Here is a 55,712-nt window from a genome sequence, read left to right as displayed (position 1 = left end):
GTCGAAGACGGTGGCCAGGCGACGGTGCACGCTCGCGGAGGCGAAGTGCTCCTCCGCGACCCCGATCTCGCCGCGGGCCCAGGCGAGGCCGAGCTCGTGCAGCGAGGGCAGGAGCCACCCGTCGACGACCTCCTCGAACGTGCCGAGCCCGAAGCCCTCGTCGAGGGCCCGCCCCAGGGCCTCCACGTCGAAGTCGGACGCCGCCCGCCACAGGGCGTCCGGGTCGCCCAGCCGGCGCGGAGCCACGGGCGCCTCGGCGCTCTCCTCGATCCGCACCCGCAGGGCGGCCTCGTCGGCCGAGAGGCCCTGGTGCAGCAGGGACGAGATCTCGCTCAGGCGCCGCTCGGCCCCCTCGGTCTCGCTCTCGGGGCTCTCGCGGCCGGGCCTGCTGCTGGTCGAATCCGGATCGGTGGGTGCCAGGTCCATCATGCTCGTCGCTCCCTCGTACGGGGTCAACCACACCCAGGGCTCGAGCATGAGCCGCCAGCCTAGCCGTCCTGCCCAACAGAACGCATGCTCCGAAGGCCACGGGGTACGAGGCCCGGTTGTCCGGCCACCCGGCAGGCACCGGGTCCCAGGTGTACGACGCCGGGCGCGGGGGAACGGGCGGGCCGTGGAGGAGGAGACGGTGACCGAGCCCGAGCAGCACGTGGAGGTGGCCCGCGCGGAGTCCGAGCGGGGCGAGCTGGTGCTGCGCCGTCGTACCCGGCCGGGCGCGCCGGACGTGCTCGAGCTGCGGGTCAACGGCGTCTTCGTCATGGACACCCTGGAGACCGGTTCGGAGATCGAGATGGCCGCCCTCGCCCTCGACCTCGTGGAGGCCCCCGTCGACGTGGTGATCGGCGGGCTGGGCCTCGGCTTCACCACGCAGCGGGTGCTCGCCGACCCGCGGGTGGAGAAGGTCACCGTGGTCGAGATCGAGGAGCCGCTGATCGGCTGGATGCGCGACGGCACCGTGCCGCACGGTCCGGGGCTGCTGGCCGACCGGCGGCTGCAGATCGTCAACGCCGACATCTCCATGGCGGTCGCCGAGGCGCGCCAGGGGCACGACCTGCTCCTGCTCGACGTCGACAACGGGCCGCACTACCTGGTGCACCGGGACAACGCCGAGCTCTACCGGGAGCGCTTCCTCACCCAGTGCCGCGAGCTGCTCAACCCCGGCGGGGTGCTGGTGGTCTGGTCGTCGGACCACTCCCCCGAGCTCGCGGCGCGGATCGCGACGGTGTTCGGCGAGGTCGACGAGAAGGCGTACGACGTGCTGCTCCAGGACCGCCCCGAGACGTACTACCTCTACTCCGCCCGGCGCTGAACGCACACCGGCGTTGCCGCCACCGCCGGCTGGGTACGGTCCGGCCATGACTGACTTCCGGACCGAGCACGACTCCATGGGCGAGGTCCAGGTGCCTCGCGACGCTCTGTGGCGGGCCCAGACCCAGCGCGCGGTGGAGAACTTTCCGATCAGCGGCACCACCCTGGAGCCGCGGCACGTCCAGGCCCTCGGACTGGTCAAGCAGGCCGCGGCCCGGGTCAACGGCGAGCTCGAGGTGCTCGCCGAGGAGCTGGTCACCGCGATCGAGTCCGCGGCCGCGCGGATCGCCGCCGGGGACCACCTGGAGCATTTCCCGCTCGACGTCTTCCAGACCGGGTCCGGGACCAGCTCCAACATGAACACCAACGAGGTGATCGCCTCGCTCGCCTCGACCGACGGGGTCGAGGTCCACCCCAACGACCACGTCAACGCCTCGCAGTCGTCCAACGACACCTTCCCCACCTCCATCCACGTCGCCGCGACGCTCGCCGTGGTCGACGACCTGCTGCCGAGCCTCGACGTGCTGGCGACCTCGCTGGAGCGCAAGGCCGAGGAGTTCGCCGGCGTGGTGAAGTCCGGGCGCACGCACCTGATGGACGCCACCCCGGTGATGCTGGGCCAGGAGTTCGGCGGGTACGCCGCGACCGTGCGGCTGGCGGTCGAGCGCCTGGAGTCGGTGCTCCCGCGGGTCCGGGAGCTCCCGCTGGGCGGCACCGCCGTCGGCACCGGGATCAACACCCCGCCCGGCTTCGCGGCCCGGGTGATCGAGGAGCTGGGCGAGTTCACCGGTCAGCCCTTCACCGAGTCCCGCAACCACTTCGAGGCCCAGGGCACCCGCGACTCGCTGGTCGAGCTCTCGGGGGTGCTGCGCACCTTCGCGGTCGGCCTGACGAAGATCTGCAACGACCTGCGCTGGATGTCCTCGGGCCCCACCACGGGTCTGGCCGAGATCCACCTGCCCGACCTCCAGCCGGGCTCGAGCATCATGCCGGGCAAGGTCAACCCGGTGCTCCCCGAGGCCACCCTGATGGTCTGCGCCCAGGTGGTCGGCAACGACGCGACCGTCGCCTGGGCCGGCGGGGCAGGCAACTTCGAGCTCAACGTGATGATGCCGGTGATGGCGCGCAACCTGCTGGAGTCGATCCGCCTGCTCGCCACCTCCAGCCGGCTGCTGGCCGAGCGGTGCGTCGACGGGATCACCGCGGACGTCGAGCGGATGCGCCGGTACGCCGAGTCGTCGCCGTCCGTGGTCACCCCGCTCAACAAGTACGTCGGCTACGAGGCGGCCGCCAAGATCGCGAAGAAGGCGCTGGCCGACGGGGCGACGATCCGCGAGACCGTGCTGGCACTGGGCTACGTCGACCGTGGCGAGCTCACCGAGGAGCAGCTCGACGCCGCGCTCGACGTGGAGTCGATGACCCACCCCTGACCCCGCCTCCGCCCACCGTCCCGGGCGAAGTGGTGGGTTGGTGTCGCTTCTCGACGCAGGACCGACATCAACCCACCACTTCGGGGGCAGCCATCATGGGGCCATGCTCACCGCACTCGAGTCCGGCCGGCGAGGCACCCAGCAGGTCACCGTGGCCGGCACCACCCTGACGTACGACGCGCTGCTCGGCGCCGCCGCGCAGGTCGCGGACGACCTGCGCGGGACCTGTCGGGTCGCCGTGCTGGCCACTCCGGCGATGGAGACGGTGGTGGCGGTGGTCGGAGCCCTGCTGGCCGGCGTCGAGGTGGTGCCGGTGCCGCCGGACTCGGGCCGCGCCGAGCTCGACCACGTGCTGGCCGACTCCTCCCCCGACTGCTGGCTGGGTCGCGCCCCCGCAGGGACCGCGCTGCCGGTCACGGAGGTCGACGTGGCCGCCCGGTCGGCGTACCGGCCCCGCGAGGTGGACCCCGGGCGGACTGCCTTCGTGCTCTACACCTCCGGCACCACCGGCCTGCCCAAGGGCGTGCTGCTCTCGCGTCGGGCCGTGGCCGCCGGGCTGGACGCGCTCGCGGAGGCCTGGGCCTGGACCGGGGAGGACGTGCTCGCGCACGGTCTGCCCCTCTTCCACGTGCACGGGCTGATCCTCGGCGTGCTCGGCCCGCTGCGGGTGGGCGGCGGTCTCGTGCACGTCGGGGCCGGCACCCCGGCGGCCTATGCCGGCGCCGCCGAGGCCGGGGCGACGATGTGGTTCGCGGTGCCGACGATCTGGTCGCGGCTCGCGGAGGCCCCGGAGCACGCGGCGGCCCTGCGCGGCGCCCGGCTGCTCGTCTCGGGCAGCGCCGCCCTGCCGGTGCCGGTCTTCGAGCGGCTGCGCGAGCTGACCGGCCACGAGGTGGTGGAGCGGTACGGGATGAGCGAGACGCTGATCACCGTGGCGACCCGGGCCGACGGGGTCCGGCAGGCCGGCTGGGTCGGCGTCCCGGTGGCCGGGGTGGAGACGCGGCTCCGGGACGAGGCCGGCGACCCGGTGCCGCACGACGGCGAGTCGGTGGGACGGCTCGAGGTGCGCGGCGCCACGCTCTTCGACGGCTACCTGCACCGGCCCGAGGCGACCGCCGAGGCGTGGACCGCGGACGGCTGGTTCCGCACGGGCGACGTCGCGGTGGTGGCGCCCGACGGCCGGCACCGGATCGTGGGCCGGGAGTCGGTGGACCTGATCAAGTCGGCGGGCTACCGGATCGGGGCCGGGGAGATCGAGGCGGTCCTGCTGGGGCACCCCGCGGTCGCCGAGTGCGCCGTGGTGGGCGAGCCGGACGCCGACCTGGGCCAGCGGATCGTCGCCCACGTGGTCACCCGCGACGCCGAGACCGCCGGGCCGGCGCTGGGCGCCGAGCTCACGGCGTACGTCGGGGCCGAGCTCTCCGCGCACAAGCGTCCTCGCGAAGTCCGCTTCGTGCGCACGCTGCCGCGCAACGAGATGGGCAAGGTGCAGAAGTCCCGGCTGCTCGGCCGGTAGGCCGGACAGCCGGGACGGGCACTGGTCCGCTGTGGTGCGCTGGGATCAGTACCAGTTGTTGGCGGCCTTGAACTGCCAGGCCACGCAGGGGTTGCCGTAGCGCCGCTTGATGTAGCCCAGACCCCAGCGGATCTGCACCTCGGGGTTCGTCATGTAGCCGTGGGGCAGGTCGTGCAGCTGGGTGAGCGCCTGCGGGATGCCGTACGCCGACGAGGTCGGGTTGTCGGCGTCCACCCGCCAGTTGCTCTCGCTGACGTAGAGCTTGTCCAGACAGCCGAACTGCGACTGCGGGAAGCCGAACTCGGGCATCAGCGCCCGGGCGATCTGCTTGGGACCGGCGTTCTTGAGGTTCTCGACCCGGCGGACCACCTTGCCGGTCCGGGTCTTGGCCTGGACCGCGGCCTTCTTGGCCCGGTCGCCCGCGCGGGAGGCGACGTCGCGGTCCTGGAGGTGATCGAGGACCGTGAGGATCCGGCCGCTCTCCGGGGCCTCGCTGGCGGTCACGGCCGCGGGCGGGCTGGCGAGCATGCCCGCGGCCACGGCGAGGGCACTGGCGGCGCCGGCGACCTTGGCCTGCATGAGTGGACGGCGCATGAAGTCGCTCAGCCGGCGTCCGGCCTGGTGGATGGTGGATGCGCGGTGCTGGGGAAAGAACTTCTTCAGGTCGACCATGATCTCAATGGGGGGTCGGGGACAGGTGAACGACCGGTCTCGGCACGTGTGGAAAGAGGTACGGCCGGGTACCGGTCAGTAGCCCAACGTGCTCGGGTCCCGAGGGCGAATCAAACAGTTGGGCGCACTTTCGGGGTCGACTGCGTCACAACGTGTTCACATACGTCACGGAGGGTGTCAGGAAGAACTCCTGACACCCTCCGGGTGACCGCGCTCTCGTCGCGTACGAGGCACCTCACACGTCCGCAGCCCCCCGAGGGCCGCGGTGCCCGCCTTTCCGTCAGACGGTGACGTGCTCGAGCATCTCCGTGACGAGCGCCGCGATCGGCGAGCGCTCGGAGCGGGTCAGCGTGACGTGGGCGAAGAGCGGGTGCCCCTTGAGCTTCTCCACCACCGCGACGATGCCGTCGTGGCGTCCCACCCGCAGGTTGTCGCGCTGGGCCACGTCGTGGGTGAGCACCACCTTGGAGTTGGCCCCGATCCGCGACAGCACGGTGAGCAGGACGTTGCGCTCCAGCGACTGGGCCTCGTCGACGATCACGAACGCGTCGTGCAGCGACCGACCGCGGATGTGCGTGAGCGGCAGCACCTCGAGCATCCCCCGGTCGAGCACCTCCTCCACCACGGCCGGGGAGACCAGCGCGTTGAGGGTGTCGAAGACCGCCTGGCCCCAGGGGGACATCTTCTCCGACTCCGACCCGGGCAGGTAGCCGAGCTCCTGGCCACCCACGGCGAAGAGCGGCCGGAAGACGACGACCCGGGTGTGCTGGCGTCGTTCCAGCACCGCCTCGAGGCCGGCGCACAAGGCCATCGCCGACTTGCCGGTGCCGGCCCGCCCGCCGAGGGAGACGATCCCGATGTCGGGGTCCAGCAGCATCTCCAGGGCGAGGCGCTGCTCGGCCGAGCGGCCGTGGATGCCGAAGACCTCCCGGTCCCCCTTGACCAGCTGCACCCGCTTCTCCGGGGTCACCCGGCCCAGCGCCGTGCCGCGGTCCGAGAGCAGCACCAGGCCGGTGTGGCAGGGCAGGTCGCGAGCCTCGTCCAGGTCGACGGTGCCCTCGTCGTAGAGCAGGTCGAGGTCGGCGGAGGCGACGGCCACCTCGGCCATCCCGGTGTATCCGGTGTCGGACTCGCTGATCCCCTCGGCCCGGTACTCCTCGGCGTCCAGCCCGACCGCGGAGGCCTTGATCCGCAGCGGTAGGTCCTTGGAGACCAGCGTGACGGCGTACCCCTCGTCGGCCAGGTTGCGCGCGACCGAGAGGATCCGGGTGTCGTTGTCGCCGAGCCGGAAGCCCGAGGGCAGGGAGCCCGGGTCGGTGTGGTTGAGCTCGACCCGCAGGGATCCCCCGGCGTCCCCGACCGGCACCGGCTGGTCCAGGCGCCCGTGCACGACCCTGAGCTCGTCGAGCATCCGCAGTGCGGCGCGCGCGAAGTAGCCGAGCTCGGGGTGGTGCCGCTTGCCCTCCAGCTCGGTGACCACCACCACCGGGAGCACCACCTCGTGCTCGGCGAACCGGTTGATCGCGCCGGGATCGGCCAGCAGGACGCTGGTGTCCACGACGTAGGTGCGTCCCGCCCCGGAGGGTGGCGGCGCGGTGCTGCCGGTACTGGGAGCGCCGGCGGCGCTGGTGGAGCCCGGGGCGGTGCTGCTGTGCTCGGTGGCGGCCACGTCGTTCTCACCCTCACGGTCCGGCACGCGCACTCCTCGCCCGGCCCTAGTTCGTGCTGACGGACCAGGAAAGGACCCGAAGACCGGAGTGCCGGCCTCCTCCGACACCGCGCGAGGCGAACCGCCACCCGTGGTGTGCTGCGAAGTCGTGAATCCTCACGAACGGCCTCCCGGTGTCGGCGCGCTTCCCCACGCGTCGATGCCTGGCAACGTACGCCCGGGCGGGTGGCCGCGCCAGCGACACGCGGGGCGAATCCTGGGGAACGGTCCGCCCGCCCGGGGAGGTCAGGCGCTCGGGGCGGGTGCCCGCTCCGGGGTGTGCGGGAAGAGCCGGTTGAGCAGGTCGGCCATGGTGATCACGCCGACCACCTCGCCCTCCTCCTGCACCAGCACCAGCTGGCTGCTCGCCCGGCGCATGTGCGCCAGCGCGTCGTAGATGGTGGTGGCCCCGGCGAGGGTCTCGACCGGACGGACCATCTCCGCGAGGCCCGCCCCGCCGGGCCGGACCAACGTGTCGCGCACGTGCACCATGCCGATCACCCCGCCGGCCGCCCCGTCGACCGCCCCCGCCAGCGCACCGTCCTCGCGCACCAGGATGCGCAGGTGACCCGAGGCGCGGGAGATCTCCTGCACCTGGCCGACGGTGGCGCTGGCCGGGACCGCGGTGAGCGGCGTACGGCGGACGATGTCGGCCAGCGTCATGGTCTCCAGCTCCAGCGCCTGGGAGAACTGGGCCGAGTAGCTGGCGTCCAGCGCCCCGACGTTGACCGAGTGCTCGACCAGGTGCCGCAGGGCGTCCGGGTCCTGCCCGGTGCCGGCGGCGTCGTCGGGGTCGACCCCGACCCTGCGCAGGCACCAGTTGGCCGTCTCGTTGAGGGCTCGCAGCACCGGGCGGAAGAGCCACATGAAGGCGCGCATCGGCAGGGCCAGCATGATCGCGGACTTCTCCGGGTGGGCGATGGCCCAGGACTTGGGCGCCATCTCGCCGACCACCAGGTGCAGGAAGGTGACGATCACCAGGGCGAGCACGAAGCCGGCCACGTCGGCGCCCCACAGGGGCAGCCCCCAGTCGTTGAAGTGTGGGGTGAGCCAGTGGTGCACGGCCGGCTTGGTGATCGCGCCCAGCGCCAGCGTGCAGACTGTGATGCCGAGCTGGGAGCCGGCCAGCAGCAGGGTCAGCTCGGAGGTGCTGCGCAGCGCGGCCCGGGCCGAGCGGCTGGTCACCGCGGCGTCCTCCAGCCGGTGCTTGCGCGCGGCGATCAGGGCGAACTCGGCCGCCACGAAGAAGGCACTCAGCGCGATGATCGCGATGGTGGCGCCGGTCACCACCCAGGGGTTCTCCATCAGGACTGCTCCTCAGCGATCGGTTCGAGCGTGATCCGGACGGTGACCGGGATGTGGTCCTGCACCTCGAGCACCTGCAGGCGGGCCTGCAGGTGGGTCGGCTCCTCCGAGTCGGCGTATCCGCCGGGGTCCAGGGGCAGCGGCACCAGGACCACCTCGCCCTCCTCGGGGAAGCGGCCGTGGTGGGCGATGACCAGGCCGCCCAGCGTCTCGTAGTCGCCGGCGGGCAGCTCGTGTCCCAGCGCGCGCTCGACCTCGTCGACGTGGGAGCCGCCGGCGACCGTCCACTCGTTGCTCGTCGGGTCGCCGTGCACGTGCGGCGCGGGCAGCTCGTCGTGCTCGTCGGTGATCTCCCCGACCAGCTCCTCGGCCAGGTCCTCGACCGTGAGCACGCCGTCGAAGCCGCCGTGCTCGTCGAGCACGCAGGCCAGCTGGTTGCGGGTGCGCGAGAGCTCGCGCACGGCGTCCGGCAGGGCCATCGACGCGGGCACCATCAGGGCCGGTCGCGCCAGGTCGCCCGCGGTGCGGCCGGCGTCGTCCTGACCCAGGGCCAGGACGTCGACGAGGTGGACCACCCCGACGACCCGCTCGTCCTCGTCCAGCACCGGGTAGCGGGAGTGGCCACCGGCCATCTCCTCGCGCAGCTGGGCGACGGTCGCGTCCGCGTCGACCGTGTCGACCTGGACGCGCGGGATCATCGCGTGCTCCACGTCCTGGTCGGGGAAGTCCAGGATCCGGTCGAGCAGCATGGAGAGCTCGGCCGGCAGGTCCCCGGTCTCCCGGGACTCGGCGATGATGTGCTCGAGGTCGCGGGCGGTGGCCGAGTGCTCCACGTCGTGCACCGGCTCGATCCGCAGGGCCTTGAGCAGGAGGTTGGAGGACTGGTCGAAGAACCAGATCAGCCAGCCGGCGAGCTTGAGGTAGACCAGGGTCGAGGTGGCCAGCCAGCGGGCCACCGGCTCCGGCCGGGCGATCGCGAGGTTCTTGGGGAAGAGCTCGCCGAAGACCATCTGCACGCCGGTGGAGACGACCAGGGCCAGCACGGTGCCCACGGCGATGCCGACCGCGGTCGGCACCCCCACGCCGCCGAGCAGCGTGCCGAGGGACTGACCGATCAGCGGCTCGGCGACGTACCCCACGAGCAGACCGGTGACGGTGATGCCGAGCTGGGCGCCCGAGAGCATGAACGAGGTCCGGCCGGTCACCTTCAGCGCGCGGCCGGCGGCCGGGTCGCCCCCGGCGGCGCGGGCCTTGAGCCGCGACCGGTCGACCGACATGTAGGCGAACTCCTGGGCCACGAAGTAGCCCGTCACGACGGTGATCAGCAGGACCACCAGGAGGCCTGCGAGGAGTGTGAGGACCGCCGTCATCGGATGATCACGAGCGGTCGCGGGGCACCGGTCCTGTCCTGGCTAGAGGGACAGGGCCGGATGGGTTCTTGAGGTTTCATGGCACTTTCGATCGGGGGACTCGCGAGGCTCAACGTGCCGGCGCCGCCGCGGGTTCCCAGGATGCCGAGCAGGCCAGGTCACCGGCTGCGCGGAGCGGGCCCGGGCCCGTCGCCGGCGGGGTCGGCCGGCAGGTCCGGGGAGAGTCCCAGGTAGCCGGCCAACAGCCGCCGCAGCAGGGCCAGTGCCTCGCCCTGGTCGCGCGGGGCGTCCTCGGGCCCGCCCCCGCCCGAGCCCAGGCTCCGCGAGACCTGGACGACCATGGAGTCCACGAGCTCGGCGACCTGCCGCGGCCGCGGCTCCCCCAGGTCGGTCAGGGCGGTGAGCAGCGGCACCTGGAGCTCGGCGTGGAAGGCCTGCATCGGGGCCCGGAGCAGGTGCGGCTCCACCACCGCGGTCAGCGCCCGGGCGACCGACTGCTCGGAGGAGGCGAAGAGCTCCACGTTGGCGCAGACGTAGGCCCACACCCGCTCCCCCGGGCCGCCCGCGCTCTCGACCCGGGCCCGCACCTGGCCGGCCCACTCGGGGAAGACGTCGGCGACCACAGCGGCGAGCAGGTCGTCGCGGGAGGCGAAGTACTGGTAGACGCTGGAGCGGGCCATGCCGGCCCGCTCGCCGACCGCGCCCAAGGTGGGGGCCTCGGGGGTCTCGGCCAGCAGAGCGCGCGCTGCGTCGAGCAGCGCGCGCTCCTGCCGGCGCCGGTGCTCGGCCACGGTCGGTGCCTGGATCCGCGGCACGATCACCTCCTGGGTCAGCTGGTCACCGGGTCGGCGCCGCTGCCTTCCCGAGTCGTCCGTCGATCATCTCGTAGATCTCGTCGCAGTGGTGCAGCACGTCGTGGTCGTGGGTGACCATGACCGTGGCGACGCCGTGCCGGTGGCTCTCCTGCGCCAGCAGGGCGACCACCTCCTGGCTGCGGCTGCGGTCCAGGGCGGCGGTGGGCTCGTCGACCAGCAGCAGCGCCGGTCGGGTCACCAGCGCACGGGCGATGCCGACGCGCTGCCGCTCCCCGCCGGAGAGCTGGTGCGGGCGCCGCGTGGCCTTGTGCGCCATCCCGACCTCCGCGAGCAGCTCGTCGGGGTCCCGCGGGTGGGCCACCTTGCCGAAGGTCAGCGGCAGCCGCAGCTGGTCGCGGGCGGTCAGCGCCGGGATCAGGTTGCCGGCCTGGAAGACGTAGCCGATCCGGGTACGGCGCACGGTCGTCACCTGCTGACGCGAGGCGGTGGTCAGGTCGACGTCGCCGACCCGGACCGTGCCGGAGGTGGGCCTGATCAGTCCACCGGCCACCGCCAGCAGGCTGGACTTGCCGGAGCCCGAGGGGCCCACCACGGCGATCAGCTTGCCGGGCTGCACGCTCAGGCTGACCGAGTCGAGCGCGGTGACCGTCTCCTCGCCGTCGCCGTGCAGCAGCGAGACGTCGGAGATCTCCAGGGCCGGGGTCGCCACGTCGGCGGCGGCCACGTCGCGGCCGGGTGCGGTGCTCATCGGTTGCCTCCCAGGGCGGTGAGGGGGTCGACACGGGTGATGCGGACGACGGCGACCGCCGCGCCCAGCACGCCCAGGACGATCAGGAGCGTGGTGGCGACCGCGATCGGTCCGGCCTCCAGCGCGAACGGCATCGCGGTCCCGGAGATCGCGGCGCCCGCGGCCAGGCCCAGGCCCACGCCGACGGCGACCGAGCCGAGGAGCAGCAGGAGCGACTGGAGCAGGCTGTCGCGGAGCAGGTACGCGGTGCTGGCGCCCATCGCCCGCATCACGGCCACCTCCTGCTTGCGCTGGATGGTCAGGACGGTGAAGAACGCGCCGACCACCAGGGCCGAGATGGCGTAGAGGAAGACCTGGATCAGCTGGAGGGTCGACGTCTCGGCGGTGTAGCCCGGGGAGGCGCCGAAGGAGTCGTCCAGGGTCATCGAGGTGGTACCGGCGGCGGCGTCCCCGGCCTTCAGGGCATCGGCGTCGTCGGAGCCTTGGACGGCGACCGCGGTGATCTCGTCGTAGACCCGCGCGGGCACCTCCTCGCCCGGGGCGGCCCCGGTGCGGATCTCCTGCCAGGTGCGCAGCGGGAGGTAGGCGATGTCGACGTGACCGAAGGTGTGCTGGTCGGGCATGACGCCGGCCACCGTGAGCTCGGCGCCCATCGGCTCGACCTTGATCACGTCCCCGACCTCGATCCCCTCCTCGGCGGCCGTCGCGCTGATCACGATCTCGTTCGGGTCGTCGCCGAGCACACTGCCGGACTCGACCTCGGGCGCGAGGTAGGAGTCGGTCTCGATGCCGAAGAGGGCGAGGTCGATCTCGACGCCCTTCTCCGACTCCGCGTTGACCAGGGCGTTGCCGAACGGAGCGGCCTCGTCGACCCCGGGCTGCGCGGCCCAGGTCTCGACGACGTCCTTGTCGATCACGCTCCGGGAGAAGGCGGAGTCCTTGGAGACGTCCTCCTGGAAGGCGAACGAGGTCACCGGCATCTTCTGCAGGCCCGAGACGCCGTCGTTGACCAACCCGACGGAGAGGCCCGAGAGCAGCACCATGAGGATCGAGATGAGGGCCACGACGGACCCCATGAGCACGAAGCGGCCCTTGGCGAAGAGCAGCTCGCGAATCGCGAGGAACACGTGATCACCCGGCCTGAGAAGTTATCGACACCATGTCGCCAACTTACTGACGCCCCGTCGGGAACCCAAGACGAAGGTGGCGCTTGTGATCTGTTTCACGAGATCGCCGGCGCCCATCCGCAGACCGGTGCGGTCCCGGACGGCCGGGTCAGGTCCCGAACCGACGCTCCCGCTCGGCGTACGCCCGGATCGCCCGGAGGAAGTCGACCCGCCGGAAGTCCGGCCAGAGCGCCTCGCAGAAGTAGAACTCGCTGTGCGCGCTCTGCCAGAGCAGGAAGCCGCTCAGGCGCTGCTCTCCCGAGGTGCGGATCACCAGGTCCGGATCGGGCTGGCCCTTGGTGTAGAGGTGCTCCGCGATGTGCTCCACGTCGAGGGTCTCGGCGAGCTCCTCCAGGGTCCTGCCGGCCGCCGCCTGCTCGAGCAGGAGCGAGCGTACGGCGTCGGCAATCTCCTGGCGTCCGCCGTACCCGACGGCCACGTTGACCAGCAGGCCGTCCACGTCCCGGGTCGCCTCGGCGGCCGCCTTGAACCGGGACTGGGTCTCGTCGGGCAGCAGGTCCAGCGCGCCCACGGGGTGCACCCGCCAGCGACCGGTCGCCGCCAGCGAGTCAACGGCGCCCTCGATCACGGTGAGCAGCCCGGTCAGCTGCTCCGTCGGGCGGTTGAGGTTGTCGGTGGACAGCAGCCACAGGGTGACCACCTTGACCCCGAGCTCCTCGCACCACCCCAGGAACGGCTCGATGTTGTCGGCGCCGGCCTGGTAGCCCTTGGACGTCTCGGCCCCGACCGCCCGCGCCCACCGCCGGTTGCCGTCGAGCATCACGCCCACGTGCTGGGGGATCCGGTCGGGCGGGAGGAACTTCACCACCCGGGACTCGTACGCCGGGTAGAGCAGCCGGCGCACGGCGTCCTTGAAGTTCCCCATGAACGCCGATGCTACCCACCACGGTCGCCGCGCCTCACGCACGCCGGGCACGGAGTGACGAGCGTCGCGAATCCGTGACCCGCCACCTACGGTGTCGTAACTTGGGGGTCATGAGCGACGCGGCGCGCACACGCATGGATCACCTGCAGGACAGGGTCGAAGGTGCCCTGGAGGACGTCAAGCCCAAGCTGCGCGGCTGGCTGCACGCCGGGACCGTGCCGGTGGCGCTGGCCGCGGGGATCGTGCTGGTCGCGCTCTCCCCCACCCCGGCCACCCGTCTGGCGTCCGCCGTCTTCGCGCTCTCCGCGCTGCTGCTGTTCACCGTCTCGGCCGTCTACCACCGCGGGCGCTGGTCGCCGCGGACGCACGCGCACCTCAAGCGCTTCGACCACTCCAACATCTTCGTGCTGATCGCCGGCTCCTGCACCCCGTTCGCGGTGCTCCTGCTGGACGGGGCCGACCGGTGGTGGATGCTCGGGATCAGCTGGGGCGGCGCGCTGGCCGGCGTGGCGATGAAGCTGTTCTGGCTCAAGCACCCGCGCTGGCTGTCCGCGCCGATCTACATCGCCCTGGGCTGGGCGCCGGTCTTCTTCTTCGGCGGGTTCGTCGACGGTGCGATGGACTACGGCCGGCCCCTCGGCATCGCGGTGATCACCCTGGTCGTGGTCGGCGGAGCGCTCTACACCCTGGGCGGCGTCGTCTACGGCACGAAGCGGCCCGACCCCAACCCGCGCTGGTTCGGCTTCCACGAGGTCTTCCACACCTTCACCATCCTGGCCTTCCTCAGCCACTACGTCGGGGTCTCCCTGGCGACGTACGCCCTGCGCTGAGGCAGGCGCTCGTCTGCGGCCCCTCAGGTCGGTACCGTGGAGGGGGTGACCTCCACCGCACCCGCCTCCCGGATCGTCCTCGACCGCCGCTACGCGACCGACCTCCCCGAGCTGGCCGTGCCCTGGCGCGCCGAGCCGGCCCCGGAGCCCGAGCTGCTGGTCCTCAACGAGGAGCTGGCCGCCGAGCTCGGCCTCGACGCCGGGTGGCTGCGCAGCGCGGACGGGATCGCCCTGCTGACCGGGGGCGCGGTCCCCGAGGGGGCGGCACCGGTCGCCCAGGTCTACGCCGGGCACCAGTTCGGCGGCTGGTCGCCGCGCCTGGGCGACGGCCGGGCCCTGCTGCTCGGTGAGCTCACCGACCCGGCGGGCCGGGTCCGCGACCTCCACCTCAAGGGGTCGGGGCGCACCCCGCTCGCGCGCGGAGGGGACGGTCTGGCCGCGGTCGGCCCGATGCTGCGCGAGTACGTGGTGAGCGAGGCGATGCACGCGCTCCGCGTGCCGACCACCCGGTCGCTGGCCGTCGTCGCCACGGGCCGACCGGTGCAGCGCGAGACCGTGCTGCCGGGCGCCGTGCTCGCCCGCGTCGCCAGCAGCCACCTGCGGGTCGGCACCTTCCAGTACGCCCGCGCCACCGGCGAGGTGTCCCTGCTGCGCCGGCTGGCCGACCACGCGATCGCCCGCCACTACCCCGAGGCGGCGGAGGCGGAGCACCCCTACCTGGCCCTGTACGCCGCGGTCGTCGCCGCGCAGGCCGAGCTGCTCGCCCGGTGGACGGCGCTCGGCTTCGTGCACGGGGTGATGAACACCGACAACATGACCCTCTCCGGGGAGACGATCGACTACGGGCCGTGCGCCTTCCTCGACGCCCACGACCCGCGGCGGGTCTTCAGCTCCATCGACACCGGCGGTCGGTACGCCTTCGGCAACCAGCCCGCGGCCGCGGAGTGGAACCTGGCCCGGCTCGCCGAGGCGATGCTGCCGCTCCTCGCAGACGACGAGAGCGCCGCGGTCGCGCTCGCCACCGAGCAGCTGGCCACCTTCCGGCCGCTGCTCGCGGCCGCCTCCACGGCGAGGTCGCGGGAGCAGCTCGGCCTGGTCTCCGCCTCGGTCACCGACGCGACGGTGGCCGCGCTCGCCGCCCGGCTGGACGAGCTGATGACCGCCGGCCACGTCGACCACACGGGCTTCTTCCGGGCGCTGGGCCGGGCCGCCCGCGGCGACCGCGAGCCAGCCCGGTCCTTGGTGCTCGACCTGGCCGCGGTCGACGCCTGGCTCGACGACTGGACGGTGCTCTCCCCCGAGGCCGACGTCATGGACCGGACCAACCCGGTCTACGTGCCGCGCAACCACCTGGTCGAGGAGGCGCTCAGCGCCGCGGTCGCCGGGGACCTCGCGCCACTGCGGCAGCTGATGACGGCGGTGACGTCGCCCTACGACGAGCGCCCCGGTCTGGAGCGGTACGCCGAGGCAGGTCCGGCCGAGTTCGACTCGGCGTACCAGACCTTCTGCGGCACCTGAGGCGGCGCTCCGGGCCGTGCTCGGAGCGAGGCCTCAGGGGCCGCACGGAGGGACGGGCGTCAGTAGCCCAGTCCGAGGACGGCCATCAGAAAGCCGACGCACGGGACGAACCAGAGCATCGCCAGTCCCCACAGCTCTGCCTTGCGGTCCTCGTCTCGAGCCCGGACGGCCGGGTGAGTGGTAGCCACGAGTGCTTCCTTCCATGTCTCCGAGCAGGACGGGGGGTCACGTGCCCGGACCCTCCGACGGGCAAACGTTCCGGTGCCTCTGCAGGACCGGACCGCGCTCTTCCATCGAATCGCCGCCGCCCCTCGTCGTCAAAGGACCCTGGTCCCGAGCCGTGCGGGTCACGCGTCCCGATCGGGCGGTGCCACCCCTGCCACCCCGGGCTTGCCCGCCTCCGCGTAGGACCGGACGACGGAGACGTTGAGCGGGAAGTCGACGGCCAGCTCGCGGAAGAGCAGGTCCGCGGCGGACGCCGCGGCCCGCCGACACTCCTCGACGACCCGCTCGGCCAGGGCCTGCGGGGTGTGCACGACGACCTCGTCGTGCAGGAAGAAGACCAGGTGCGGCCGGGCGGTGAGCGGCCGGTCCGCTCCCCCCTGCGCGCCCAGGCGCCACAGCCGGGCGCGCAGGTCGGCCAGCCAGCACAGCGCCCACTCGGCACCGGTGCCCTGCACCACGAAGTTGCGGGTGAACCGGCCGTACGCCCGCCGCAGCCGTGCCTGCCCGTCGGGGTCGGCGGACGGCGCGGTCGGGTCGTGGTCCCAGACCTCGCCGAGGCTCGGCGACCCCCGGCCCAGCAGCGTGCGCACCGACTCGCCGCGTTCGCCGGCCCGGGCGGCGGCCTCGACCAGGCCGAACGCCTCGGGGTAGCGGCGCGAGAGCCCGGCCACCATCCGCCCGCTCTGCCCGCTGGTCGCGCCGTACATCGCGCCGAGCAGACCGAGCTTGGCGTCGTTGCGGCTGGCCACGGCGCCGTCCTCGACCATCCCCTGGTAGAGGTCCGCGCCCCTGGCGGAGCGGGCGAGTGCGGTGTCGCCGCTCATCCCGGCGAGCACCCGCGGCTCGAGCTGGGCGACGTCGGAGACCACCAGCGTCCACCCGTCGTCGGCGACGGCCGCCGGGCGGATCTGCGCCGGGAACGACAGCGCACCGCCCCCGGCCGACGACCAGCGCCCGGTGGACGACCCGGCGGGCTGGTAGACGGGGCGGAACCGACCGCCCCGCACCCACTGGTCGCTCCAGGCCCAGCCGGAGGTGGAGAAGAGGTGCGCGAGCTGCTTGTAGCGCAACAGCGGCTCGATCCCGGGGTGGTCGAGCCGGCGCAGCGTCCAGGCCCGCGTGTCCTCCACGTCGAGGCCGGCGCGGCGCAGCGCGGACAGCAGGTCGGGGCGCGAGTCGGGGTTGAGCCCTGGGCTCTCGAGCGCCCGACGCACCTGCTCGGCGAGCTCCTCGAGCCGAGCGGGTCGGGCCCCGCGCGGTGGCCGCGGACCGAGCAGGTCCGCGAGCAGCCGCTCGTGCACATCGGTGCGCCAGGGCACCCCGGCATGCGTCATCTCCACCGCGACCAGGGCGCCAGCGGACTCCGCGGCGAGCAGCAGCCGCAACCGCGAGGGCTCCCGGGAGGCGGTCACGACGGCGAGCTGCCGAGCGTCCTCGAGGTCGGCGCGCAGGTGCTCCGCGGTGTCGTCGACGGAGAAGAGCGCCGGCTCCGACGGCGTGCTCGGACCGAGCCGGTCCCAGTGCCCGGACTCCTCGCCGTCGAGCAGCCGGGCGTCCGCGGCCGGCGCCCGGCGCAGCAGGTGGTGGCAGAGCCTCAGGTCGTGGCAGCGCGCCACCCGGACCCCCGCGGCGAGCAGCGAGGGGTACCACCGCGCCGTGTCGTCCCAGACCCAGCGCGGGGACTCCGCCTCTTCGCGGTCGGCCACGTACGCCGGCAGGTCGGTCGCGTCGAGCACCCGCTCCTGCGCCCCGTCCCGGACCAGCGCCCGTTCCCCGGGCAGGCGGGAGAGGGAGATCCGGGTCACCGGGCCACCTTGCCACCCGGCTAGGACAGGCCGCCCTCCGGCGTCTCCCGCTCGGCCAGCCGCGCGAAGGTGACCGCCTCGTGCTCGACCATCCCCGTCGCCCGACCGCCCAGCAGCCGACTCATCACCACCGTCAGGGGCCCGGTCCACTCCAGCGACAGGTCCAGGCTCGCGCCGTCGTGGTCCTCGCGCACCGAGTGCACCGCCGTGCTGCGGATGCCGAGGGCCGAGGAGACCCAGGTGAAGGAGCGGGCCTGCCAGTCGGTCACCTCCCACACGGCCCGGGGCAGCCCGGGCTGACGCACCTCGAACCGGGAGCCGACCTGGGTGGGCCCGCTGCTCAGCTCGCGCACCGAGTCGACCGTGTCCAGCCGATCGGGCCAACGCTCCACGTCGCTGGCCAGCGCCCACAGCCGGTCGGCGGAGCCGGCGGACCAGGCGGAGGCGGTGATCCTCTCGGTGACCATCGCTCCATCCTGGAAGCGGCCCCGGGGGCGTGCCAGGGCCGTTCGTCCCTGGTTCACTGTGACGGTGACCACCGAACCACAGATGCCCCGGCCGCTCGTGACCTGGAAGGCGCTGTGCCTGGACGCCGTGGACGTGGCCGCCCAGTCGCGGTTCTGGGCCCCGGTGCTCGGCCTGGACGTGGCGGACCCCACCGCACCCCACCGGCTCGACGGACCGACCGCGCGGCACACCGTGTGGCTCAACGAGGTGGACCGTCCCCACCGGGTGAAGAACCGGATGCACCCGGACATCGACTCGGCCACGATCGAGGAGCTGGTCGCGCGCGGCGCCACGGTGCTCGCCCCCGCCGAGGCGACCGGGCTCGGGTGGACGGTGATGGCCGACCCGGAGGGCAACGAGTTCTGCGCCTTCCTCCGACCCCCCGGACAGGTGCCTGGCTACCGGCTGCACGGGGTGGTCGTCGACTGCGCCGACCCGCAGGCCCAGGCCCGCTGGTGGGGAGCGCTCTTCGGCGCGGAGGCGACCCACGCGCCGGAGCACGACTGGTGGACGCTGGAGGGCGTCGCGGTCGACGAGCGGATGACCCTCGACTTCGTCCCGGTGCCTGAGCCGCGGACGGCGCCCTCCCGGGTGCACTGGGACGTGACCGGCCGGGTGGAGGAGCTGCTGGCCCGGGGGGCAGAGCCGCGCTGGGAGCAGCCGGGATGGACCGTCCTGGCGGACCCGGAGGGCAACGAGTTCTGCGTCTTCCCGCCGGCAGATCACGACATCACGTAATTACGTACTATCGTGGTGCCATGAGTCTCGACGACCGTGTCACCGATCTCGAGCGCCGCATCGCCGCGCTCGAGGCCACCCAGATCACCCAGACCAGCCAGACCAGCCAGTCCCCCGCCGCCGCGGCGGACCCGGTCTTCTGGGCCCTGGAGGGGCTGCGGGCGCGGGTGCCGGGGCCCGGCGCGGTGATGCTGGTGGGCCACGTCGAGCTGCCCGACGGTCGCACGGCCCAGTGGCAGGAGGGAGCCGTCACCCAGGACCTGCTCGAGCTCGACTGGGCGACCACGAGCGATGCCTTCGCCGCCCTGGGGCACCCGGTCCGGCTGCGACTGCTCCAGCAGGTTCTGGCCGGAGTGGCCACCGTCCCGGAGCTGACCGCGACCGAGGGCGTCGGGACCAGCGGGCAGGTCTACCACCACCTGCGCCAGCTGGTCGCCGCCGGCTGGCTGAGCGCCCTCGGCGGTGGGCGGTACGAGGTACCGGTCGCCCGGGTGGTCCCCGCCCTGGTCATGGTGCAGGCGGCCCGGCGATGAGGGGCGCGATCGCCCGCGGGCAGACCTGGTGGCTGCGTCTCTTCGTGCTCGCGGTCGTGGTCACCGCCGTGGTGGACGTGCCGTTCCCCTGGGGCCTGCTCGTGGTCGCCGTCCCGTTCCTGCTCTTCCTGGTGCGTCCCACGCAACCGCCGTCGCGCGACCCGGTGCCGGTGCTCGCGCCGGTGCGGGGTCGCTGGGTGGCCCTGAACAGCCCCGGGTCGGCGGTGCCGAGCCACGGGGTCCGCTCCATGGGTCAGACGTACGCCGTGGACCTGCTGGTCCCCAGCGGAGAGGAGGCGCCCGCACGGCTCGGCTGGTCGCTGCGCGGCCGCCGGCCCGCCTCGTACGCCGCGTTCGGCCGGCCGGTGCATGCGATGGCGGGCGGCACGGTGCTGCGCGTCGCCGACGGTCAGCGCGACCACCGGGCCCGCGACACCTGGCCGCTGCTGATCGCGATGCTCACGGTCGACGGGTTCTGGCGCGAGCTGCGCGGTGCCGCCGGGCTCCTGGGCAACCACGTCGTGGTCGAGCACGACGACGGCACCTGCGCCGCCTACGCCCACCTGCGACGAGGGTCGGCCACCGTCGCCGCCGGTGCCCGGGTGGCGGCGGGGCACCAGCTCGCCGAGGTCGGCAACACCGGCAACTCCTCGGAGCCCCACCTGCACGTGCAGCTGATGGACGGACCCCGGCCGAGCGGAGCCGCGGGGATCCCGATGACCTGGTCCGGCCTGGAGCTCGAGCCCGCCCTGGACCCCCGGTGGACCGGGTCCGGCGTCAAGCCCGGCGCCCAGCCGGAGTTCCCGGTCAACGGGCAGGTCTTCACCGTCGCCGAGCCGCGCCTCGCGGGACCGCGCACGGAAGGACCGGCTCAGGCAGGACCGGCTCAGGCAGGATCGACTCAGGCAGGATCGGCACGGTGACCGTCTACCTCGCCTGGACCGCCGTACCGCCCGAGGACCTGGAGGGGCCCTGGCACGAGGCGCGCGAGGTCGCCGACGGGTTGCTCCTGCTGGAGAGCACCGAGTCGCTCTCGGCCGTCTACCACGCGCTCAAGTGGGCGCTGCCCGGGGAGGCGGCGCTGATCGTGGTCCCGGTCCCCCAGACGCCGAAGTCCCGCGGCATGGCCCCGGGCACCACCACCTGGCTGCGGGAGCGCACCACGCCGCCGTGAGCGCCATGGCCGTGGCGGCTCAGCGCAGGCAGGCCGGCCGCGCGCGCCGCAGGTTGCGGACCACCCGCAGGTCTCCGTCGCGCAGGACCACCTTGGCCCGCAGCTGGCCGCGGGCCGGCAGCTTCGCCGCCCGCAGGGAGACCCGGAACGGGCCGGTGCGATCGACGCCGACCTTCTTCGGGCCGACGGAAAACCGGACCCGGGCGAGCCGCTCGGTGGTGCCACGCACCTGGACCCGGGCCCGGGCGTTCGAGCAGGAAGGCCGCAGGGTCAGCGACTTCGCCTCCGCGCGCAGCTGCACTCGACGCGCGGCACGGTTCGGGGAGGGGGCGGGCACCTGGGTCGGGGTGGTGGTCGGCGTCGGGGTCGGCGTCGCGGACGGGGTGGGCGTGGTCGGCGTGGGCTGCGGGGCCGGGCCGGCGCTCACGCAGGAGTCGTCGAAGGGCGTCTGCGGCTCACCGCGCAGCCCTTGGAGCGTGCGCACCAGGTGCTGGGCCATCGCGTCCATGCCGCACGCGGAGGGATGGAGCACCGCCCCGTCACCGTAGGTCTCGAGCGCGCGGATCCACTGGCGCCGCGGCTCCGCACAGGCCGTGCGGTCCACCGAGCCCGGGATGTCGCGCATGTCGACGAAGTCGACGTCCGGCCCGGTGGCCACGCGCTCCAGGGTGTCGGACATCCGGTCGATCTGGCTCTGCACGTAGGTGAACTCCTGGGCGCTCAGGGCGCCACCGAAGGTCGCCACGCAGCCGCTGGGCGGCAGGTAGGTGCCGTAGCCGATCACCAGGATCCGGGCGCGAGGAGCGCGGCTGCGTGCCTGCGCGATGCCGCGGCTCAGCTGGGTCTCCAGGGTGCGGAACCGCTCGGCGTACGGGTCGGTGCCGGCCGCGGGCACGCAGTCGGTGCTGAAGCAGGACGTCGCGAGCTGGACCAGGCCGATGTCGTTGCCGCCCAGGGTGCCGAAGGTGACCAGGGTGGTGTCGGCGTCCAGCGCGTCGAGCTGCGGGGAGTTCGTCCGGCCGCCGGGCAGGGACTGGGCGGAGAAGAGGTCGACCGACCGCGCTCCCCCGCAGCTGGCGTCGGTGTAGGCGGTCAGCCCACCAGGGGCACGGTCCAGCACCCCGGCGACCAGGCTCGGGAAGTTCCGCTCGCTGCGCGAGCACCCCTCCGGGCGCTGCGGGGCGATCCCCGGCCCGGAGGCGAAGGAGTCGCCCAGCGCGACCATCCGCTCACCCCCGGGGCCCCGGTCCCACACCCGGCTGAAGGTGTCGGGGGCAGCGTGGCCCGGCGGCATGAGCGCCAGGGCAGCCAGGGCCGGGAGGAGGGCGGAGAGCATGACCAGGATCGTTCGGCGCACAGGCAGAAGATAGCCCATCTGTGACCCGGGTCACGCGGTCGTGCTGCTGCCACATGCACACGACCGCGCAGCCTGGTGGCCGCGCGGTCGTGGCGAGGGCGTCTCCGCCCGGGTGGTGCTGAACTGCAGGTGGTGCTGAGTCCCTGGTGGTGGGGTCAGACGGTGTTCTTGTTCCGGCTGGACATGCCCTCCGCGACGCCCACCAGCAGGAAGGCCGCGATCACCGCGAAGACGAAGCCCAGGAAGTTGAGCTCGAAGGGGTTGGTGTTGTCGTTGAAGAGACCACCGATGAGACCACCGATGATGGCGCCGACGACACCGAGGAGCATGGTCGCGACCATGCTCATGGACTGCTTGCCGGGGCGAAGCAGTCGAGCGAGGGCACCGATCACGATGCCCACCAGCAGAAGGCCGAGAATTTGGAAGATCATGACCGGCCGGTACCCAGGGCCATGCGCGACCAAACGGACCGGCTCCGCGGGCGCCTCAGGGGCGGGGCGTCTCCCGCTCGTCCTCGGCCGCGGGCGCGGGCTCGTCACCGAAGACTCCCGCGTCCCGGGCGGCGTTGGTCTTGCGCAGCTGGCGGACCAGGCTCCAGCCCAGCAGGGCGACCGCCACCGCCATCCCCAGCCAGAGGAGGAGCGCCGTCCAGCCGGCCTTCACGTCCTCGGGCTCCGGGGCGGGCCGGGGCGCGCCGTCAGCGAGCGTGAGCAGCGGGTCGAGGAACGAGGGGTCGAAGAGGTCGAGCATGGTCCCAGTGTCTCAGGCGACCGGTCGAATCACGAGGTGAGGTCGATCCCAGTGAAGAGGTCGTCCTCGGGCAGCTCGGTCGGCACGTGGCTGACCACCAGCTCGTAGTCCTCCGTCGGCCAGACCTCCTGCTGGATCTCGCGCGGCACGGAGAACCAGAACCCGTCCGGGTCGATCTGGGTCGCGTGCGCCAGCAGGGCCTGGTCGCGCACGCCGAAGTAGTCGCCGCAGGGCACCCGGGTGGTGATCCGGTCGTCCCACTCCGGGTTCGGCTCCCACTTCTCCAGCCGCTCGGCGTACGGCGACTCCAGGCCGTGGGCCACCATCGCCTCGTGCAGCGCGACCGTCTTGGGCCGGTTGAACCCGTGGTGGTAGTAGAGCTTGAGCGGCTGCCAGGGCTCCCCCGCCTCGGGGTAGCGCTCCGGGTCGCCGGCGGCGTGGAACGCCTCGACCGAGACCTCGTGGCACTTGATGTGGTCGGGGTGCGGGTAGCCGCCGTTCTCGTCGTACGTCGTGACCACGTGCGGGCGGAACTCGCGGATCAGCCGCACCAGCGGGGCGGCACCCTCCTCGGGGGTGACCAGACCGAAGCACCCGTCGGGCAGCGGCGGCTTCGGGTCGCCCTCGGGCCAGCCGGAGTCGACGAAGCCCAGCCAGTCCTGGGTGACGCCCAGGATGTCGCGCGCGCACTCCATCTCCCGGCGCCGCACCTCGGTGATCTTCGCCGCGATGTCGGGCCGGTCCATCTTGGGATTCAGGATCGAGCCACGCTCGCCACCGGTGCAGGTGACCACGTGCACGTCGACGCCCTCGGCGACGTACTTCGCCGTGCTGGCCGCCCCCTTGCTCGACTCGTCGTCGGGGTGGGCGTGCACGTGCATGAGGCGGAGACCGGCGCGAGGGCCGGCCGGGGGGCGCGTCTGCATGGCTGGAGTCTAGGTGGCACTCTGGAGCCGTGAGCTCGCAGGCAGATCTGGCCACCCGCTACGGCACTCCCCCCCGCGGACGACGCCGGCTGGCGATCACTCTCGTGGTCCTCCTCGCCGTGGTCTCGCTGGGCTGGCTGGGCTGGGCCGCCTGGTTCCACGGGTCGCCCGCAGCGTCGTCGGGCCAGGTCGGCTACCAGGTCGTCGACGACCACACGGTGACCGTGGTGGTCGACGTCCGGCTCGACGGCGTCGAGGAGGCCGACTGCCTGGTGCGCGCCTACTCCTCCGACAAGGCCACGGTCGGCGAGCTCGCCTTCACCGGTGTCGACGGCCGCCAGGAGGTGACCGTGCGGACCGAACGCCGGGCCACCAGCGCGGAGAACGTCGGGTGCCGCGTCGAGGGCCAGGCCCGGCGCCGCTGACCGGTCTGTCGACGAACGGGCGCATTCGGCACGCGGTTGGTAGACTGACCTGTCAACCAGTCACCCGCGGGGCTCGAGGGATAGATCGCGACAGAGCGATGGAGCCCGGCGGGTGTTGCTTTTCCTTACAGGAGTGGAGCCATGACCCAGTCGACCGATCAGGCCACCATCTGGCTGACCCAGGACGCCTACGACAAGCTCACGGCGGAGCTGGAGGACCTCAAGGGCCCCAAGCGCCAGGAGATCATCGAGAAGATCAGCTCGGCCCGCGACGAGGGTGACCTGAAGGAGAACGGCGGCTACCACGCCGCCAAGGACGAGCAGGGCAAGCAGGAGGCCCGGATCCGTCAGCTGGAGGACATGCTCCGTCGCGCCGAGGTCGGCGAGACCCCGGCCGACGACGGGATCGTGGAGCCGGGCATGAAGGTCACGGTCAAGTTCGTCGACTTCGGAGACGAGGAGATCTTCCTCTTCGGCGCCCGGGAGATGGAGGAGGACGGCCTGACCGTCTACTCCCCCCAGTCGGCCCTCGGTGCCGCGATCAACGGCCGCAAGAAGGGCGAGACCGTCACCTACGAGGCGCCCAACGGCAAGGACCTCAAGGTCGAGATCGTCGACGCCGTCCCCTTCACCGGCTGAGCCACTCTGCGTTCCCGCGGGGAGCGCGCGTCACTCGAAGACTCGGTGACCGCGCTCCCGCAACCGGGCCAGGACGCGCTCGGCGTGAGCGGTGCTGCGGGTCTCCAGCTGGAGCCTGACCTCGACCTCGTCCAGCGCCAGCGTCGGTGAGAACCGTTCGTGCGCGACCTCGAGCACGTTGGCGCCGGTCTCGCTGACCTGCGCCAACAGCCTGGCCAGGTCACCGGGCCGGTCGGTGATGCAGACCCGCAGGTAGAGGTAGCGCCCGGCGGACGCCAGGCCGTGCCGGATCACCCGCCCCAGCAGCAGCGGGTCGATGTTCCCGCCCGAGAGCACGGCGACCGCCGGGGTCTGGAACGCGGTGGGCTCGTCCAGCAGCGCGGCCACCGCGGCGGCGCCGGCGGGCTCGACGACCATCTTGGCCCGCTCCAGCAGCGCCAGCAGCGCGCGTGAGAGCGACTCCTCCGAGACCGTGCGCACCTCGTCCACGTGGTCACGGACCGCGGCGAAGGTGAGCTCCCCGGGCAGCCCCACGGCGATCCCGTCCGCCATCGTGCTCATCGCAGCCAGCGCGACCGGAGCACCCGCGGCCAGCGAGCCGGGGAAGGCCGCGGCACCCTCCGCCTGCACGCCCACTACCCGCACGTCGGGGCGCAGCGCCTTCACCGCCAGTGCGATCCCGGCCAGCAGCCCGCCGCCGCCGGTGGGCACCAGCACCGTACGCACCTCGGGAGACTGCTCCAGGATCTCCAGGCCGCAGGTGCCCTGCCCGGCGACCACGTCCGGGTGGTCGAAGGGGTGGATGAGCACCGCCCCGGTGTCGAGGGCGAACTGTCGGGCCGCGGCCAGCGCGTCCTCCAGGTAGCGGCCGGCGAAGACCACGTCGGCGCCGTACCCCCGGGTGGCGTTCTCCTTGGGGATGGGCGCCCCCTCGGGCATGAAGACGGTGGCCCGGATGCCCAGCGCCTGGGCGGCCAGCGCCACCCCCTGCGCATGGTTGCCGGCCGAGGCGGCGACCACGCCCCGGGCCCGCTCGGCCTCGCTGAGCCCGGCGATCCGGACGTAGGCGCCGCGGGCCTTGAAGGAGCCGGTGCGCTGGAGGTTCTCGCACTTGAGCCCGACCGGGCCGCCGGCCAGGTCGGAGAGCCAGCGCGACTCCTCCATCGGGGTGCGCACGGCCACCCCCTCGAGCGTCCTCGCGGCCCGCTCGATCTCGGCCAGTCCCACCGGCTCGCTGCGCGGCTGTTCACCCATCGCCACGTCGCCCCTCGTCGTCGTCGACCACCGGGCTGTCGGGGGCGGGCACCGGCTCGGCCTCGTTGCCCTCCGACCGTTCGGCGGCTATCTCCTCCTCCAGCCGGTCGTCGGGGTCCGGCTCCCCCACCGACGTCTGCTCAGCCAGGTGCTGGACGACGGCGTTGACCGCCGCGGCCAGCGGCACGGCGACCAGGGCCCCACCGATCCCGGCGAGCACGATGCCGACGGCGATCGCCACGATCACGCCCAGCGGGTGCAGGGAGACGAACCTGCCCATCAGGAAGGGCTGCAGGATGTGACCCTCGAGCTGCTGGACCAGGATCACGCCGCCGAGCATCAGCAGCGCGGTGAACGGCCCCTGGTCCACCAGCGCGACCAGCACGGCCACGGAGCCCGCGACCGTGGCGCCGATCATCGGGACGAAGGCGCCGAGGAAGACCAGGACGCCGATCGCCAGCACGAACGGGACGCTGAGGATCTCGGCCACGATCATCACGCCGATCGCGTCGACCAGGGCGACGATCACGGTGGCCCGGACGAACTGGGTCAGCGAGACCCAGGCCACCCGCCCGGAGTTGTCCATGTGCTCGCGGGCCGCCCGCGGCGCCAGCCGCACGGTCCACGCCCAGATCCGCTCGCCGTCGGCGAGGAAGAAGTACGTCGCGAACAGGACGATGAAGAAGCCGGCCGTGACGTGGCCCAGCGCGCTGCCGATGCCGGTCACCTGGCTGACCACCGCACCGTTCTGCGTGCCCTCGGTGATCGCGTCCTGGGCGACCTTGATGTAGTCGTTGATCTGGCTCTCGCTGGCGTTGAGCGGGCCGTCGCGGAGCCAGACCCGGATCTGCTGCAGGCCGGCGACCACCTGGTCGGCCAGGTCCGTGGCGCCGGTGGCGACCTGCTGGCCCGCGAACGTGAGGAGCACCCCGACCACACCCAGGGTCAGCACCACCGCGCTGATGCTGGCCAGCCCGCGCGGGATGCCGATCCGCGCCACCCCGCGGACGAACGGGCTGACCAGGGCCGTGATCAGCAGGGCGATCGCCAGCGGCAGCGTCACCACCGCGAAGTCGGCGACGGTCCGGGCGATCAGGTAGCCGGCGACCGCGATCACGATGAACCGCCACGCCCAGGCCGCCGCCAGGTCGAGACCCCACGGCACCTGCGCCCGGCTGAAGTTCGAGGGCCCGGTGGTGATCACCGGCCGGGGCTCGGCCCGCCGCTCGGCGCGGATCATCGCCCACTGGTTGGCCAGCTGCTGGGTGATCCGCTCCGCGATGCTCTCCCGGGTGCGCTCCGCCTCGACCTGCTGCGCGGACGGCTGCCCCTCGGCACCGCCCGGCCCCTCGTCGAGGTGGTGCCCCTCGTCCCCGTCCCTGGTCATCGGGTCAGGCTACCCAGGCGCCTGGTCAGCCCGGTCAGCCCACTCAGCCCAGGGCTCGGTCGAGGTCGGCCAGCAGGTCCTCGACCGTCTCGATCCCGACGCTGAGGCGGACCAGGTCGGCCGGGACCTCCAGGTCGGTGCCCGCGACGCTGGCGTGCGTCATCCGGCCGGGGTGCTCGATCAGCGACTCCACGCCGCCCAGCGACTCGCCCAGGGTGAAGACCTCGGTGCGCGCGCAGAGGTCCAGCGCCGCCTGCTCGCCGGCCGCCACCCGGAAGCTGACCATCCCGCCGAAGCGCTTCATCTGCTTGGCCGCGACGGCGTGCCCGGGGTGCTCGGGCAGGCCCGGGTAGATCACCTGCGCCACCGCCGGGTGACCGGTGAGGAAGTCGACGATCCGCTCCGCGTTGTCGCAGTGCCGGTCCATCCGCACCGCGAGCGTCTTGAGCCCCCGGTGGGTCAGGAAGCTGTCGAACGGGCCGGGCACGGCGCCGATCGAGTTCTGGTGGAAGGCGATCGCCTCGGCGACCTCCAGGTCGCGGACCACCAGGGCGCCGCCGACGACGTCGGAGTGGCCGCCGACGTACTTGGTGGTCGAGTGGACGACCACGTCGGCGCCCAGGGTGAGCGGCTGCTGGAGGTACGGCGAGGCGAAGGTGTTGTCGACCACCAGTCGCGCGCCTGCCTCGTGCGCGACCGCGGCGAGCGCCTCGATGTCGCCGATGTTGAGCAGCGGGTTCGTCGGGGTCTCCACCCAGACCAGCTTGGTGCGGCCGGGCTGGATCGCGGCCCGCACCGCGTCGAGGTCGGAGCCCGCCGCGGGGCTGTGCTCCAGGCCCCAGCTGCGCTCGACCTTGTCGAAGAGCCGGAAGGTGCCCCCGTACGCGTCGTCGGGGAGCACCACGTGGTCGCCGGGCCGGCACAGCGCCCGCACCAGGGTGTCCTCGGCCGCCAGACCGGAGGCGAACGCGAAGCCGCGCTCCCCCTCCTCGACCGCGGCCAGCGCGCCCTCCAGCGCGGTGCGGGTGGGGTTGGCCGAGCGGCTGTACTCGTAGCCGCCGCGCAGGCCGCCGACGCCGTCCTGCTTGTAGGTGCTGGTGGCGTAGATCGGCGGGATCACCGCCCCGGTGCTCGGGTCGGGCTCGTAGCCGGCGTGGATCGCCCGGGTCTCGAAGCCGGACTTGTGGGCGTGCTCGCTGCTGTTGGACTGGCTCACCCGCCCGAGACTAGCCGCGCGCCCGAGCGGGTATCTGCTCCGCATGGCGATCGACGACGCACACACCCGCCCGGCCGGTCTCGACGACAAGACGGTCGAGGCGCTCGGCAAGCTCTCCGAGGCGCTGGAGACCATCGAGCAGGCCCGCGGCATGCTCTACGGGTTCCACCGGCTGACCGGCACCGCCGACTTCGCCGCCGGCGAGGCGGCCGAGCTGCTCCGCGACGCGGGGCACCACGAGCTGGCCGAGCGGGTGGCCAGCGAGCTGGTCGGGCGCAACGTGCTCGAGGGCCGCTGGACCTTCCAGATCATGGAGGAGTACGACGACGGCTACTACGCCGACGTCAAGCGGCTCGAGCGCGAGGCCCGCGAGCAGCTGGTCGCCGGCAAGCGGCACCTGCAGGAGGCCGAGCTCAAGGAGGAGCGGCGTACCGGCGGGCGGCGGCACCACGAGCGCCGCCCCGACTCCGCGCCCGGCGACCCCGAGGTGACCGAGGACCCGGACGCCGCGCTGGGCCGGCCGCCCGAGCACCGCTGACGCGCAGCCGGGACGGCGCGGGAAGCACCGGACCGGTCGCGGTGTTGTAGCAGTCCGAGCCCGTCGACCCTGAGGAGATCCCGTGCTGTTCGGTCGCACCAAGTCCCAGCTCCCCACCCCCGAGGACGCCCTGCCCGGCCGCGAGCAGCAGCCGTGGCGCCTGGGCCAGCACCTCGTGCTGAAGACCCCGGTCCAGGCCGAGGAGGTGCCCGAGGGCATGGAGGTCGCCGTCTTCGGTCTCGGCTGCTTCTGGGGCGCGGAGGAGATCTACTGGCAGATCGACGGCGTCTGGTCGACCTCGGTCGGCTACGCCGGAGGCATCACCCCGCACCCGACGTACGAGGAGGTCTGCTCCGGGCGGACCGGCCACACCGAGGCCGTGCGGATCGTCTTCGACCCGAAGGTCGTCTCCTTCGCCGACCTGGTGAAGAAGTTCTTCGAGATCCACGACCCGACGCAGGGCATGCGGCAGGGCAACGACGTGGGCACCCAGTACCGCTCGGCGATCTACTTCACCACCCCCGAGCAGGAGCAGACCGCGCGGGACCTGACGAAGGTGTACGGCGACGAGCTCGCCCGGCGCCAGCTCGGTGACATCACCACCGAGATCCGCCCCGCCGAGGAGGCCGGCTACTACTTCGCCGAGGACGCGCACCAGCAGTACCTGGCGAAGAACCCCTTCGGCTACCGGTGCCACGCCAACACCGGCGTCCGGTTCCCGGCCACGGCCTGACGGAAGGCCGGGTACCGGCTCACGGCCTACGGACTCGCGGGCTGAACCTCGACGTCTTCCAGCGACTCCCCCGGCCCCACCCACATCCCCAGCAGCGAGGGACCTGTCGGCAGCGGCACCAGCTCCTCGGAGCCCTCCTCGCCCCGGACGGAGGCGAAGCGGTAGAAGCCCGCCGGCAGGCCCTCGAGCTCGAAGACGCCGTCCTCGGCCGACTGGGTCCTGGCCACCTGGGACCAGCTGCCGTCGACGTCGCGTCGCAGCAGCGCCAGGTGCTCCCACTCCCGCTCGGTTCCCAGACGGCTCACCGTGACCCCCGAGACCGACGCCGACGCGTCGAGGGCCACGTCGACGCCCGTGACGTCCTCCCCGGGGGCGACCTCGAGCCGAGCCGCCTGCCCCCGGTCATAGGTGATGACACCCTCGGCGTCGAGGTAGGCCCAGCTCTGCTGCTGGTCCGGGGACGACAGGTTCCGGAGTCTCAGCAGCCGGCTTCCCGGCCGCACCCCCTCCAGCACGAACCCGCCGTCCTCGTCCACGGGGAGGCACGAGTAGCTGCTCCGGTGAGGGTCAGCGGCACCACCGTCGAGGCAGACCTCGACGTAGGGGGTGGTGCCGGCGCGCCCGCTGGAGTGCACGGAGACCGTGCCGCTGATCCTGGCCACGGCCTCCAGCCTCGCGTCGAGGCCGCCGACGGTGCGACCGGGTCGCACGCGCACCACCCTGGCCTCCGCCCGTCCGCCGCCACCACCGATCCAGGTCGTGGCGTGCCGCCGGTGCTCCACGCGGAGTCGGTACTGCTGGTCGGCCAGTCCTGCCAGCCGGTAGCGCCCCTCGCGGTCGCTTCGAGCGGTGACCTCGCGCTGACAGGGAGCCCCCTTGACCGGGACGGCGACCACCCGAGCACGGGCCAGGGGGACGCCGTCCTGGTCGACGAGCGCACCTCGCACCCCGCCTCCGGGCGCCAGCACCAGCTGCCGTTCCATGAGCTCGCCGCGCTCGAGGACGATCGAGCGCCTCAGCTCCCCCGGGCCGGCGCCGCAGGCTTGCCACCTGGCACCCCGCGGCGGCGCCACGAGGAGCCGGTGCCGGTAGAGGAGGTTCGCCGGGGCGATCGAGAACGAGCCGTCTGCTGCGGTCCGGTCGCTGAAGGTGCCGGGAGAAACGACGCAGCAGCTGCCCACGCTGGGACCGTAGGGCTCGAACACCTGGGTCAGGCTCACCTCCACCCCGGCCACCGGCCGCCCGGCCGAAGTCAGCACGCGGCCGAAGAACCGCCCCGGGTCTCCCACGACGGCGTCGACCCGGACCGTGCTGCCGCTGCTCACCTCGAAGGTCGGCGCCTCGGCCGTCCGGGCGGCCGCGGCGCCACCGGGACCCGCGTAGAGCCGGGCGCGGTTGAGACTTCCGATCTCCAGCCGGTAGGTCCCGGGAGGCAGGGCCAGGCGCTCGAAGCGGCCGACGCCCTGCTGCGGAACGCTGGTTCCGGGGACTTGCTCCCAGCCGGTCGGGGTACGGCGCTCCGGACTCGCGTAGGCGTCCACCGGACCGCCCGTCGTGGATCGGATGGTGCCTGCCACCCGACCACCGGCCTCGAGCACAGCATCGACCCCGACCGCCTGCCCGGGAGGCACCCGCAGCCGCTGAGCAGCAGAGAGGTCGAACACGCCCCCGTGGTACTGCACCGGGAACCGCGCCACGGTCATGGTGTCGATGAACCGCAGCGTGTGCCGGCGTACTCCCACCTGCTCCAACCGGTACCTGCCCCAGCGGTCGGTCCGGTCGCTCTGCCGCGGCGGGTCCACGAAGAAGGCCGGGCCGGCGAGCAGCTCGACGGCGACCCCCGGCACCGGGCGGCCCTTCCCGTCACGCACGACGCCGGAGATCACTCCGTCCCGACGGATCGGGACCGGCCCCGGCGTGGTGGACGCCTGGGTGGTGGGCACGGGCCAGCGAGGCACGGCGACGGCTCGCGGGGTCGGCTCGTCCCACCCGGCCGCGACCAGCTGGGCCACCAGCACCCCGGCGGCCACGGCGCAGACCCCGGCCGCGGCCGAGAGCCCGGCCAGCCACGGGTCCCGCCGCGCCCAGGTCCGCGCCCGGGCGACCAGCCCGGGCGAGGCTGCGTCGTCCGCATCCCCCGTGTCGTGCGCACCGTGCGTCATGGTCCCTCCGCGGGGATTGTGACAGCGATCACGAACACCCGCCAGGAACGACCAGGTATCCGCCACACTGGGGGCATGGTCGATCTGCCGCGCAAGGCCGTCACCCGCACGGCCCGTCTCGCCGCCCTGCCCCTCGGGTACGCCGGCCGTACAGCGTGGGGCATGGGCAAGCGGCTGGGCGGCAAGCCCGCCGAGGTCGTGCTCAGCGAGGTCCAGCAGCGCACCGCCGAGCAGCTCTTCCGCACCCTCGGCGAGCTCAAGGGCGGTGCGATGAAGTTCGGCCAGGCGCTCTCCGTGCTGGAGGCGGCCCTCCCCGAGAGCGCGTCGGCCCCCTACCGGGAGCAGCTCACCGCGCTGCAGGACAACGCGCCGACGATGAGCACCCAGCAGGTGCGCGACGTGATCGCGGAGTCGCTCGGCCCCGACTGGCGCAAGCAGATCACCTGGCTCGACGGGGCTGCCGCGGCTGCCGCCTCGATCGGCCAGGTGCACCGCGGCACCTGGCAGGACGGGCGCGAGGTGGCGATCAAGGTGCAGTTCCCCGGCGCCGACGAGGCGCTGCTGGGCGACCTGCGGCAGCTGGCCCGGGTCGCCCGCGGCATCAGCCCCGTCTTCCCCGGCCTCGACATCCCCGCCCTCGTCGCCGAGCTGCAGGACCGGGCGGCCGAGGAGCTCGACTACACGCTGGAGGGCGAGGCACAGCAGGTCTTCGCCGAGGCCTTCGCCGGCGACCCGGAGATCCTCGTGCCCCAGGTGGTCTTCGCCAGCGAGCGGGTGCTGGTCTCGGAGTGGCTCGAGAGCGAGGGCTCGCTGGCCCGGGTGATCGCCGAGGGCACCGAGGAGGAGCGCGACCACTACGGCGAGCAGCTGGTGAAGTTCACCTTCGCCGGGCCCGCCAGGACCGGGATGCTGCACGCCGACCCCCACCCGGGGAACTTCCGCACCATCCCCGACGAGGACGGGACCCCGGGCCGTCTCGGGGTCCTCGACTTCGGCGCGGTCGCCCGGCTGCCCGGCGGCGCCTTCCCCGAGGCGATGGGCCGACTGCTGCGCGACGCCTCGGAGAACCGGGCCGACGTGCTGCTGGCCGGGCTGCGTGAGGAGGGGTTCGTCCGGCCCGGGGTCCGGGTCGACGCCGACGCGCTGCTGGAGTACCTGAGCCCGTTCGTGGAGCCGATGACCGCCGAGCGGTTCCGGTTCAGCCGCGCCTGGATGCGCGAGCAGTACGAGCGGCTCAACGACCCCCGCTCCCCGCACTTCACGATGGCGACCAAGATCAACCTGCCACCGGAGTACCTGCTGATCCACCGCACCTGGCTCGGCGGGGTCGGGCTGCTCTGCCAGCTCGAGGCCGAGGTCCCGTTCCGGGCCCTGCTGGAGGAGTCGCTGCCCGGTTTCGCCGAGTAGCGGCGCGCCGGTGGGACCGGGGACACCTGCGCCTACTCGTACGCTTTAATAGGAGTAAGTCACTTCACTTACCCCTTTTGAGCGAACGGGAACCCTCATGAGTCTCCTCTCCCCCTCGGCAGCGCGCTCGCGCGCCCACGCGAACGGCGCTCCGGGCCACGGCCGGGTCGACGCGGGCGGGGTGGAGCCGGCCCAGGCCCTCGACGTACGCCTCGAGCAGGTGGGACGTGCGTTCGGCCAGGGCGCCCAGCGCCGCCAGGTGCTCCGCGGCGTCGACCTGCGGATCGAGGCCGGCGAGGTGGTCGCCCTGCTGGGCCCCAGCGGGTGCGGCAAGTCCACCCTGCTCCGGGTCACCGCCGGCCTCGACCAGCCCACCTCCGGCCGCGTGCTGGTCGGGGGCCAGGTGGTCTCGGGGATCGAGCGCCGCTGCGCGGTCGCGTTCCAGGAGCCCCGGCTGCTCCCCTGGCGGACGCTGCGGCACAACGTCGCGCTCGGCCTGCCGCCGGGCACCGGACGCCGCGAGGGCGACGCCCTGGTCGACGAGCTGCTGGCGCTGGTCGGCCTGGCCGAGCACGCCGGGCACCGGCCGCGGGAGGTCTCCGGCGGAATGGCGCAGCGCACCTCCCTGGCCCGGGCGCTCGCCCGGCGACCCGGGGTGCTGCTGCTCGACGAGCCGTTCGGCGCCCTGGACGCGCTGACCCGGATGAAGATGCAGGACCTGCTGCTCGACGTACGCCGGGCCAGCCCCACCACCGTCCTGCTGGTCACCCACGACGTCGACGAGGCACTCCAGCTGGCCGACCGGGTGGTCGTGCTCGGCCGCTCCGACGACGACCCGGCCGCCGGCGTGGCCCAGGTCGTGACCGTGCCCGGCGAGCGCCCGCGCGACCGCGGCTCGGTGGAGCTCGCGCAGCTGCGCGCCGGCCTGCTGCAGAGCCTGGGCGTCGACGCCCACCGCCACTGAGCTCACCGACAGACCATCCGACCGACCGATCGACCGATCGACCGATCGACCGATCGACCGATCGACCGATCGACCGACTCACCCACCCACCCACCGAAAGAGGAACCACCGTGACCAAGACCCGCCCGACGCAGACGCGTCGTACGCTCGCCGGCCTGCTGGCCGCCGGCCTGCTGCTCACCACCGCGGCCTGCGCCGAGGGTGAGGCCTCGGCCGACGGCGACGGCCGCACCCTGGCCATTGACTACGCCACCTACAACCCGCTCAGCCTGGTGGTCAAGGACCAGGGCTGGCTGGAGGGCGCGCTGGCCGACGAGGACGTCGAGGTGACCTGGGTCAAGAGCGACGGCTCCAACAAGGCCAACGAGGCGCTGCGCGCCAACGCGATCGACGTCGGCTCCACCGCCGGTTCCGCGGCCCTGCTGGCCCGGGCCAACGGATCGCCGATCCGCACCATCGACATCTACTCCCAGCCCGAGTGGGCGGCGATCGTGGTCGGGGAGGACTCCAAGGTCACCGACGTCGCCGACCTGGCCGGCAAGCAGGTCGCGGCCACCAAGGGCACCGACCCCTACTTCTTCCTGCTCCAGTCGCTCGCCGCCGAGGGGATCGACCCCGACGAGGTCACCGTGCAGAACCTCCAGCACGCCGACGGGTGGTCGGCGCTGGCCAACGGCTCCGTCGACGCGTGGGCCGGCCTCGACCCGATCATGGCCGCCGCCGAGCAGGAGGGCGCGAAGCTGGTCTACCGCAACATCGACTTCAACACCTACGGCTTCCTCAACGCCACCGAGGAGTTCCTCGACGAGGAGCCGGAGCTGGCCCAGCTGGTGGTCGACGCCTACGCCAAGGCGCGGGACTGGCTCCAGGAGAACCCGGACGAGGCGGTGGCCATCCTGGCCGAGGCCGCGGCGATCGACGAGGCGGTCGCGCAGACTGTGCTGACCGAGCGGACCAACCTCGACTTCGACCACGTGCCCGGGCAGGCGCAGCTCGACGTGCTGACCACCGTCGGCCCGCTCTTCGTGGAGTCCGGCGACGTGGAGGACCAGTCGCAGATCGACGCCGCGCTCGAGGAGCTGCTCACCGACGAGTACGCCGCGAAGGCCGACGCGAGCCGGGTGGCCGACTGATGCCGGGCGCGAGCCAGGCACAGGTCGGCGGACGGGTCAGCGGGGGTGTCGAGGGGGGCGTCGACGAGGACGTCCGCGCCCCCGTGGGTCACGGCCGCCAGCAGGCTGCCTGGCTCGCGCACCCCGCGGTCCGCGCCCTGGGCGGGCTGCTGCTGCCGGCCCTGCTCCTCCTGGGCTGGCACCTGCTCAGCACGGGCGGGGTCTTCAGCCCGGTCCAGCTCCCCGCCCCCGGCGCGGTGCTGGACGCCGCCCGTGGCCTGTGGGAGCGCGACGAGCTGCTCGGGCACGTGCACATCTCGACCCAGCGGGTGCTGGTCGGCTTCGCGGTGGGCGCCTCGGTCGGCATCCTGCTGGGATCCCTGCTCGGGCTCTCCCGGGTGGCCGACCTGCTGCTCGCCCCGACGATCGGCGCGGTGCGCGCGGTGCCGTCGTTGGCCTGGGTGCCGCTGCTGATCCTGTGGATGAAGATCGGCGAGGACTCGAAGGTCACGCTGATCGCGATCGGGGCGATGTTCCCGGTCTTCACCACCGTCCACCTCGCGCTGCGCCACGTCGACCGTCAGCTGGTCGAGGCCGCGCGCGCGTTCGGGCTGCGCGGCGTCCGGCTGCTCACCGCGGTGCAGCTGCCCGCCGTCGTGCCGGCGGTATTCTCCGGCCTGCGGCTCGCGCTGGCCCAGTCGTGGCTCTTCCTGGTGGCCGCGGAGCTGATCGCCTCCTCGCAGGGGCTCGGCTTCCTGCTCGTGGACTCCCAGAACAACGGTCGCACCGACCGGCTGCTGCTGGCGATCGTGCTGCTCGCCCTCCTGGGCAAGACCACCGACGCCGTGCTGGGCGTGGTGGAGCGGTGGGCGGTCCGCCGCTGGGCTTAGTCGCCGGCCTGGTCACCGGCCCGGTCACCGGCCTAGACGGACAGGGGCAGGTGCATCACGTGCAGCCCCACCAGCCCGTGCGCGGATGAGCGGAACGCCTCGGGCACCGTGCCGACGATCCGGAACCCCAGCGACTGCCACAGCGCGACGGCGGCGGTGTTGGTCTCCACCACGGCGTTGAACTGGATCGCCTGGAACCCGGCGTCGCGGTGCCACTGCACCACGTGCTCGCCGAGCCGGCGACCGACGCCGCGGCCGCGGGCACTCGGGGAGACCATGAACGAGGCCGTGCCCACGTGGTCGCCCCGGCCGGGCCGGTTCGGTCCCATCTTGGCGGTGCCCAGGATCTTGCCGTCCTCCTCCAGCACCACCGCGTGGCCGGGCGCGAACTCCAGCCACAGGTCGCGCGCCTGCGCCGAGGTGAGGTCGTCGGGGTAGGCGTAGGTCTCCCCCGCCGCCACGATCTCGCGGAAGAACGGCCAGATCGCCGGCCAGTCGTCGGAGGTGGCGGGACGGATCGCGGGGTCCATGGCGCGCAGGCTAACCCGCGGCGACAGCCCCTTGCCGCACCCCCGCCATCCGGCGTACCGCCTCGGTGATGACCTCCGGCGAGGTGCCGACGTTGAACCGGACCCACTGCTCGGCCCGCCGGTCGTACCGGGTCCCGGGGACCACCACGACCCCCTGCTCGGCGAAGGCGGCGGCGGGGTCGTCCAGTCCCAGCCCGGAACAGTCGAGCCAGGCCAGGTAGGTCGCCGCCGCCGGCGCGACCTCGACCTCGGGCAGGTGCTCGCCGAGCAGGTCGACCAGGAGCCGACGACGCTCGACGATCTCCCCCAGCAGCTGGTCGAGCCAGGGCTCGCCGTGCTCGTACGCCGCGGTCTGGGCGAGCACCGCCAGGTGCTGGGCGCCGTGGGTGACCACCTCGTGCAGCCCGTGCCCGGTCTCGTGGCCGGCGACCAGCAGTGCGGTCTTGAGGCCCGGCAGGTTCCAGGCCTTGGAGCCGCTCACCAGCGCCAGGCCGCGACCGGCCTCGGGCAGGGAGAGGTAGGGGGTGAACGTGACGCCGGGGTGCACCAGCGGGGCGTGGATCTCGTCGGAGACCACCAGCACCCCGTACTCGTCGGCCAGCCGGGCCACCGCGGCCAGCTCCTCCGGGGTGTGCACCGTGCCGGTCGGGTTCTGCGGGTTGCACAGCAGGTACGCCGAGCCCATCCCGGCGTCGGCGAACGCGGTCTCCAGGGCGCCGAGGTCGAGCCGGTGGTCAGCGCCCAGCGGCGCCTCGACCAGCCGGCGGCGGGTGGCTGCGACGAAGCCGAAGAACGAGTCGTAGACCGGCGGGCTCACCACCACCGCACCACCCGTGGGGACCCGCGCCTGGATGACCTCCTCGATCCCGATCATCACGTCGGGCACCTGCATCACCCGGGCCGGGGCGACCTCCCACCCCCAGCGACGGGCGGCGAAGCCGGTGAACGCCGCCACCAGCGGCTCGCTCCACGCGTAGCCGGTGTCGCCGCGCCGCAGCGCCTCGGTGACCACCTCGACCACGGGCGGGCACGGGGCCGAGTCCATCTCCGCGACCCAGACCGGGATCGCGTCGCCGGGGCAGGCCCGCCACTTGACGCTGGAGCGGGTGCGGCGCAGGTCGTCGAGGGAGGAACCGAGGATCTCCATGCCTCCCGAGGCTAGCGGCCCCGGTTGCGCGGGTGCTGACGCGCCTCTCGCTCGTTGCCGTGCTTGTAGTTCCCGGTCACCCGGGCCATCAGCTCCTGGTCGTCGCCGTCCTCGACGTCGTCGAGGAACTGCGCGGCACCCCGGCCGCGCAGCGTGGTGGCGGGGTTGCCGTGGTGGGTGATCACCACGGATCCGTCCTTGCGCACGCGGAAGTCGAAACCCTCGGGACCTGGCATGCCGGGGAGTTTGTCACCCAGCGGGGCGGTGCGCCACGGGTTTGCCAGGCTCAGCCGCCCACCCAGAAGCCGCGGTCGCCCCAGCCGCCGTACCCGCCGAACTGGTCGCCGTACGACGACTCCCCGCTGCGGGAGCCGAGGTAGCTGCCAACCACGGCCGCGCCCAGGTCGTCCAGCTCCGGGGAGACCATCCGCCCGTCGACCCGGCGGGCCATCGAGTCGATGAACCGGGCCAGCCCGGGGTCCTCGCCGAGCCGGAAGAACGTGGTCTGCGCGCCCAGGCGCCTCGAGGCGTCGAGCTCGCGCACGGTGTTGGCGATGGTCAGCGGGTGCGGCGGGTAGCTGAACCAGACCTCGCCGTCGGACTCCAGGTGGGCGGTCGGCTCGCCGTCGGTGACCACCAGCAGCACCGGCTGGGCGCTCGGGTGCTTGCGGAAGTGCCGGTTGGCCAGCAGCAGCCCGTGGTGCAGGTTGGTGCCCTTGGCCCACCGGGCGTCCAGCCCGGTCAGCTCCTCGATCTCCATCACCTGGGCGTGCCGGCCGAACGCGATCAGCTGCAGGGCGTCTCCGCGGAACCGCGAGCTGATCAGCTGGTGCAGGGCCAGGGCGGTGCGCTTCATCGGCACCCACCGGCCGTCCATCGCCATCGAGAAGCTGGTGTCGACCAGCAGCGCCACGCACGCCTGGGTGCGAGCCTCGGTCTCGGCGACCTCGAGGTCCTCGAGCTCGAGGCGGACGCCGCCCCGGGCGGAGCCGCCCCCGGCGGCGGTGCGGACCACCGCGTTGGTCACCGTCCGGGTCACGTCCCACGGCTCGGTGTCGCCGAACTCCCAGGCGCGCGAGGAGCCGGTCAGCTCGCCGGCCGCACCGGCACGGCGTACGTCGCGCTGGCCCTGCCGCCCCGTGAGCCGGGTGGCCACGTCGCGCAGCAGCGACTTCCCGAGCTGGCGCATCGCCTTCGGGCTCAGCCGCAGGTCCCCCTCAGAGCTGCGCCGCAGGTAGCCGGAGTCGCGCAGCGCGCGCTCGAGCTCGGCCAGGGTGCGGGCGTCGACGGCGGCCTGGTCGCCGAGCTGGCGCTCCAGCTTGTCCAGGTCGACGTCGTCGAGCCGGGCGCCGCCGTAGGACTGGGCCAGCTGCTCGGCGAGCTCGTCGAGGTCGGCCAGGTCCTGGAGGACGCCGGTGCCGTCGCCGAGGCCGAGGCCCTCCTCGCCCTCGAAGCGCTGCGAGCCGCCCCAGTCCTCACCGGGGCGCAGGGCCTGGAGGTTGGCGTCCATCCGGGCCAGCTGCTCCATCAGCTCGGGGCTGCCGAAGGCCTGGGCGGAGAGCTGCATCAGCTCCTCGCGCTGCTCGGGCGTCATCGAGTTGAGCATCCGCTGCGCGGCGGCACTGCGCTGGGCGAGCGTGTCGAGCAGCTCTTCGATGTTCTCGGGGCCCTCGGGGAAGAAGTCGCCGTGCTTGTCCATGAAGTCGGCGAAGTCCTGGTCGGTGTCCTCGCCCCGGGCGTGCTTCTCCAGCAGCTCGTTGAGGTCGCCGAGCATCTCGTTGATCGCCGCCCGGTCCTCCTCCCCCGCCCCCTCGAGCGCCTCCTTCATCCCGGCGAACCGCTGGTCGAGGAGCTCGCGGCCGAGCAGGTCCTTGATCTCCTCGTACGCCTCGCGCGCCTCGCTGCTCGTCCAGTCGTACGACGACAGCTCGCTCACCGCGGCCGACGTCGAGGAGGGCAGGCTCTCCAGGCGCAGCTCGCGGAAGGCGCGGTCGCCGTCGTCCATCGTGATGTCGCGGGCAAGCTGCTTGCGCTCCTCGAGCAGTGCCTTCTCGAGCAGCTCCTTGACCTCGCGCAGCGTGCCGTCCAGGTCGTGGCGCTGGAGCAGCTCCTGGCGCTTCTGGGCGACCCGGGCGGCCAGGTCGTCGAGCCCGCTCTGCTCGGCCCCGCCCCGGCGCAGGAACTCCTGCATCGCCCGCTCCGGGGAGTAGCCGGCCATCACGTCCTCGCCGATCGCCTCCAGCGCCTCGGCGAGGTCGACCGGCGGGGCGAGCGGGTCGCCGCCGGAGTAGCGCTGGTAGCGGCTCATCCGTAGACCGTCTCGCGCCCGTCGGAGTCCTTGCCGATCTTGCGCGCGAGGTAGAGGCCCTCGAGCGCCAGCTCGATCGCGCAGGCGGTCTCGCCGTCCGAGGTGGTGTCGAGCCGGGCGGCGATGTCGTCGTACAGCTCGGACTCCCCCAGCACCGGGAGCCCGGCCAGGAAGTCGCGTGCGGTGACCTGGCCGCCGGTGGAGACGGTGGCGCCCGACTCCAGGGCGTCGACCAGGAGGGAGAGGTCGAGGCCGCGGAAGCGTTCGCGGACCGTGCCGGCGACCGCCGTACGCAGCAGGTGGGTGAGGATCTCGGTCTCCCGGCCCTCCTCCCCGGTCTCGAACTCGATCTTGCCGCGCAGCACGTCCACGGCGGTCTCCAGGTCGACGACCCGGGCCACGGCCTGCTCCTCGCCCTGGACGGTGGCGCGGTGCAGTGCCGAGGCGGCGATGGTCTCGGCCCCGGCGATGGCGAACCGGGCGCTGACTCCGGAGCGCTGGTCGACCGCGGAGGACTCGCGCAGCGCGCGGGTGAACCGGGCCAGCACCTCCAGCAGCGCGTCCGGCACGTCGGCGGTCAGGTGCGCCTCCTGCCGGATCACCGCGAGCTCGGCGTCGAGCTCGGACGGGTAGTGGGTGCGGATCTCCGCGCCGAACCGGTCCTTGAGGGGGGTGATGATCCGCCCGCGGTTGGTGTAGTCCTCGGGGTTGGCGCTGGCCACCACCAGGACGTCGAGCGGCAGCCGCAGCACGTAGCCGCGGATCTGGATGTCGCGCTCCTCCATCACGTTGAGCATCGCGACCTGGATCCGCTCGGCCAGGTCGGGCAGCTCGTTGATCGCCACGATGCCGCGGTGGCTGCGCGGGATCAGCCCGAAGTGGATCGTCTCCGGGTCGCCCAGGTGGCGGCCCTCGGCGACCTTCATCGGGTCGACGTCGCCGATCAGGTCGGCCACCGAGGTGTCCGGGGTGGCCAGCTTCTCGGCGTACCGGGTGTCGCGGTGCGCCCACTCGATCGGCAGCTCGTCGCCCTGCTCGGCCACCAGTCGGCGGGTCAGCGGGGTGATCGGGTCGTAGGGGTGCTCGCCCAGCTCGGAGCCGGCGACCACCGGGGTCCACTCGTCGAGCAGGCCGACCAGGGTGCGCAGCAGCCGGGTCTTGCCCTGGCCGCGCTCCCCCAGGAGGACCACGTCGTGCCCGGCGATCAGCGCGCGCTCGAGCTGCGGGATGACCGTGTCCTCGAAGCCGTGCAGCCCCGGCCAGGGGTCCTCACCGGCGGCCAGCTTGGCCAGCAGGTTCTCCCGCAGCTCCTCGCGCAGGGTCCGGAGCTGGTGCCCGGACTCGCGGAGCTGCCCCAGCGTGCGGGCGGCGGGGGCTTCGGTCGGCGCGGGCGGTGTGTACGTCGTCACACGACCACGCTAGACCGGGCCCCAAGGACCTCGACCCTCACAGGGCCGGCCCCTCGCCGCGCAGCTTGTCGACCTCGGCCATCGCGTCCCGCAGCTGGGCGAGCCACTCGTCGGCGTGCTCGCCCACCAGCCGCACGGCCCAGGCGAGGGCGTCGGACCGGGAGCGCGCCACGCCGGCGTCGACCAGGGTGTCCAGCACCTGGCGCTCGGGCTGGCGGAGGCGAGTCATCACCGGGGCCGCCACGTGGGTGAAGAGCGCCTCGACGTCGCCGAGCCGCACCCCCCAGGAGACCTTGCGCTGGTAGCGGCCCTCGGCCTCCAGGGCGATCTCGATCCGCTCGTCGCGAGTCTCCGCGCGGAACCGGCTGATCCGGCCCTCCGCCTCGGCCCCGCTGAGCTCGCCGCCGCCCGCCGCCGCGTCGGACAGCGTGCCGACGACCAGGACCTCCTCGCGGTCGACGCTGACGCGCACGTCGCTGAACCAGCCCTCGGGCAGCCGACCGGCGAACCAGTCGGCGGCGTCGTCGGCCGGCGGCAGGTCGGCGACCTGCCAGCCTCCCCGGCGTCCGCCGCGACCCCGGCCACGGGGGCCACCGCCACGACCCCCTCCGCGCCCCTCGCGTCCTTCATCGGGCCCGTGGCCGGGTCCGTGTCCTGGGCCGTGCTCGTGCTCGTGTCCGTGCTTCTCGTCGTGGGTGTTCATGGTGCTTCTCCTTTAGGGATACTTCTTCCATGATTACACCGTTACACCAATTGCACGTGCAAGAGGTTGACTGATCAGAGCCCGGTGGTGCCGTCGACGTTCTCCCGCAGCAGGTCGCCGTGGCCGGCGTGCCGGGCGTACTCCTCGATCATGTGCACCAGGATGTAGCGCAGCGAGATCCCACGTCCGCGCCGCTGGACGGCCGCGAGCTGGTCGAGGCCGCCGACCGCGAGCGCCCGGTCGAGGGCCAGGTCCGCCGCGGCGACCTCGGCGTCGAACAGGGTGAGGAGCTCCACGGGGCTGTCCTCGCTGGCGGAGTGCCAGTCCCAGTCCTCGTCGGCCGACCAGTCGACGTCGGCCCAGATCCCGGACGGCTCCTCGCCGTGCAGCACGCAGGAGAACCACCACTGCTCCACGTAGGCCAGGTGCTTGAGCAGACCGCCCAGGGTCATGGTGGTGGGCGGGAGCGGGGTGTCGAGCTGGTCGGCGTCCAACCCTTCGCACTGGCTGCGGACGACCGCGCGGAAGTGCGCGAGGAATCCCCGCAGGGTGGTGGTCTCGTCGGCGTCGGTCGGCTTCACGGGCGTGGTCATGCGGCGACAGTAGGCGCCGGCACGGGCCCGTCAACAGTGGTTTCTCCACGCGCGTCGGACTATCTCCGACGGGCGAAGCGGTAGTCGCCGTTGGCCATCCGGGTCATGTCGTAGGCCGCGTCGTGGGCTCGATGGTGGTGCCGCGAGCAGAGCAGGACGCCGTTGTCGAGGTCCGAGCAGCCGCCGTGGCCCCACGGCAGCAGATGGTGGGCCTCGCTCCAGGTACCGGGGATCGAGCACCCCTCCGCCCGACAGCTGGCATCGCGCAGCAGCAGCGCGCGACGCTGCCCCTTGGTGAAGAGCCTGGACGCGCGCCCTACGTCCAGCAGCTCGGAGTCGGTGCCGAGCACCGCGGGGATGATCTGGGCGTTGCACGCCAGCCGACGAGCCTCCCCGGCGGTGATCCGGTCGAAGCCGTCCCCCGGCACCCCGTTGCCCAGGGTGGCGACACCCAGGCCGGACCGGAGCGCCTCGAAGGACAGGACCACGGTGAGATTGGTGGCGTCACCCCCGTGGATCGGGAGTCGCTTCGGGTCCAGGGTCTCCAGCAGCTGACCGAACGCCTCGGCCAGACGTCGCGGGTGGGCGCTGGGGGAAGCGGAGGCCTGCGCCCGACCACCCTCCTGGTCACCCGAATCGCCACTCGTCCGGCGGACCGCGCCGTCAGCGAGCCGCGGGTTGGTGAAGGCGTGCAGGTAGGTCGCGAGCCGGGCCGCCACCGCGTCGGGCAGGACGCCGGAGATCCGCGTGGTGCCGTCGCCGACGGCACGGATCCGCAGCCGCTGCCGCTCCCGGGCCCGCTTCTCGGCCTCCTCCAGCTTGCGGCGCTCCTCGTCCTCGAACCGCTCGGGATCGACGATCTCCAGGATCCGTCGCCCCAGCACCGCCAGGTCCTTGGGGTCGTGCTCGCCGGCCAGCCGCACAAGCTCGGCCTCGGCCTTCGCGACCACGTCCCGTCCCACCCGGTCCGGCAGCTCCCCGACCGCGGCGGCGATCACACGCGCCTGGGCCAGGTTGACCCGCGCCTCCCTCAGTCCCGCCGCGAGCAGCGGCAGGTCGCGGTCCAGTGCCTCGGCCAACCGAAGGTCTGCCGCCGCGTCGCTGCGCCGCACCCGCCCGTGGTGGGCCAGCCAGGCGGCTACCGAGTGGAACCCCTCCGCCGCAGCTGCGTCGCCGGCCGAGGCCATGCACCGCAACCGCAGCTCGGCGACCTGGGTCTCGACGTCCACCCAAGCCAACAACGCGGCGCCCTTCTCCTCCGCCGGAATGAACACGGGATCCAGGTCTGCGACCGACTTCAACATCCCCTGCACCGCTCCTGCGGTGTCCGTCAACAGATGCATCCCGCCCCCTCGACCCGTGTCTAGGACCATTCTTTCGAACATGTGTTCGAATCGCCAGACCGAAGATTGGGGATCCGCGGGCTCCGCGTCGGACCTGCTCGGCAGCGCGTCAGCGCGTCAGCGCCGCCAGAGGTACGGCGTCGTGGTGGAGACCCGGTGCAGGCCGGAGCGCTCCAGGATCGGACGCGAGTACCCGGTCGAGTCGCTGTGGACGAGGGTCTTGCCCAGCCGCAGCGCGGACGCCGCCCGAGCCGCGGTCAGAGCCCGGTAGATCCCGCGTCCACGCCACTCCGGGAGGGTGAAGCCACCCCAGATGCCGGCGAACGCGGTCCCGTCCACCGGTTCGAGCCGGCCACCGGAGATCACCTGCCCCCGTGCCTCGGCGACCCACAGCTCCATGCCGTCGTCACGACCGAGCCGACGCATCAGCGCCTCGGCCTCTGCTGCACCGTCAGCGGGGGAATCGCCGAACACCTCGGCGGCCATCGCACTCATCGCACGGACGTCGTCCGCCGCCCTGATCTGCCGGAGCACCACGCCGTCGAGCAGCGGCACGTGCACGGCCAGGCTCTCCGCCCGGCCGATCATGATCGACTCCGGCTCCCCCGGGACGAACCCGTGGCGGAGCAGGCTGTCGTGCAGTCCCGGCGCGTGGTCGTGTCCTCGCGTCTTCCACTCCACCTCGGTGACCTCGGGATCCGCGCCGTAGTACGCGAGCGCCTCCCTCACCAGCCCGTCGATGGCGTCGGGACCGGCCGTCCCGAGATCCCGGTAGGTGACGTGACCGCGCCCACCGCCGAAGGTCGCCAGGTGCACCGGACCGCGGAACGCCACTGAGACCGCGCTCGACGTCTCCGCATCGGTCCGCAGCTGCTCGTCGTACGCCGCGAGCAGCGCGCCAAGGTGATCCATGGTGCTGATCCTCGCAACCTCGCCCCCGTCGAGGCCACCGGTTTTGCCCGACGTCCTCAGCCCTGCTTGGCCGCCAGCACCCGCGCGGCCTCCCGCTCGGCGGCGGCATTGGCCACGCCGGCCCGGGAGCCGGCAAGCTTGGCGTTGATGTGCTCGCCCACCGTGATCGGGGCGTACTTGGACCCGTCCCCGACGCAGGGAGGCAGGGTGGAGATGACCGCGTCGACGTTGCCGTCGTGGAAGAACGCGGCGCTGCGCCGCCGCTCCACCCGGCCCTCGACGATCGGCGGCTTGACCCGGTGCAGCGTCGACATCCACTCCTCGTTGGTCCACCGCGCCATCAGGTCGCCCAGGTTGACCAGCAGCGCCCCGTCGGCCGGCATCACGTCGTGCCAGCCGCCGTCGCCGCCGAGCACCTGCAGGCCCGCGACCTGGTCGGCCCAGAGCACCGTGACGATGCCGTAGTCGGTGTGCTCCCCCATCCCGGTCAGCTCGCCGTCCAGCTCGACCTCGCCGGGCTCGAGGGCGTAGTTGTTCATCCGCAGCACGTCCAGGCTGTGGTCGGTATAGCCCTCGAAGAAGCCCTCCGGCAGGCCGAGCGCGTCGGCGAACAGGGTGGTCAGGGTGCGGGCGACCCGGGCGGCGTGGTCGAAGTACGCCGAGACCGCCGGCCGGAAGCCGGGGAGGCCGGCGGGCCAGACGTTCTCCGCGTAGTCGTCGGCGGGCAGCTCGACGCCGGGGTAGTCCGAGCGCGCGGCGCCGACGTTGAAGGCCTCGAAGAAGTCGTGCATCCGGTTGGACGGCGCCAGGCCGAGGCTGAGGCTCAACGACTCCGTCTTGGGCGGCGCGTACCCCCGGTTGATCTGCGGTGGTGTCCGGTACGCCTTCTTGGTCTCCAGCGGCTGGTCGAAGAACGAGTCCAGCGCGCCGGCGAACGCATCTGTCACCTCGGTCGGTACGCCGTGCCCGACGATCTGTGCGAAGCCGACCGTGCGCGCGGCCTGGTCGAAGGCGGCCGCCGCGGCGGTGCACTCGTCGGGCGAGCCGCCCAGCACGTAGGGAGAGATGTCGACGGTGGGCACGGAGAAGGTCATCGGGGTCATCCTCGTCGGGGAGCCGGAACCCTGTGCCGGCCGGGGTGCGGGCCGGGGTACGGGTCCGGGTGGCGGTCCAGGTGCGGGTCGGTGGTGGTGACGGTGCTCGGGATCGCGGCCAGCGCGGCATCGACCCGCCGCCGCAGGGCCGCCTTGTCGGTCTCGTCGAGCCAGCACGCCTCCACCGCGTTGTCGGTGAAGGCGGCGAGCTGGTCCCGGCCGTACCCGAGCGCGTGCGCGAGCACCCGGAAGTCGTGGGTCGGGTCGGTGCCGAACATCGGCGGGTCGTCGGAGTCGATGGTCACCCGCAGGCCGGCGTCGACCATCTCCTTGATCCGCAGATGGCTGCCGTCCCCGCTGCCGGAGTAGCGGCCGATGTCGGAGCTGACCGGGGTGCAGGTGAAGGGAATCTGCTCGTCGGCGCAGCGCGCGGTGATCTCCGGGTCGTCGACCACGTGGTAGCCGTGGTCGACCCGGCTGCACCCGAGCTCGTCGAGCAGGGTCAGGACGTGGCCGGGCGGGCCGGACTCCGAGTGGGCGGTGCGCTCCAACCCGGCGCGCCCGGCGAGCTGGAAGGCCTCGACGAACCGTCCCGGCGGACCGTTGACCTCGGCGTAGTCCAGGCCGATCCCGACCACCTCGTCGATCCGGTGCTCGATCACCTCCTCGACCAGCCGTCGTGCCTCGGCGCCGCTGCGCTCGCGGTTGATCCCGACGACCAGCCGGGCCTCGATCCCGGAGTCCGCCCGGGCGTCCTGAATCCCGGCGACCACCCCCGCGAGCAGCCGGGCGTAGGGGACGCCCGGGTGCCCGGGCGGGCTCAGGTGGATCTCCCGGTAGAGCACCCCGTGGGCCGCCCCGCCCTCGGTCAGCGACTCGTAGGTGATCTGGTGGAAGTCCTCCACGTCGCGGACCACCGAGCCCACCACGTCGAGGACCCGCAGGAACTCCCCGAGGTCCTCGTAGCCGTGGTGGTCGTAGAGAGTCTCGGTGGTGCGGCCGCCGAGGTCGACCCGGTGCTTGCGGGCCAGGTCGACCACGGTGGCCGCGGAGACGGTCCCGAGCAGGTGGCAGTGCAGGCTCACCTTCGGCAGCGCCGCGACCAGGGCGTCGATCGCCGGGTCCTGGGGCGTCGGGGTCGAGTACGCCGAGAGCCAGGGCGAGCCGGGTAGCGGATCAGCCGTCCGGTCAGGCACGGCCGGCCTCCTGCCCGAACCTCGCGAGCACGACCGACTCGACCAGCTGGGCGAGCAGGTAGAGCACCAGCGAGGCAAGCGTGATCACCACGACCAGCGACCAGACCTGGTTGATCTGCGAGCGGGCGGCGGCCGAGACGATCGCGTAGCCGATCCCCTCCCCGGTGGCGAGCCACTCGGCGAGCAGCGCCCCGGTGATCGCGCCGGGCACCGAGATCCGGACCGACGCGAAGAGCGCGGGCAACGCGGACGGGAAGGCGACCCGGCGCAGCACCGCCCAGGAGCTCCCGCCGAAGACCTGCACCACGTCGCGCATCTGCGCGGAGTGGGAGCGCAGGCCGAAGACGATGCTGACCAGCGCCGGGAAGAGCACGACGATCCCGCTCATCACCGCCACCGCGGCGTAGCCGCGGCCGACCAGCAGGATGATCAGCGGCGCCAGCGCGATCAGCGGCACCGAGCGCAGGATCATCGCCATCGGGAGCACTGCGCTCTCCACCGCGCGGGAGAGCACGATCGCCCCCGCCAGCGCGGTCGCGGCCAGCATCCCGGCGACGAAGCCCAGCGCCGCGTCCTGCAGCGTCTTGACCAGCAGGCTCCACGCCTCGCTCCGGGTCTGGCCGGCGTCCTCGTCGGTGACCAGGTGCGCCCAGACGTCGGCCGGGCCCTTGCCCACGTAGTCGGAGACCTCGAAGATCCGCAGGCCCGCGACCCAGAGCAGCAGCACGGTGCCGACCACGAAGACCAGGGTGAGCAGGGCGCGGAGCAGCGCCCTGCCGGCCGCGGCCAGGGTGGGGCTGAGCGCGCTCATCCGGGGACTCCTCTCGACCAGGGGGCGACCAGCCGGGCGAGCAGCCCGAAGGCGGCGTACGCCGCGCCGGCGACCGCCGCGCAGCCGAACCCGATGCCCCACGCCTGGGCGACGTCGACGTTCTGCTGGGCGATCTTCAGCGCCAGGCCGACGCCGCGTTCGATGCCGCCGACGTACTCGCCCAGGATCGCGCCGAGGAAGGCCGCCGGGGCGGCGATCTGCAGGGCGGAGATGATCGCCGGCAGCGCGGAGACCAGCTGCACCCGGCGCAGCTGCTGGAACCGGCCGCCTCCGTAGACGCTGATTACGTCGAGGCTGGTGCGCTCCGCGGAGCGGAAGCCGAGCAGCGCCCCGACGACGGTGGTGAAGAAGACCGAGAGCGCGGCCAGGGCCACCGCGGTGCCCGAGCGCTCCCCCGGGTCCGGGACGCCGATGACCAGGTAGAGCACCGGCGCCACGGCGACGATCGGCAGGCAGTAGGAGATGACGGCGACCTGCATGATCACCGGCTCGGCGAACGGGACCAGCAGCACCACCGAGGCCAGCACCAGGGCGGCCAGGTTGCCGTAGAGGAAGCCGACCGCGGCCTCCTCGACGGTCACCGAGAAGTGGGTGGAGTAGAAGCCCCACCCGGAGTCGGCGACGGAGCGCACCACCTCGGGCGGCGTCGGGATCCGCGCGTCGGCCAGCACGGTCAGCGTGGCCAGCCACCAGGCGGCGAGCACGGCGAGCAGGCCGCCCGCGCTGGTGGCCAGGGTGCGGGCCCGCTCCGGGGTCAGCCCGCGCACGGGCTCATCCCTCCGCGCCCGGGTCGGGGCCGCCGAAGAGCAGCTCGGAGGCGTGGTCGTGCAGCGCGTGGAACTCCGGGGTGCGCATCATCTCCGGCGTCCGGGGCCGGGGCAGGTCCACCTCGATGACCTCCTTGACCCGGCCCGGTCGCGGGCTCATCACCGCGACCTTGTCGGAGAGGAAGATCGCCTCGGAGATGCCGTGGGTGACCATCAGCGTGGTCGCCGGCTTCTCCGTCCAGATCCGCAGCAGCTCGAGGTTGAGCCGCTGCCGGGTCATGTCGTCCAGGGCGCCGAACGGCTCGTCGAGCAGCAGCACCGACGGCTTGACCACCAGCGCCCGGGCGATCGAGACCCGCTGCCGCATACCGCCGGAGAGCTGGGCGGGCTTGGCCTTCTCGAACCCCTCGAGCCCGACCAGCCGGATCAGCTCGGCCACCAGGGCGTCGTCCGGCTTGCGTCCCGAGACCTCGAACGGCAACCGGATGTTGGAGAGCACCGAGCGCCACGGCAGCAGCGCCGAGTCCTGGAAGGCGATCCCGAGCTCGTGGTCCCGGCGCAGCTCCAGCGGGGTCTTGCCCTCCACCAGCGCGGTGCCGCTGGTGGGGGTCTCCAGCCCCGCGAGGATCCGCAGGATGGTGGACTTCCCGCACCCCGAGGGCCCGAGCAACGACAGGAAGCTGCCCTTGTCGGTGAAGAGGGTGGCGTCCTCCAGCGCGGCGACGGAGCGTCGTCCGGCTCGGAACGTCTTGGTCAGGTCCTGGATCCGGACCCCGGTGCCGCGGGAGCTGTGCGCTCCCGCGGCCACGGAGTCCGTCTGCGTCGTCGTCACGTCAGGCACCTCGGGGGGGGTAGGGGTGGGCCGGCTCGCCCGGTCAGTCGGGGAGCTCGGTGAGCTCGGGCTTCTCCTCCAGCAGCTCGGTCAGCAGCGAGAGGTCGAAGAGCTCGTCGCCCTCGATCTCGATGCCGGCCGCGTCGAGCGTCGCCAGGGTGCTGGCGATCAGCTCGTCGGTGATGGTGAACAGGCCGTTCTGCTCGACGTCCTCGGTGACGACCAGCTCGCTCTGCACCTTCGCCTGCTCGACCTCCTTGGCCATGTCCAGGTCGAGGTCCTTGCCGTAGACCTCGACGGCCAGGCGGGCGGCCTCCTCGTCGTCGGCCAGGGCGTCCTGCCAGCCGAGGATCTCGGCCTCCAGGAAGGCCTTCACCTTCTCCGGCTCCTCGGCGATCATCTGGTCGGTGGTGATCACGCTCTCCGCCACGAACGGCAGGCCGTTGTCGGCGAAGGGCAGGTTGGTGACCTCGACGCCGTCCATGGAGACGGTCAGCGACTCGTTGGTGATGTAGGCCAGGAAGCCGTCCACCTCGCCGTCGACCACCGGGGACGGGTCGTACTCCACCGGCACCTTCTTCACCTTCGACGGGTCGATGCCGTTGACCTCGAGCAGCGCGTCGAAGAGGGTCTCGTTGCCCCCCGCCTGGACGCCGATCTTCTTGCCGATCAGGTCCTCGGGCGTCGCGATGTCGGCGCCGTCCTTGAGGGAGAGGATGGTGAACGGGTTCTTCTGGAACTTGGTGCCGACGATCTTGAGCGGCGCGTCCTCGGCGGAGATGACCTGGGCGGCGGCGACCGCGTTGCTGAGGCCGAAGTCGGCCTCGCCGGTGGCGACCAGGGTCTCCACCGGACCCGGTCCGGGGTTCATCTTCACCGAGCTGAAACCGGCGTCCTCGTAGTAGCCGTTGGTGTCGGCGAAGAACTCCCCGGCGAACTCGGCGTTCTTGATCCACGACAGCTGCAGCGTCAGCGCCCCGAAGTCGGACTCCCCGTCCGTGCCGGCCGAGGCGGTCTCGGAGTCGTCGGAGCCGCAGGCGGTGAGGACCAGCAGCGAGGCGGTGAGCGCCGCGGCGGCGCGCAGGCCGCGTGCGGCGGGGCGCGTCGTACGGCGGGTCGTGAGCCGGGTCGACAAGGTCATGGGTCCTCCTGCGGTGCTTCCTGACGGTGTTGAGACGGACCCCTCCGAGCGGCCGTGCTCCCTGATGCGGCAGACGCTAGGAGCGGCGGATTTCAGGCCCGGGCGTGCCAGGTTTCGCCGGGGTTAAAACGTTCGTTTCAGTGCCTGGACCCGCACCGCGAACGGAGCCCCTAGTACGCGGTGCGGTCGGCCTTGCCCAGCCAGGCGTCGAACGGCGCGGTGGCCCCGTCGATCCGGTGCCCGACGACCGGGCTGGGCCAGGTGACGGGATCGCTCTCGATCAGCTCGTAGAAGGCGTGGTCGTCGAAGCCGCCGCGGGCGGCGTCGTGCCGGTCGGCGGCGAAGACCACCCGGTCCAGCCGCGCCCACAGGGTCGCCGCGACGCAGAGCGGGCACGGCTCGCAGGAGGTGTACAGCACGCACCCGGCCAGCGAGAAGGAGCCGAGCCGCCGGCAGGCGGCACGGATCGCGGAGACCTCGGCGTGGGCCGTCGGGTCCAGGTCGAGCGTGACCCGGTTGACGCCGGTGGCGACCAGGGTGCCGTCGCGCACCACCAGGGCGCCGAAGGGGCCGCCGCCGGTGCTCACGTTCTCGGTGGCCAGCGAGACCGCCTCGGCCAGCCAGTCGTTGTCGTCCAGGTCCGTCATGCGTCCTCCTCGGTGGATGGCGAGATCGTCTGTGCGAGCCGCCAGAGCCGGTCCCGGCTCATCGGCAGCTCGTCGGGGCGTACGCCGAGCGCGTCACGCACGGCGTTGGCCACGGCGGGCGCGACCGGGTTGTACGGCGCCTCGCTCATCGACTTCGCCCCGCGCGGGCCGAGCCGGTCGTAGGTGTCGGCGAACAGCACCTCGGTGTGCGGCACGTCGGCGATCTGCGGCACCCGGTAGTCGCGCAGGGACGCGGTGGTGACCTCGCCGTCGCGGAGCACGATCTCCTCGTACAGCGCGCTGCCCAGGCCCTGGGCGACCCCGCCCTCGACCTGGCCGCGCAGCTGCTCGGGGTTGATCACCACCCCGGCGTCGACGGCCTGCACGGAGGTGAGCACCCGGAGCTCGCCCGTGGCGGGCGAGACCGCGACCCGGACGCCGTGCACGTTGAAGGCCACCGAGCGCGGGGTGCCGTGGTGCTCGCCGCGCCCGACCACCGGCCGGGTCGGGTCGGCGCCGGCGGCCAGCTGCTCGCGCACGGACCGGGCGGCCTCGGCGACCGCCATCCCGGCGACCACCGAGCCGGTGGAGCCGTAGGCGCCGGTGTCGTGCGTGGCGGCGTCGGTGTCGCCGCTGCGCAGCCGGACCAGCCGCGGGTCCACGTGCAGCTCCTCGGCGACGATCTGCACGTGCACGGTCGCGGTGCCGTTGCCGAACTCGGCACTCCCGACCGCCACCTCCACGCTCCCGTCGGGGAACCGGGTGACCGCCGCGTCGGCGTGGTGCCCGCGCGGCGGGATGGTGGCGATCATCGCCGCCGCCATCCCCTCGCCGACCCGCCAGTCCTCGCCGGCCGGCGGCTGGGCCGCGGGCAGGTCGCGGGTCTCGGCGAGGTGCCGCTCGACCAGGTCCAGGCACTGGTCCAGGCCGTAGCTGCCGAAGACCAGGTCCCCGGAGGCGGGCGCGTTGACCACGAAGTCGTCGCCCGGCACGACCACGTTGCGCCGGCGTACCTCCGCCGGGCTCAGTCCGGCCTTGCGCGCCAGCTCGTCCAGCGCGGACTCGATCGCGAAGATCACCTGGCCCAGGCCGTAGCCGCGGAACGCCCCCGACGGCACCTGGTGGGTGTAGACCGCCTCGGCGTCGACCCGCTTGTTGGCGCACCGGTAGAGCGCCACCGACTCGTGGCAGCCGTGGAAGAGCACGCCGGCGGCGTGGTTGCCGTAGGCCCCGGTGTCGCTGAGCACGTCGAGCCGCATCGCGGTCAGCACCCCGTCGGCGTCGGCGCCGAGCTCGACCTCGACCCGCATCGGGTGCCGGCACGGGACGCTGGTGAACTGCTCCTCGCGGGTCAGCTCGAGCTGGACCGGCGCCGGCGTACCGCGCTCGGCCAGCCGCAGCACCGCCAGCGCCACCACGTCCTCGACCAGCATCTCCTGCTTGCCGCCGAACCCGCCGCCGACCCGGGCGGTGGTCACCCGGACCCGGTCGCGGTCGAGGCCCAGCACGTGGGCCAGCTCGTCGCGGACCAGGAACGGGACCTGGGTGCTCGTGCGGACGACCAGCCGGCCGTCCTCGTCGAGCCAGCCGCGGGCCCCGTGCGTCTCCAGGGCTGCATGGGTGACCCGGGCGGTGCGCCAGGTCCCCGAGACCTTGTACGCCGCGCCGGCCAGGCCGGCGGCCACGTCGCCGACCTCGCCGTGGCTGGCGGCGACCACGTTGCGCTCCGGCTCGGCGATCCGGGCGACACCGGCGTCCTTGTCGCCGTGCACCAGGGGCGCACCGGGCGCCCGTGCCTCCTCCGGATCGAGCACCGCGGGCAGCACCTCGTAGTCGACCTCGATCAGGGAGACCCCGAGCTCGGCCAGGGCCACGGTGTCGGCCACCACCGCGGCGACCCGCTGGCGGCGGAACCGGACCACGTCGTCGAGCATCCGCATGTCGTCGGGGTCGTCGAGGCGGCTGTCGTGGCGCGCGGTCGAGTAGCGCGTCTGGGGCACGTCGTGGTGGGTGAGCACGAGCCGCACCCCGGGCAGCGCCTCGCAGGCGGCGGTGTCGATCCGGCGGATCCGGGCGTGCGCGTGCGGGCTGCGCAGCAGCTTGAGGTGGAGGACGTCGGTCTCGGGCAGGTCGAGGGTGAACGGCTCGCAGCCGCGCACCAGCCGCTCCCCTGCCGGCGCCCCGATGGATCGGCCGAAGGCCCCCTCGCCGGTGGGGCGGGTGTTGGTCCGCCCGGCGAGCGCGTCGCGGATGGACCGGTAGCCGGTGCAGCGGCACAGGTTGCCCTTGAACGCGGCGTCGGGCTCCGGCACGTCGACCCGGCCGTCCTCGCCGGCCAGCGCGGTGGCGGTGACCACCCAGCCGGCGGTGCAGAAGCCGCACTGGAAGGCACCGGCCTCGACGAACCGTCGTTGCACCGGGCTCAGCTGCTCACCGTCGGCCAGGCCGGCGGCCGTGGTCACCTCGTGGCCGACGGCCCGGGCGGCGGGGGTGACGCACGAGTGCACCGGCGTCCCGTCCAGCAGCACCGAGCAGGCGCCGCAGTCCCCGGCGTCGCACCCCTTCTTCACCGCGGTCCGTCCCGCTCCGCGCAGCCAGGTGCGCAGGCACTGGCCGGGCGCGGGCGTCCCCGGCACCGGGATCCCGTCGACGATCATGGCGTCTCCTCCCTGCCCGTCGACGGCCGCTGCCCCGCCGGCGCCGGCTCGGTCAGCTCGTCGAGCACCTCGGCGGCCAGGAGCCCGGTCACGGCGCGCCGCCAGTCGGCCGCGCCGTGGGCGTCCTCGTACCAGCAGTCGACCACAGCCAGGGCCTCCTCGAGCGCCCGGTGGCCGGCCCCGTGCGGCACCTCGAGCACCACGGGCCGGGTGGTCGCGGCGGTCACGGTCAGGGTGGTCGCGTGCGCGCCGGCGCGGCCCAGCACCAGGGCTGAGGAGCGGCCGCGCGGAGTGAGCGCCATCCGGCGTCCCGCGGTCCGCGCCTGCAGGACGGAGGCCGGCAGGTCGATCGCGCGGAGCACCTCGCCGGGGGCGAGCGTGGTGGCGCCGACCCCGGTGACGAACTCGGTGACGGGCTCGCGGCGCTCGCCGCCCTCGGGGGTCCAGACCAGGACCTGGCCGCCGAGCGCGGCGGTCAGCGCGAGCATCGCCCCGGCCGGCAGGGCGAGGCAGAGGTTGCCGCCGACGGTGGCGGCGGCCTGGATCTTGAACGACATCAGCAGCGCGTCCGCGCAGGTGCGGGCCAGCGCTCCCGGGCCCGGGGCCTGCTCGTCCCAGGGCAGTGCGAGGAGCTCGGCCACGGTGCAGGTCGCCGCGATCCGCAGGCTCCCGTCGCCCAGCCGCTCGTACGCCGGCCAGCCCAGGGTGGTCAGGTCGACCAACCCGGTGGTCCCCGGCTGCGGCTGGGAGAAGAGCCAGGTGCCACCGCCGAGCGGCCGCTCCCCCGGACCCAGCCGCAGGTCGTGACGACCGGTGGCCTCGCGGTAGCTGGTGACGGTGCCGAGGTCCATCACTCGACCTCGTGCAGACGCTCGTAGCCGCGGCTGATCGCGGTGACCCGGTCGCGCCCCTCCCGGCCCAGCGCCGAGAGCACGCCGTCGGCCAGCACGCTGACCAGGCTCATCGCGGCGGCGTAGGAGTCGAAGGCGAGCCCGGAGTGGACCGGGCACTCCAGCCACGGCATCCCGGGCGGCGCGTGCTCGACCCCGGTCGGGTCGGCGATCAGCACCACCGTGGCGCCGGTGGCGACGGCCTCGCCCACGAACCGGGCGAACCCCTCGGGCCGCCGGCGGAAGCCGCAGACCACGATCGCGTCGCCGGCGCCGAGGTCGGCCAGCTCCTCGCCCATCACCTGGCCGGGCAGCGGCGCGAGCCGGACGTCGCCGCGGGCCTGGGCCAGCTGCTGGCGCAGGTGCAGGGCGACCGGGTGGCTGTTGCGCCAGCCGACGACCATCACCCGGCCGGCGGTGGCGAGCAGCTCGACCACGCGCCCGAGCGTCGGCTGGTCCAGGGCCCGGCCGATCGCCTCGGCCTCGTGGGCGGCGTGGGCGACCAGGTCGGGCGACCCGTCGACCCGGCGCGGCTCCCCGGCGGTACGCAGGGCCCGCAGGTGCTCGCGCACCTCGTCGAAGTCGGCGTACCCCAGGCTGCGGAAGAGCCGGCTCATCGTGGCCTTGGAGACCCCGGCCAGGTCGGCGAGCTCGGAGGCGCGGTAGATCGCCAGGTCGTCGAGGTGCTCGAGCAGGG

56 protein-coding genes (2 of these 56 running past the window's edge) are annotated in these 55,712 nt (G+C 73.2%); 17 read left to right on the top strand and 39 right to left on the bottom strand.

Features of this window, described 5'->3' with window-relative positions:
* A protein-coding gene (locus H8838_RS05405) for a cobalamin-dependent protein (protein WP_185996420.1) crosses the window boundary here: on the bottom strand, positions 1–477 show its 5' portion. It extends 387 nt beyond the left edge of the window; 477 of the gene's 864 nt are visible here — the first part of the coding sequence; the start codon lies at positions 475–477; its stop codon lies beyond the left edge, outside the window.
* Between the two features lie 151 nt (positions 478–628).
* Between H8838_RS05405 and H8838_RS05400 the strand changes: the two genes are divergently transcribed.
* The 3 genes from H8838_RS05400 (at position 629) to H8838_RS05390 (ending at position 4,254) form a co-directional block, all read left to right on the top strand.
* Positions 629–1,309, top strand: a complete 681-nt coding sequence (locus H8838_RS05400) for a spermidine synthase (protein ID WP_224766398.1) — start codon at positions 629–631, stop codon at positions 1,307–1,309.
* 46 nt (positions 1,310–1,355) lie between these two features.
* Positions 1,356–2,738, top strand: coding sequence for a class II fumarate hydratase (locus H8838_RS05395; protein WP_185996419.1), 1,383 nt, complete (start codon positions 1,356–1,358; stop codon positions 2,736–2,738).
* 103 nt (positions 2,739–2,841) lie between these two features.
* Entirely contained in the window at positions 2,842–4,254 is a 1,413-nt protein-coding gene (locus tag H8838_RS05390) for an acyl-CoA synthetase (protein ID WP_185996418.1), read from the top strand.
* Between the two features lie 45 nt (positions 4,255–4,299).
* Here the strand turns inward: H8838_RS05390 and H8838_RS05385 are convergent, their stop codons facing one another.
* The 8 genes from H8838_RS05385 to H8838_RS05350 form a co-directional block, all read right to left on the bottom strand.
* A complete protein-coding gene (locus H8838_RS05385; protein WP_185996417.1) occupies positions 4,300–4,926 on the bottom strand; it encodes an aggregation-promoting factor C-terminal-like domain-containing protein in 627 nt (208 codons plus the stop codon).
* A 280-nt stretch (positions 4,927–5,206) separates the two neighbouring features.
* Positions 5,207–6,595, bottom strand: coding sequence for a PhoH family protein (locus H8838_RS05380; RefSeq protein ID WP_185996469.1), 1,389 nt, complete (start codon positions 6,593–6,595; stop codon positions 5,207–5,209).
* A 285-nt stretch (positions 6,596–6,880) separates the two neighbouring features.
* On the bottom strand, positions 6,881–7,939 hold the full coding sequence (locus tag H8838_RS05375) for a hemolysin family protein (protein ID WP_185996416.1): 1,059 nt from the start codon (positions 7,937–7,939) through the stop codon (positions 6,881–6,883).
* Positions 7,939–9,309, bottom strand: a complete 1,371-nt coding sequence (locus H8838_RS05370) for a hemolysin family protein (protein ID WP_185996415.1) — start codon at positions 9,307–9,309, stop codon at positions 7,939–7,941. The genes H8838_RS05375 and H8838_RS05370 overlap by 1 nt, the downstream gene beginning before the upstream one ends.
* Positions 9,310–9,467: 158 nt before the next feature.
* Positions 9,468–10,124 (bottom strand): TetR/AcrR family transcriptional regulator, encoded by a 657-nt coding sequence (locus tag H8838_RS05365; RefSeq protein ID WP_181311482.1) that lies wholly within the window; start codon positions 10,122–10,124, stop codon positions 9,468–9,470.
* Between the two features lie 22 nt (positions 10,125–10,146).
* Positions 10,147–10,872: an ABC transporter ATP-binding protein gene (locus H8838_RS05360; RefSeq protein ID WP_185996414.1), complete on the bottom strand. Its 726-nt coding sequence runs from the start codon at positions 10,870–10,872 to the stop codon at positions 10,147–10,149.
* On the bottom strand, positions 10,869–11,999 hold the full coding sequence (locus H8838_RS05355; RefSeq protein ID WP_181311484.1) for an ABC transporter permease: 1,131 nt from the start codon (positions 11,997–11,999) through the stop codon (positions 10,869–10,871). The genes H8838_RS05360 and H8838_RS05355 overlap by 4 nt, the downstream gene beginning before the upstream one ends.
* Positions 12,000–12,147: 148 nt before the next feature.
* The gene (locus H8838_RS05350) at positions 12,148–12,924 is read right to left on the bottom strand and encodes an isoprenyl transferase (RefSeq protein WP_181311485.1); all 777 of its coding nucleotides are present in this window, start codon (positions 12,922–12,924) and stop codon (positions 12,148–12,150) included.
* 110 nt (positions 12,925–13,034) lie between these two features.
* On the opposite strand from H8838_RS05350, the gene trhA reads away from it, so the two are divergent.
* Both trhA and H8838_RS05340 read left to right on the top strand, forming a co-directional pair.
* Positions 13,035–13,754, top strand: a complete 720-nt coding sequence (trhA, locus tag H8838_RS05345) for a PAQR family membrane homeostasis protein TrhA (RefSeq protein WP_185996413.1) — start codon at positions 13,035–13,037, stop codon at positions 13,752–13,754.
* Positions 13,755–13,799: 45 nt separating this feature from the next.
* Positions 13,800–15,272: a protein adenylyltransferase SelO gene (locus tag H8838_RS05340; protein ID WP_185996412.1), complete on the top strand. Its 1,473-nt coding sequence runs from the start codon at positions 13,800–13,802 to the stop codon at positions 15,270–15,272.
* 59 nt (positions 15,273–15,331) lie between these two features.
* Here the strand turns inward: H8838_RS05340 and H8838_RS20185 are convergent, their stop codons facing one another.
* From H8838_RS20185 to H8838_RS05330, 3 genes are all read right to left on the bottom strand, one after another.
* Positions 15,332–15,460, bottom strand: a complete 129-nt coding sequence (locus H8838_RS20185; protein WP_263458204.1) for a hypothetical protein — start codon at positions 15,458–15,460, stop codon at positions 15,332–15,334.
* A 159-nt stretch (positions 15,461–15,619) separates the two neighbouring features.
* Positions 15,620–17,302: a bifunctional 3'-5' exonuclease/DNA polymerase gene (locus H8838_RS05335; protein ID WP_185996411.1), complete on the bottom strand. Its 1,683-nt coding sequence runs from the start codon at positions 17,300–17,302 to the stop codon at positions 15,620–15,622.
* 20 nt (positions 17,303–17,322) lie between these two features.
* Positions 17,323–17,769, bottom strand: a complete 447-nt coding sequence (locus H8838_RS05330; protein ID WP_181311489.1) for an SRPBCC family protein — start codon at positions 17,767–17,769, stop codon at positions 17,323–17,325.
* A 64-nt stretch (positions 17,770–17,833) separates the two neighbouring features.
* Between H8838_RS05330 and H8838_RS05325 the strand changes: the two genes are divergently transcribed.
* The 4 genes from H8838_RS05325 to H8838_RS05310 are packed head-to-tail and all read left to right on the top strand — an operon-like array spanning position 17,834 to position 20,254.
* Positions 17,834–18,547, top strand: coding sequence for a VOC family protein (locus H8838_RS05325; RefSeq protein WP_185996410.1), 714 nt, complete (start codon positions 17,834–17,836; stop codon positions 18,545–18,547).
* A 20-nt stretch (positions 18,548–18,567) separates the two neighbouring features.
* Entirely contained in the window at positions 18,568–19,080 is a 513-nt protein-coding gene (locus tag H8838_RS05320) for an ArsR/SmtB family transcription factor (protein ID WP_185996409.1), read from the top strand.
* The gene (locus tag H8838_RS05315) at positions 19,077–20,003 is read left to right on the top strand and encodes a M23 family metallopeptidase (RefSeq protein WP_185996408.1); all 927 of its coding nucleotides are present in this window, start codon (positions 19,077–19,079) and stop codon (positions 20,001–20,003) included. Before H8838_RS05320 ends, H8838_RS05315 begins: the two co-directional genes overlap by 4 nt.
* Positions 20,000–20,254 (top strand): hypothetical protein, encoded by a 255-nt coding sequence (locus tag H8838_RS05310; protein WP_181311493.1) that lies wholly within the window; start codon positions 20,000–20,002, stop codon positions 20,252–20,254. The genes H8838_RS05315 and H8838_RS05310 overlap by 4 nt, the downstream gene beginning before the upstream one ends.
* A 19-nt stretch (positions 20,255–20,273) precedes the next feature.
* Here the strand turns inward: H8838_RS05310 and H8838_RS05305 are convergent, their stop codons facing one another.
* From H8838_RS05305 to mca, 4 genes are all read right to left on the bottom strand, one after another.
* Positions 20,274–21,611, bottom strand: coding sequence for an SGNH/GDSL hydrolase family protein (locus tag H8838_RS05305; protein WP_185996407.1), 1,338 nt, complete (start codon positions 21,609–21,611; stop codon positions 20,274–20,276).
* 155 nt (positions 21,612–21,766) lie between these two features.
* On the bottom strand, positions 21,767–22,042 hold the full coding sequence (locus H8838_RS05300; RefSeq protein ID WP_219924234.1) for a GlsB/YeaQ/YmgE family stress response membrane protein: 276 nt from the start codon (positions 22,040–22,042) through the stop codon (positions 21,767–21,769).
* A 55-nt stretch (positions 22,043–22,097) separates the two neighbouring features.
* Complete coding sequence (locus H8838_RS05295) at positions 22,098–22,361, bottom strand: hypothetical protein (RefSeq protein ID WP_185996406.1); 264 nt, start codon at positions 22,359–22,361, stop codon at positions 22,098–22,100.
* 29 nt (positions 22,362–22,390) lie between these two features.
* Positions 22,391–23,287 (bottom strand): mycothiol conjugate amidase Mca, encoded by an 897-nt coding sequence (gene mca / locus H8838_RS05290; RefSeq protein ID WP_185996405.1) that lies wholly within the window; start codon positions 23,285–23,287, stop codon positions 22,391–22,393.
* Between the two features lie 29 nt (positions 23,288–23,316).
* Between mca and H8838_RS05285 the strand changes: the two genes are divergently transcribed.
* Both H8838_RS05285 and greA read left to right on the top strand, forming a co-directional pair.
* Positions 23,317–23,712 carry a DUF4307 domain-containing protein gene (locus H8838_RS05285; RefSeq protein WP_181311497.1) on the top strand — a complete coding sequence of 132 codons (396 nt, stop codon included), beginning with the start codon at positions 23,317–23,319 and terminating at the stop codon, positions 23,710–23,712.
* Between the two features lie 141 nt (positions 23,713–23,853).
* Positions 23,854–24,351, top strand: a complete 498-nt coding sequence (gene greA, locus H8838_RS05280; RefSeq protein ID WP_181311498.1) for a transcription elongation factor GreA — start codon at positions 23,854–23,856, stop codon at positions 24,349–24,351.
* A 30-nt stretch (positions 24,352–24,381) separates the two neighbouring features.
* Here the strand turns inward: greA and ilvA are convergent, their stop codons facing one another.
* The 3 genes from ilvA to H8838_RS05265 are packed head-to-tail and all read right to left on the bottom strand — an operon-like array spanning position 24,382 to position 28,208.
* Entirely contained in the window at positions 24,382–25,605 is a 1,224-nt protein-coding gene (ilvA, locus tag H8838_RS05275) for a threonine ammonia-lyase (RefSeq protein ID WP_181311499.1), read from the bottom strand.
* On the bottom strand, positions 25,598–26,992 hold the full coding sequence (locus H8838_RS05270; RefSeq protein ID WP_181311500.1) for an AI-2E family transporter: 1,395 nt from the start codon (positions 26,990–26,992) through the stop codon (positions 25,598–25,600). The genes ilvA and H8838_RS05270 overlap by 8 nt, the downstream gene beginning before the upstream one ends.
* 43 nt (positions 26,993–27,035) lie before the next feature.
* Positions 27,036–28,208, bottom strand: coding sequence for a cystathionine gamma-synthase (locus H8838_RS05265; protein WP_224766397.1), 1,173 nt, complete (start codon positions 28,206–28,208; stop codon positions 27,036–27,038).
* 43 nt (positions 28,209–28,251) lie between these two features.
* Between H8838_RS05265 and H8838_RS05260 the strand changes: the two genes are divergently transcribed.
* Positions 28,252–28,746 carry a hypothetical protein gene (locus H8838_RS05260; RefSeq protein ID WP_185996404.1) on the top strand — a complete coding sequence of 165 codons (495 nt, stop codon included), beginning with the start codon at positions 28,252–28,254 and terminating at the stop codon, positions 28,744–28,746.
* Positions 28,747–28,828: 82 nt separating this feature from the next.
* Positions 28,829–29,479, top strand: a complete 651-nt coding sequence (gene msrA / locus H8838_RS05255; RefSeq protein ID WP_397181791.1) for a peptide-methionine (S)-S-oxide reductase MsrA — start codon at positions 28,829–28,831, stop codon at positions 29,477–29,479.
* A gap of 26 nt (positions 29,480–29,505) precedes the next feature.
* Here msrA and H8838_RS05250 read toward each other — a convergent pair whose 3' ends face one another.
* Positions 29,506–31,641, bottom strand: coding sequence for a carboxypeptidase-like regulatory domain-containing protein (locus tag H8838_RS05250; protein ID WP_181311503.1), 2,136 nt, complete (start codon positions 31,639–31,641; stop codon positions 29,506–29,508).
* 75 nt (positions 31,642–31,716) lie between these two features.
* On the opposite strand from H8838_RS05250, the gene H8838_RS05245 reads away from it, so the two are divergent.
* The 4 genes from H8838_RS05245 (at position 31,717) to H8838_RS05230 (ending at position 36,014) form a co-directional block, all read left to right on the top strand.
* Positions 31,717–33,048: an ABC1 kinase family protein gene (locus H8838_RS05245; RefSeq protein WP_185996403.1), complete on the top strand. Its 1,332-nt coding sequence runs from the start codon at positions 31,717–31,719 to the stop codon at positions 33,046–33,048.
* Positions 33,049–33,145: 97 nt separating this feature from the next.
* On the top strand, positions 33,146–34,012 hold the full coding sequence (locus H8838_RS05240) for an ABC transporter ATP-binding protein (protein WP_185996402.1): 867 nt from the start codon (positions 33,146–33,148) through the stop codon (positions 34,010–34,012).
* A 110-nt stretch (positions 34,013–34,122) separates the two neighbouring features.
* Positions 34,123–35,145, top strand: coding sequence for an aliphatic sulfonate ABC transporter substrate-binding protein (locus H8838_RS05235; protein ID WP_185996401.1), 1,023 nt, complete (start codon positions 34,123–34,125; stop codon positions 35,143–35,145).
* The gene (locus H8838_RS05230) at positions 35,145–36,014 is read left to right on the top strand and encodes an ABC transporter permease (RefSeq protein WP_185996400.1); all 870 of its coding nucleotides are present in this window, start codon (positions 35,145–35,147) and stop codon (positions 36,012–36,014) included. Before H8838_RS05235 ends, H8838_RS05230 begins: the two co-directional genes overlap by 1 nt.
* A 32-nt stretch (positions 36,015–36,046) precedes the next feature.
* Here the strand turns inward: H8838_RS05230 and H8838_RS05225 are convergent, their stop codons facing one another.
* The 19 genes from H8838_RS05225 to H8838_RS05135 form a co-directional block, all read right to left on the bottom strand.
* Positions 36,047–36,544, bottom strand: coding sequence for a GNAT family N-acetyltransferase (locus tag H8838_RS05225; RefSeq protein ID WP_185996399.1), 498 nt, complete (start codon positions 36,542–36,544; stop codon positions 36,047–36,049).
* 10 nt (positions 36,545–36,554) lie between these two features.
* Entirely contained in the window at positions 36,555–37,691 is a 1,137-nt protein-coding gene (locus H8838_RS05220; protein ID WP_185996398.1) for a MalY/PatB family protein, read from the bottom strand.
* Between the two features lie 11 nt (positions 37,692–37,702).
* Positions 37,703–37,927: a hypothetical protein gene (locus tag H8838_RS05215; protein WP_181311509.1), complete on the bottom strand. Its 225-nt coding sequence runs from the start codon at positions 37,925–37,927 to the stop codon at positions 37,703–37,705.
* A 50-nt stretch (positions 37,928–37,977) separates the two neighbouring features.
* Positions 37,978–39,999, bottom strand: coding sequence for a vWA domain-containing protein (locus H8838_RS05210; RefSeq protein ID WP_185996397.1), 2,022 nt, complete (start codon positions 39,997–39,999; stop codon positions 37,978–37,980).
* On the bottom strand, positions 39,996–41,408 hold the full coding sequence (locus H8838_RS05205) for an ATP-binding protein (protein ID WP_181311511.1): 1,413 nt from the start codon (positions 41,406–41,408) through the stop codon (positions 39,996–39,998). The genes H8838_RS05210 and H8838_RS05205 overlap by 4 nt, the downstream gene beginning before the upstream one ends.
* 37 nt (positions 41,409–41,445) lie before the next feature.
* Positions 41,446–42,111 (bottom strand): hypothetical protein, encoded by a 666-nt coding sequence (locus H8838_RS05200; RefSeq protein ID WP_317983792.1) that lies wholly within the window; start codon positions 42,109–42,111, stop codon positions 41,446–41,448.
* A 74-nt stretch (positions 42,112–42,185) separates the two neighbouring features.
* The gene (locus H8838_RS05195) at positions 42,186–42,704 is read right to left on the bottom strand and encodes a DinB family protein (RefSeq protein WP_185996396.1); all 519 of its coding nucleotides are present in this window, start codon (positions 42,702–42,704) and stop codon (positions 42,186–42,188) included.
* A gap of 59 nt (positions 42,705–42,763) precedes the next feature.
* A complete protein-coding gene (locus H8838_RS05190; RefSeq protein WP_185996395.1) occupies positions 42,764–44,047 on the bottom strand; it encodes an HNH endonuclease signature motif containing protein in 1,284 nt (427 codons plus the stop codon).
* A 117-nt stretch (positions 44,048–44,164) separates the two neighbouring features.
* On the bottom strand, positions 44,165–44,959 hold the full coding sequence (locus H8838_RS05185) for a GNAT family N-acetyltransferase (protein WP_185996394.1): 795 nt from the start codon (positions 44,957–44,959) through the stop codon (positions 44,165–44,167).
* A gap of 56 nt (positions 44,960–45,015) precedes the next feature.
* Positions 45,016–46,053 (bottom strand): isopenicillin N synthase family dioxygenase, encoded by a 1,038-nt coding sequence (locus H8838_RS05180; RefSeq protein ID WP_224766396.1) that lies wholly within the window; start codon positions 46,051–46,053, stop codon positions 45,016–45,018.
* A gap of 5 nt (positions 46,054–46,058) precedes the next feature.
* The gene (gene add, locus H8838_RS05175) at positions 46,059–47,249 is read right to left on the bottom strand and encodes an adenosine deaminase (RefSeq protein WP_224766395.1); all 1,191 of its coding nucleotides are present in this window, start codon (positions 47,247–47,249) and stop codon (positions 46,059–46,061) included.
* The gene (locus H8838_RS05170) at positions 47,242–48,060 is read right to left on the bottom strand and encodes an ABC transporter permease (RefSeq protein WP_185996392.1); all 819 of its coding nucleotides are present in this window, start codon (positions 48,058–48,060) and stop codon (positions 47,242–47,244) included. The genes add and H8838_RS05170 overlap by 8 nt, the downstream gene beginning before the upstream one ends.
* On the bottom strand, positions 48,057–48,848 hold the full coding sequence (locus tag H8838_RS05165) for an ABC transporter permease (protein ID WP_224766394.1): 792 nt from the start codon (positions 48,846–48,848) through the stop codon (positions 48,057–48,059). Before H8838_RS05165 ends, H8838_RS05170 begins: the two co-directional genes overlap by 4 nt.
* 4 nt (positions 48,849–48,852) lie before the next feature.
* Positions 48,853–49,680, bottom strand: coding sequence for an ABC transporter ATP-binding protein (locus tag H8838_RS05160; protein ID WP_185996391.1), 828 nt, complete (start codon positions 49,678–49,680; stop codon positions 48,853–48,855).
* Between the two features lie 43 nt (positions 49,681–49,723).
* Positions 49,724–50,821, bottom strand: a complete 1,098-nt coding sequence (locus H8838_RS05155) for an ABC transporter substrate-binding protein (protein WP_185996390.1) — start codon at positions 50,819–50,821, stop codon at positions 49,724–49,726.
* 170 nt (positions 50,822–50,991) lie between these two features.
* Positions 50,992–51,468: a nucleoside deaminase gene (locus H8838_RS05150; protein WP_181311520.1), complete on the bottom strand. Its 477-nt coding sequence runs from the start codon at positions 51,466–51,468 to the stop codon at positions 50,992–50,994.
* Complete coding sequence (locus tag H8838_RS05145; RefSeq protein ID WP_185996389.1) at positions 51,465–54,125, bottom strand: molybdopterin-dependent oxidoreductase; 2,661 nt, start codon at positions 54,123–54,125, stop codon at positions 51,465–51,467. Before H8838_RS05145 ends, H8838_RS05150 begins: the two co-directional genes overlap by 4 nt.
* Entirely contained in the window at positions 54,122–54,976 is an 855-nt protein-coding gene (locus H8838_RS05140) for an FAD binding domain-containing protein (protein ID WP_185996388.1), read from the bottom strand. Before H8838_RS05140 ends, H8838_RS05145 begins: the two co-directional genes overlap by 4 nt.
* Positions 54,976–55,712: the 3' portion of a MurR/RpiR family transcriptional regulator gene (locus tag H8838_RS05135; RefSeq protein WP_185996387.1), read on the bottom strand. Its footprint extends 91 nt past the window's final position; 737 of the gene's 828 nt are visible here — the last part of the coding sequence; the start codon falls outside the window, past its right edge — the gene reads right to left on this strand; it ends in the stop codon at positions 54,976–54,978. The genes H8838_RS05140 and H8838_RS05135 overlap by 1 nt, the downstream gene beginning before the upstream one ends.

Origin of the sequence: Nocardioides campestrisoli (genome assembly GCF_013624435.2) — a bacterium.
Lineage (GTDB): Bacteria > Actinomycetota > Actinomycetes > Propionibacteriales > Nocardioidaceae > Nocardioides > Nocardioides campestrisoli.
The sequence above is the reverse complement of the archived record's forward strand: the minus strand, read 5'-3'. Positions and strand labels throughout refer to the sequence as shown.

Bases quoted from the DNA above. Each gene is read 5' to 3' on its own strand.
- H8838_RS05395 (WP_185996419.1), top strand. From the start codon at position 1,356: ATGACTGACTTCCGGACCGAGCACGACTCCATGGGCGAGGTCCAGGTG.
- H8838_RS05390 (WP_185996418.1), top strand. From the start codon at position 2,842: ATGCTCACCGCACTCGAGTCCGGCCGGCGAGGCACCCAGCAGGTCACC.
- H8838_RS05385 (WP_185996417.1), bottom strand. From the start codon at position 4,926: ATGGTCGACCTGAAGAAGTTCTTTCCCCAGCACCGCGCATCCACCATC.
- H8838_RS05375 (WP_185996416.1), bottom strand. From the start codon at position 7,939: ATGGAGAACCCCTGGGTGGTGACCGGCGCCACCATCGCGATCATCGCG.
- H8838_RS05370 (WP_185996415.1), bottom strand. From the start codon at position 9,309: ATGACGGCGGTCCTCACACTCCTCGCAGGCCTCCTGGTGGTCCTGCTG.
- H8838_RS05360 (WP_185996414.1), bottom strand. From the start codon at position 10,872: ATGAGCACCGCACCCGGCCGCGACGTGGCCGCCGCCGACGTGGCGACC.
- H8838_RS05350 (WP_181311485.1), bottom strand. From the start codon at position 12,924: ATGGGGAACTTCAAGGACGCCGTGCGCCGGCTGCTCTACCCGGCGTAC.
- trhA (WP_185996413.1), top strand. From the start codon at position 13,035: ATGAGCGACGCGGCGCGCACACGCATGGATCACCTGCAGGACAGGGTC.
- H8838_RS05330 (WP_181311489.1), bottom strand. From the start codon at position 17,769: ATGGTCACCGAGAGGATCACCGCCTCCGCCTGGTCCGCCGGCTCCGCC.
- H8838_RS05320 (WP_185996409.1), top strand. From the start codon at position 18,568: ATGAGTCTCGACGACCGTGTCACCGATCTCGAGCGCCGCATCGCCGCG.
- H8838_RS05315 (WP_185996408.1), top strand. From the start codon at position 19,077: ATGAGGGGCGCGATCGCCCGCGGGCAGACCTGGTGGCTGCGTCTCTTC.
- H8838_RS05300 (WP_219924234.1), bottom strand. From the start codon at position 22,042: ATGATCTTCCAAATTCTCGGCCTTCTGCTGGTGGGCATCGTGATCGGT.
- H8838_RS05295 (WP_185996406.1), bottom strand. From the start codon at position 22,361: ATGCTCGACCTCTTCGACCCCTCGTTCCTCGACCCGCTGCTCACGCTC.
- mca (WP_185996405.1), bottom strand. From the start codon at position 23,287: ATGCAGACGCGCCCCCCGGCCGGCCCTCGCGCCGGTCTCCGCCTCATG.
- greA (WP_181311498.1), top strand. From the start codon at position 23,854: ATGACCCAGTCGACCGATCAGGCCACCATCTGGCTGACCCAGGACGCC.
- ilvA (WP_181311499.1), bottom strand. From the start codon at position 25,605: ATGGGTGAACAGCCGCGCAGCGAGCCGGTGGGACTGGCCGAGATCGAG.
- H8838_RS05270 (WP_181311500.1), bottom strand. From the start codon at position 26,992: ATGACCAGGGACGGGGACGAGGGGCACCACCTCGACGAGGGGCCGGGC.
- H8838_RS05260 (WP_185996404.1), top strand. From the start codon at position 28,252: ATGGCGATCGACGACGCACACACCCGCCCGGCCGGTCTCGACGACAAG.
- H8838_RS05250 (WP_181311503.1), bottom strand. From the start codon at position 31,641: ATGACGCACGGTGCGCACGACACGGGGGATGCGGACGACGCAGCCTCG.
- H8838_RS05245 (WP_185996403.1), top strand. From the start codon at position 31,717: ATGGTCGATCTGCCGCGCAAGGCCGTCACCCGCACGGCCCGTCTCGCC.
- H8838_RS05240 (WP_185996402.1), top strand. From the start codon at position 33,146: ATGAGTCTCCTCTCCCCCTCGGCAGCGCGCTCGCGCGCCCACGCGAAC.
- H8838_RS05230 (WP_185996400.1), top strand. From the start codon at position 35,145: ATGCCGGGCGCGAGCCAGGCACAGGTCGGCGGACGGGTCAGCGGGGGT.
- H8838_RS05225 (WP_185996399.1), bottom strand. From the start codon at position 36,544: ATGGACCCCGCGATCCGTCCCGCCACCTCCGACGACTGGCCGGCGATC.
- H8838_RS05220 (WP_185996398.1), bottom strand. From the start codon at position 37,691: ATGGAGATCCTCGGTTCCTCCCTCGACGACCTGCGCCGCACCCGCTCC.
- H8838_RS05215 (WP_181311509.1), bottom strand. From the start codon at position 37,927: ATGCCAGGTCCCGAGGGTTTCGACTTCCGCGTGCGCAAGGACGGATCC.
- H8838_RS05210 (WP_185996397.1), bottom strand. From the start codon at position 39,999: ATGAGCCGCTACCAGCGCTACTCCGGCGGCGACCCGCTCGCCCCGCCG.
- H8838_RS05200 (WP_317983792.1), bottom strand. From the start codon at position 42,111: ATGAACACCCACGACGAGAAGCACGGACACGAGCACGAGCACGGCCCA.
- H8838_RS05195 (WP_185996396.1), bottom strand. From the start codon at position 42,704: ATGACCACGCCCGTGAAGCCGACCGACGCCGACGAGACCACCACCCTG.
- H8838_RS05190 (WP_185996395.1), bottom strand. From the start codon at position 44,047: ATGCATCTGTTGACGGACACCGCAGGAGCGGTGCAGGGGATGTTGAAG.
- H8838_RS05185 (WP_185996394.1), bottom strand. From the start codon at position 44,959: ATGGATCACCTTGGCGCGCTGCTCGCGGCGTACGACGAGCAGCTGCGG.
- H8838_RS05180 (WP_224766396.1), bottom strand. From the start codon at position 46,053: ATGACCTTCTCCGTGCCCACCGTCGACATCTCTCCCTACGTGCTGGGC.
- H8838_RS05170 (WP_185996392.1), bottom strand. From the start codon at position 48,060: ATGAGCGCGCTCAGCCCCACCCTGGCCGCGGCCGGCAGGGCGCTGCTC.
- H8838_RS05155 (WP_185996390.1), bottom strand. From the start codon at position 50,821: ATGACCTTGTCGACCCGGCTCACGACCCGCCGTACGACGCGCCCCGCC.
- H8838_RS05150 (WP_181311520.1), bottom strand. From the start codon at position 51,468: ATGACGGACCTGGACGACAACGACTGGCTGGCCGAGGCGGTCTCGCTG.
- H8838_RS05145 (WP_185996389.1), bottom strand. From the start codon at position 54,125: ATGATCGTCGACGGGATCCCGGTGCCGGGGACGCCCGCGCCCGGCCAG.
- H8838_RS05140 (WP_185996388.1), bottom strand. From the start codon at position 54,976: ATGGACCTCGGCACCGTCACCAGCTACCGCGAGGCCACCGGTCGTCAC.